Here is a 48,868-nt window from a genome sequence, read left to right on the forward strand (position 1 = left end):
GTTGCTGATCGTGTCGTGGCTCAGCTGCGTCCCGAGGGTCCGCTCGAAGTGGAACGCGATGTCGCGGACCGTCATCCCACCCGCATAGAGGCTGATGGCCTGCTCCTCCAGGCCCCCGAGGCGCCGGGTGCCCTTGGGCACCAGCCGCGGCTCGAAGGTGCTGTTGCGGTCGCGCGGGACGTCCAGGGCGAGCGGCCCGACCTCGCTCTGCAGCGTCTTCGGCGTCGAGCCGTTACGGCTGTTCGGCGAGCCCCGCCCGGCCGGGTCGCCCTGGTCGTAGCCGAGGTGATCGCTGAGCTCAGCCGGGAGTCAGCCGGTCGTTGATCCAGATCTCCTCGACGCCCGGATCGTCGAGGTGCACCTGCAGTGGGCCGAACCCGGCGACGTTGTCGAGGACTTGACGGACCTGCGCGGCCGAGATCTGCAGCATGCGCTCCAGTGCCTGCCCCACCCATACGGGATCGAGGCCGCTCTTCCTGCGTAGCAGGCCCGCAGGCTTGCCACGCAAGCCGAGCACGAGCCGGGTGTCGTACAGAAACTCGGGCGACTGCTCCTCAGAGCGGTTGTGAGACCGCGGCCCGACCGCTAGTGCTTGGCGAGTAGTTCGCCCATCTTCTGGTGGACCGCGTTGACCGCCTGCAGCGGGCGCAACATGACCCGGAACTCGATGATGCGACCGGCGTCGTCGCACGTGATGATGTCGACCCCGTTCACGTGCTTTCCGTCCACCGTGGTCTCGAACTCGAGCACCGCGTGGCGGCCGGCCAGCACCTGCTTCGTGTAGCCGAACTCGCCGCCGCCGAGGACCTGCGCCGCACCCTGCAGGTAGAGAGTCGTGATCGCCTTGCCGCGCTGCGGCGTGAAGACCACAGGCGAGTAGAAAACGACGTCATCGGCCAGCAAGTCGTCCAGGACGTCCATCTCGCCGGCCACGACGCGGTGCCACTGCTCGACGGCCTGTTCGATCATGCGCCCAGCGTAGGACTTGGCCGCACTCCTGTGCGCTGGCAGCCCGCCGCGGCCCGTCGAGGCGCCCAGTGTGCGCGCAGGCAGCACTCCGATCGCCCGACTCGGGGGGTGCTGCTCGACGACGTCCGCCGCGGTGCACGGACCGAGAGCGCGGCGATGTCGCTGCACGAGCGGGTCACGGAGCAGAAGATCCGGGTGCTGGGCGATCGCGTCTCCTCGCGGTGACCCGGCTGCAGGCCGACGCGGTCGTCACGGTCGACGCCGCACTGGCCGCCCTCGCCGAGGGCCACGTCCCGCTGGCCGACGTCAGAGACCTCCGCACCTGAGGCGGACGTGCGGGCCTGCTCCGATCGGAGCGAGGCCTGGGGTGTCAGAACTGCCGAGATGCCGGGTCCCGGGGGCGCAGCGCGCGATCGGGCACCTGACGAGGGTCGCACCCGACACCGCAGTACCGTCGCGGGCATGACAATCCCCGCGTTGCGTCGGCTCAACGTCGTCGCCGCAGCGCTGCACCTCGTGCAGGCGATCGCCATCCTCGCCCTGGCAAGCGGCTTCGCGCTGCCCGTGACCGCCTCCTACCTCGACGGACCCCCCGGCGCACCGCCGTCGCAGGTCCCCGAGCTGCTCTTCGAGCTGCCCACCGGCGGCGCGGTGGCCGCCTTCCTGCTGCTGTCGGCGATCGCCCACGCGGTCGTCAGCACGCTGTGGTGGTCGAGCTACACCGCCGACCTGGAGCGGCAGCGCAACCCCGCGAGATGGGTGGAGTACTCCCTGTCCTCGTCGCTGATGGTCGTCGTCATCGCCCAGCTGTCCGGTATCTCCGACGTGGCCGCACTGATCGCGCTCGCGGGTGTCAACGCGTCGATGATCCTGTTCGGCTGGCTGCAGGAGCGCTACGAGCAGCCCGGAGGTGGCTGGCTGCCGTTCGGCTTCGGCTGCCTCGCCGGCGCCGTGCCGTGGATCGCCATCGGGACCTACCTGTTCTCGGTCGGCGAGGCGTCCTCGGAAGGCGCCCCGGGCTTCGTCTACGCCGTCTTCTTCTCGCTCTTCGTCTTCTTCAACGTCTTCGCCCTCAACCAGTGGCTGCAGTACCGGGCAGTGGGGCGGTGGCGCGACTACCTCTTCGGTGAGCGCGTGTACGTCTGGCTCAGCCTCACGGCCAAGTCGGTGCTCGCCTGGCAGGTCTTCGCCGGCACCCTCGCCACCTGATCCACCTGCCACGCGGCCCGTCCCGAGAGGGCGGCGGTGTCGCGCACCTGAGGCGTCAGCCAGCGAGGTCCGTCGGGGGCGAATGTCGTCAGCCCACGCAAGCGGAGTGAACCTGGCCTCGACAACGCAGCGCCCAACGCGCCAGCGCTCGGGCCCACCTCCTCCCCGCCGTCAGGGCCGAGCGCAGGACGGCGCGATCGGGAGCAGGGTGCGGCTCCCGTCGTGAAGATCGTTGTGTAGTGGCCTTAGGAAGCGAGCGCACAAAGGCGCTGGTCAGCGGCTTGTCGCCGCGAACCCGCATTCACGGCAATCTTCACGGCTCGCCTGGCGCCAGGAGTGGACGAGGCGCAGCCGAAGTCAGCGAGGGCTGAGGTTGGCGAAGATCAGCGAGACGATCGCGAGGAAGCCCAGCACCATCGCGAGCCCGAGCAGCCAGGTCCACGGGCTGCGCTCCTCCTCGAAGGACCGGGCCTTGCCGATCAGCTCGGTGAGGTCCTTGCCCTCGATATCGACGGCGTTGGAGAAGCGGTCCGGGTCGTGGCGCGGGTCGAGCGGCCCGACGTCGGGCGACACCGAGCGGGTCGGCGCCGGGTCCGGCACGAGCCGGTCCGGGTCGAAGCGGTCCGGGTCGAGGGCGGGGTCGAGCGGCCCGTTCCCGTCGGGGCCGGTCATGACTGGTGCGGGTAACGGTGGTCGAGGAAGGGCGACAGCGTGTGTTTGATCGTGCGCGGCGACGTCCAGCGCAGCAGGTTGAGCACGCTGCCGGCCTTGTCGTTGGTGCCGGACTGGCGCGCGCCGCCGAAGGGCTGCTGCCCGACGACGGCACCGGTCGGCTTGTCGTTGACGTAGAAGTTGCCGGCCGCGAAGCGCAGCGCCTCGCTGGCCTGGGTGATCGCGTAGGTGTCGTTGGCGAGCACCGCGCCGGTCAGGGCGTAGTCGGCGGTGGAGTCGACGAGCCGCAGCGTGTCGTCCCAGTCGTCGTAGACGTGCACGCCCAGCACCGGACCGAAGTACTCCGTGCGCATCACGTCGTGCAGCGGGTCCTCGGTGACGACGACGGTCGGGTCGACGAAGAAGCCCTCGCTGTCGTCGGCGGAGCCGCCGGCCAGCACCGACAGGGCGGGATCGCCGGAGGCACGGCGTACGACGTCTGCCAGCCGCTCCCAGGCGCGCCGGTCGATGACGGCGCCCCCGAAGTGCGACAGGTCGGTGACGTCGCCGTAGGACAGCGAGCGGACCCGCTCGGCGACGGAGTCGCGCAGCCCGCCCTCCCACATCGAGCGCGGGACGTAGGCGCGCGAGGCCGCGCTGCACTTCTGCCCCTGGTACTCGAAGGCACCGCGGACCAGGGCGACCTCGACGGCCAGCGGGTCGGCGGAGGCGTGCGCGAGCACGAAGTCCTTGCCGCCGGTCTCACCGACGAGGCGCGGGTAGGTGCGGTAGGAGCCGATCCGCGACCCGACCGCCTGCCACAGCCCCTGGAAGGTCTTGGTCGACCCGGTGAAGTGGATGCCCGCGAGCTGCGGGTGCGGCACCGCGACCTCGGAGACGGCCGCGCCGTTGCCGGTGACCATGTTGATGACGCCGGGCGGCAGGCCCGCGGCCTCGAGCAGGCGCATCGTGAAGTGCGCGGCGTACTGCTGGGTCGGGCTCGGCTTCCACACGACGGTGTTGCCCATGAGCGCCGGGGCGATCGGCAGGTTGGCCGCGATGGCCGTGAAGTTGAAGGGCGTGATGGCGAGCACGAAGCCCTCGAGCGGCCGGTGGTCCATGCGGTTCCAGACGCCGGCACCGCTGACGGGCTGCTCGGCGAGGACCTGCTTGCCGAAGGCGACGTTGAAGCGCAGGAAGTCGATGAGCTCGCAGGCCGCGTCGATCTCGGCCTGCAGCACCGACTTCGACTGCCCGAGCATCGTCGCGGCGTTGAGGGTGTCGCGCCACGGACCGGCCAGCAGGTCGGCGGCGCGCAGCAGGACCGCGGCCCTCTCGTCGTACGACGTGGAGCGCCACGCGGGCGCGGCCGCAAGGGCGGCGTCGACCGCCTGCTGGACGTCGGCTGCGGTCGCCTCGTGCCAGGTGCCGAGCACCGCGCTGTGGCGGTGCGGCTGCACGGTCTGCCCGGCGTCGCCGCCACCGTGGCGCTGGACCCCGTCGACCGTCATGGTCAGCTCGACCGGTCCCGCGGAGCCGAGCTCCTTCAGCGTCGCCTCGAGGCTGGCGCGCTCGGCCGACCCGGGCGCGTAGCCCTTGACCGGCTCGTTGACGGGCAGGGGCACCACGGTGGTGGCGTCGAGCATGACGGGGGACTCCTCGCGGTGGGACCGGTGCGACGACGCTGTCGCTCCCCCAGTGTCTCACTCCACCGCTGCGTCACGGGTGCGTCATGCAGAGCGGGGGGTGGATCGCGGAGAATGGAGGGGTGAGCCCTTCGCGACGCCTCCTGCTCCAGGCCCTCGCCCTCGCTGTCGCGGTGGTGGTCGGCTTGGCCGTGCTGGCCCGGGTGACCCGGTCCGACCCGCTCGCCGTGCTCGGCGCCGCGCAGGACCAGCCGGGGCCGGTGCTGCTCGTGCCCGGCTACGGCGGGGCGACGGGGGCGCTCGAGGTGCTGGCCCGCAAGCTGCAGGCCGCCGGGCGCACCGCCACGGTGCTGACCGTGCCCGGGGACGGGACGGGTGACCTCGCCGCGTCGGCGGCGGTGGTCGTGGCGGCGGCGCAGGCCGCGGTCGCGGGGGGCGCTCCCTCGGTCGACCTGGTGGGCTACAGCGCCGGCGGGGTGATCGCCCGCTACGCCGTGAAGGAGCTGGGCGGGGCTTCCGTCGTACGCCGGGTCGTGACCCTGGGCTCGCCGCACCACGGCTCGAAGCTCGCGGGGGTCGGCGCTGCCTTCGCCCCCGGCGCGTGCCCGCTGGCGTGCCAGCAGCTGGTGCCCGACGGTGACTTCCTCGACGCGCTCAACGACGGTGACGAGACGCCCGACGGGCCAGTCTGGCTGTCGCTGTGGACCGACCAGGACAAGACCGTGACTCCGCCGGACTCCGCGGAGCTCGACGGCGCGGTCAACGTCGTGCTGCAGGACGTCTGCGGCGGGGTGCAGATCACCCACAGCGACCTGCCGCGGGCGCCGCTGGTCGGCGGGATCGTGCTGACCGCGCTGTCCGCCGGGCCGCTGACCGCGCCCGAGGACTGCGGCGCGCTCACCGCTCTCGGTCGCTGACGCGGGGCAGCCCGAGCGCCTTCCCGAGAGCACGCACGACGCGCACCGCGACTGGGCTGCGCTGCGCCTGCAGGCAGACGACCCGCCCCAGGCGCACCAGCCCGAAGAGTCCGAGGCAGCCGAGCATCCGCAGCCACGGTCGGCGGCTGCGGTCGACGACGACGACGGGGCTGGTCAGCTGGTGACGTCCTTGGTCATGAGGTTGGCCCACGCGCCGGTGAGGAAGACGCCGACGTAGACGGCCTGCAGGGCGGTGCCGCGCACGAGGTCGCGGGTGAGCACAGGATCGCGGAAGAGGTCGACGAAGGCCAGCCAGTAGCGGGTCGGGAGGTAGGGCTGGACGGAGGAGGCGGCGTCGAGGCCGACGAGCACGCCGGAGGTGACGAGCACCGCGACCGCCCCGAGGGAGGCCGCGAGAGGTGAGTCGACGACCGTCGACAGGAACAGCGCGATCGCCGCGACGCCGAGCATCGACCAGCCGACGTAGGCGACCGCGAGGCAGGTGCGGATCGTCGCCTCGGTCGTCGTGAGGGTCGTGCCCGAGGTCGACGGCAGCGGAGAGGAACCGAACAGGTTGGTGCCCACCACGTAGGCGACCACCGACACGACGACGACCGCGAGCATCGTGAAGGCGACGACGGAGACGAGCTTCGCGACGAGCAGCCGGGTCCGCGAGACCGGGCGCACCAGCAGGTAGCGCAAGGTGCCCGCCTGCGCCTCTCCCGCGACCGCGTCGCCGGCGACGACGGCCACCGCGACGGGCAGGAAGAGCGGCAGCACGATCGCGAGCGCAGCAGCCGGGAAGAGCGCGCCGTTGTCGAGCACCGCCGACAGGAAGGCCGGGCCAGTGCCGGGGCGCGGCGCGACACCGGACGTCGACAGGAAGATCGCGACGATGGTCGGCAGCAGCGCGAGCAGCCCGATCGACACCCAGGTGCGCGGGCGGCGCAGCAGCTTGCGCAGCTCGACAACGATCACGGGGCCACCCTCATGCGACCCGGTCCGAGCCGTGCTCGGTCAGCGCCAGCACGGTGTCCTCGAGGGTCCGCCGCTCGGGAGCGAGCGACGACACGGGCACGCCCGCCCCGACGAGGTGGGCGTTGAGCTCCGCCGCGTCGTCGGCCCTGACCCACAGCCGGGTGGCGTCTCGTCGTACGACCCTGCCGTCGAGCAGCGCGACCGCCTTGTCGGCCGCGGCCGTGTCGACGACGACCAGCCCGGTCGCGGCCTGCAGCTCGGCGAGGTCGGACTGCAGCAGCAGCCGGCCGCGGTCCATGACCCCGACCCGGTCGCACAGCGACTCGACCTCGGCGAGCAGGTGGGAGGACAGGAACACCGTCGTGCCCTGGCGGTTGAGCTCGAGCAGCAGCTCGCGCACCTCGCGGATGCCCTGTGGGTCGAGGCCGTTGGTGGGCTCGTCCAGGACGAGCAGCTTCGGTGCGCGCAGCAGCGCGGCGGCGAGGCCGAGCCGCTGCCGCATCCCGAGCGAGTAGCTCTTGGTCGGCCGGTCGTCGACGCCACCGAGGCCGACCTGGTCGAGCACGTCGTCGACGCGAGCGCGCCTGGTGCGACGCGCTCCGCCGGGGCCGCTCGCGTCGAGCAGCAGCAGGTTGCGGCGGCCCGACAGGTGGCCGTAGGCGGCGGGTGACTCGACGAGCGCGCCGACCTGCGGCAGGGCGTCGCGGACCTTCGTCGTCCCGAGGACCTCGACCGATCCGCTGGTGGGCAGGACGAGCCCGAGCAGCATCCGGACCGTCGTCGTCTTGCCCGAGCCGTTGGGGCCGAGGAAGCCGTAGCGGTCGCCCTCGCGGACATCGAGGTCGACGCCGTCGACCGCCGTCACCGCGCCGTAGCGCTTGACGAGCCCGCGCGTCCTGATCACCCGCGCAGCCTGCGGGCCAGGTCGTCCAGGGCCCGCTCCAGCAGGGGCAGCGGGACGGTGCCGCTCGCGACGAACACCTGCCCGTCGATGCGGGCGAGGGCGACGTTGACCAGCGGCGTGACGACGGTGCCGCGGTCCGGGTCGGTCGTCGAGGTCGCCCGCATCAGCCGTCGGCTGCGCCCCACGACCGGCAGCACCGCGAAGGCGCCGAGGCCCTCGCCGTAGGTGGTGACGCCGCCGACGCCTCGCAGTGCGGTCACGTCGTCGGAACGCGCGAGCCCGGCCAGTCGTGCCGGGAGCTGGTACGGCGCGAAGCGGTCCGCCTCGCGGGCGAGGTCGAGCTCCGCGGCAGCCACGACGGTCGCGTCGTCGGGCGGCACGAACCGCACGCGCTCCTCCGCCGGCGCGCCCAGGGTCAGGTCCAGCACCTCGGCCGACAGCGACGGCGCCTCGCGCCCGGCCGCCACGACCTCGACCCGCAGCGGCAGGCCGGTCTGCTCCTCCACCCACAGGTCGATGTGGCGCACGGTGGTCGCCGCCGGGAGCGCCGGGGTGAGCCTCAGCCCGGGAGCCGCGCGACCCGCCACCCGCCGGACCGGCAGCCGCGACGGCACGAGACCGGGCGCTCCGGCGAGCTGCCGCCCGAGCACCGGCGCGAACAGGTCCGACGGCCGGGGCAACCGCACGTCGTCGTCGCCCTCGACCCTGCCCGCCAGCCGGTCGGCGCTGATCCAGGTCCAGGTGCCGGTGGCCTCGCGGATCGTCCCGACCTCGCCGACGAGGGTCAGCGCGTCGACGCGGAACGCGTCCGGACCGCGCCACCACGCGCGCGTCCTCGTCGTACCCCCGAGAAGGGCTGGGAGGTCGCCGAGCTGGTCCACGTCGGGGAGCGGGAGGGAGGAGGTGCTCTCGGCGTAGGCCGTGAAGCCCACGACGGCGGACGCCCTGACCCGGTCGAGCAGCACCGGGGCGGTGACGTCGGACGACCCCGCCGGGCGCGAGCCGGCCAGCGCGGGCAGCGCGCAGAGCAGCCCGACGAGGGCGAGCCACGCGCCCCAGCGCCAGGAGGGTCGTCCCATCCCCTGACGCTACGTCGTGGACAGGCCCCTCAGCAGGTCGAGCACGAGGGCCCGCACCTCGGCCTGCGCCGCAGCCGGGTCCTCGGCCTCCGCGACGGCGATGCCCGCCTCGCCCAGCGCCGACCACAGGACCTGCGTGAGCAGCGCCATCGGCTGCGGACGCAGGTCGCCGCTGGCCACCAGACCCTCGAGGGAGGCGCGCAGCAGGTCGCGGGAGTGGCAGCCCTCGCGCCAGCGCGCCGTGCCGAGCACGGCAGGCCCCTCCTGGAACACGATCCGGCGCACGACCGGGTCGGTGCAGGTCTCGAGGTAGGCGTCGAGCCCGCGGTGCACGACCTCCCACGCCGTGGCGCCCGTCGGGATGGCTCGCGCGATGCGCTCGCCCAGGTCGGCGTCGACGGCCTCGAAGACGGCCTCGAACAGCGTGGCCTTCCCGCCCGGGAAGTGGTGGTAGAGCGCGCCCTTGGTGACCCGCGCCGCGGTCGCGACGTCGTCGAGCGAGGTCGCGGCGAAGCCCTTCCCGGCGAACAGCTCCAGTGCGCTGGCGAGCAGCGCGTCCCGGGTGGCGTCGACGTTCTCCTCGCGACGGCTCTTGACGGCAGGCATGTCAGCAGTATGGTGCATACCGACGGTATGTAACAGACCTAGGGGATGACATGACGGTACGACGAGACAGCGACCTGCCCGACGGCGTCCTCGTGTCACGCTGGCACCAGCGCCTCGCGGTCGCGCTGGACGGCCCGCTCGAGCAACTCGACCCGGGGGCGGACCGGATCGGAGCGGTGGTCACGGCCTACCTCGACACGTCCCGCGCGACGACGGTGCGGCCGGACCCGGGGCGGGTCTTCCTGTCGGTCGTGGCCGAGGACCTGCACGCCCAGGGCGCCGTCGACCCCGGCCGGGCCGCCGTCGACCTGCTCGCTGAGCTCGACGCCGTTGTCGCCCTCGAGGACGCCGCCGGTCGCGTCCTGCCCGCCGAGCGAGCCGCGCTGCTGCCGGTCCCCGCCTCACGCCCCGCCGCGACCCGCCGCGCCGCCTGCCCGGCCCGCTGGCTCACCCGGCACCGCCGCCTCGCCGCCACCGCCTGACACAGAGCCTCAGACGACGGGGCGACGCCACTGCTGGACGCCGTGCGAGACCGTGAAGCCGGCCCGCACCAGGTTGCGCATCGACGCGCCGCCGTCGGCAGCCAGCACACCGATCCGCGACGCCCCGGCCTGCGCGGCCAGCGCGAGCCGCAGCTCGAGCAGCGCGCGGTGCGCCCCGCGGCCACGCGCCCCGGGCACGGTCGTCGTCCCACCGAGCCAGCCCACGCCCTTGCTCACGGCGAGGGCACCGGTGGCCACGGGGGTGTCCCCGTCGTACGCCAGGACCTGGGTCCAGCCGGGCCGACCGAGGCCGGCGCGCCACCACGCGGGGTCCATCGACGGGCCGAATCCGCCACGGCAGACGGCGACCACCGCGGCGGACGAGGAAGGCCCCACCTCCTCGACCCGGAACGCCGACTCCGCGGGCGCGCCGACGTCGGCGAGGTCGCGCACCAGCCGCACCAGCGACGTCGCGGGGGCGAAGCCCCGCTCGGACAGCAGCCCGGTCACCTCGCACCCCTCGACGACCGTCACGATCGGCGCGGTGATCCCGACCCGGGCGAGCAGCCCCAGCGCGGTGTCGAGACCACGGGCAGAGACAGGGCGTACGCCGAAGCCGGTGAGAGAGCCGAGCATCGAGTCGGGCCATTCCGCGACGCCGCGCGCGACGAGACCGCCGACCTCCGCCACGAGCGGCCGCAGCGACGCGTCGAGCCCGCCGTACTGCAGCGCGCGGGCGTCGTCGTCCGCGACCTCGAGCGGGAGGTCGGTCACGACAGCTCGAGCAGGGGCCCGATCTCCTGGGTCGCGTACCACTGCAGCTCGTGGCCCTCGGCCTGCTCGACCCGGAAGGCGGCGTCCTCGCTGCCGAGGTCGGCCTCCACGACGGAGTCGGCGGCGACCGTCACGTCGGGGATCGCGGACGGGTCGTCGACGTGGACCGCCTGCAGGAGCCGGACCGGCACGGCCACGGTGACCCGGACCGCTGCCCGGTCGACCTTCGGCACCATCTCGACGGCGCTGTCGTCGACGTCCGCCGCGACGACGACCCGGCGGCGCACCGCGTCGGGGTCGGCGTCGAGCAGCCGGACGGACGCGGCGGCGGCCAGCGTCAGCGCGGCGTACTCGAGCTCCTCGTCGTCGCCCTCGGCGTACCACTCACGCAGCGCCCCCGTGACGGCATAGGCCGGCAGCGGCGGGTCACCGAGCTCACCGGAGTCGAGCAGCCGGCGCAGCGCGGGCAGGGTGGACGGGAGGTAGACGCGCACGACGACAGCGTGCCAGAGACAGGCGCTCAGCCCGCGACGGCGAGCCCCGCGGCGCGGCCGGAGCGCAGCGCGTGCAGCGAGGTGCGCAGCGAGGTCTCGAGGACCTGCTCGCGCTGACGCGGGTCCATCATGTTGGCGCCGATGACCGCGAGGTCCTCCGCACCGGGTCCGAGCAGGGTCACCTTCGTGCCGGTCGCGGCGACCTTCTTCACCTCGCCGACGAGCCGCTTGGTGACGAGCCGGCGGAAGCGCCGCTCGACCTTCGACGCGACCGCGGTGGGGTTGTCGTAGTCGAGCGAGGTCATCGGCGACAGCACGACGACCTCGTCGAGACCGAGACGCGCGACGAGGTCGAGCGAGGTCGGGGAGCAGGCACCGCCGTCGACGTAGCGTCGGCGGCCGACCTTCACGGGGGCGTACCACCCCGGGATCGCGCACGACGCCATGACCGCGTCGCGCAGCCCGGCCTGCGGGGCACCGGTCCGACCGAAGACGGTGCGCCGGCCGGAGTCGTAGTCCATCGCGACGACCCACGTCTGCGGGTGCGGCGCCCACTCCCCCGGCGCCACGACGGCGTCGACGAGCTCACCGACCGGCGCGAGGCTGCCGCGGCCCTGCGGGAGCACGGCCGACAGCGCCATCATCGGCGTGGTCCGCCACGGCCGCAGGGCGCTCGACACGACGCCGCGCGGCGAGCCGATGAAGGGGCGCGGCAGCGGCGGCAGCGCGCCACCGGAGTCGCGGTCGGGGTCGTAGGAGATCTGCGGGTCGTCCGGCCCGACGACGCCCTGCTGGTGGTTGCGCAGCGTCTCGACACCGATGCCGCAGCCGAGGAACGCCGCGAGCACCGATCCCGCCGACGTGCCCAGCAGCAGCTCGGCCGACCGCGGGTCGAAGCCGAGCTCGGACTCCACCGCCGACAGCGCACCGATGGTCCAGGCAGCGCCGAGCACGCCGCCCGCACCGAGCACCACACCGCGTCTCATGTGACCGTCCCCACCAGCTCCTGCAGCGACTCCTCGATGAGCGCTGCCAGCACGTCGACATCGGGCATGGCGTCGCGGTCGGCGTTGAGGCCGAAGTAGACACCGCCGTCGTACGACGTGAGTCCTATCGCCACTGCCTGCCCCTTCGCGAGCGGCACGACGGGGTACATCTCGAGCATCCGCGCGCCGGCGGCGTAGAGCGGGAACTGCGGCCCCGGCACGTTGGTGACGACCAGGTTGTAGGAGCGTCGCGACATCTGCGACGCCGCCCGCGCACCGAGCGAGTGGATCGTCGGCGGCGCGAAGCCGGTCAGCTGCACGAGCGAGTCGGCACCGACGGCCTGCCCGGACTCCTTGTGGCCGCGCATCGCGAACGCCACCTGGTGCAGCCGCATGACTGGGTTGCCCTCGCCGACGGGCAGGTCGACGAAGTACGACGAGACGCGGTTGCCCAGCTGGCCCTTCTGGTCGTCGGAGCGGATCGACACCGGCACCATCGCGCGGATCGTCGACGCGGGCGTCACCGACTCCCCACGGGTGAGCAGCCACGACCTCAGCGCACCGGAGACAGTGGCGAGCACGACGTCGTTGACGGTGCCGCCGTGGCCCTTGCGGACCCGCTTGTAGTCGTCGAGGTCGGTGGCGGCCATGCCGAAGCGGCGCTGCTCGCCGATGGTCGCGTTGAGCGGCGACTGCGGGGCCTGGCGGGCCAGCGTGCGGGCGCTCGCGAGCACGCCGCCCGCGACCTCGACGACCCGGCCGGCGGTCGACTTCGCGTCGACGACAGCGGTGCGGGCGGTGTCGATGGCGCCGGTCGGCCGCTTGAGGAAGTCGATCGCGGCCCCCGCGACGAGGCCGACCGTGCCGGGGCCGGGCTGGGGGGACCACGGCTCGACGGGCACGTCGCGCGGGGTCGGGGTGCTGTCGAGGATGACGGTGCCGATGTCGACCGCGGACACGCCGTCGACCATCGCGTGGTGGGTCTTGGTGACGATCGCGACGCGGCCGCCCTCGAGGCCCTCGACGAGGTAGATCTCCCACAGCGGCCGGTTGCGGTCGAGCTGGCGCGACTGCAGCCGACCCACCAGGTCGCGCAGCTGGGCCGGGCTGCCCGGCTTGGGGAGCGCGCTGCGGCGTACGTGGTAGCTGACGTCGAAGTCCTCGTCGTCGACCCAGACCGGGTTGGCGAGGTGGGCCGGCACCCAGCGCACCTTCTGCCGGTAGCGCGGGACGAGCGCGATGCGCTGGCTGATGAGCTCGACGAGCCGGGCGTGGTCGAAGCCCTCGGCCGGCGGCTCCAGCACCGCGACGCCGCCCACGTGCATGGCCGTGGTCGGACCCTCCATGTAGAGGAAGGAGACATCGAGCGGTGCGAGCCGGTCAGTCACGGGTCAGACCCCTCCAGATAGGTGCAACACCATCGTCACACAGCACGACTCAGCGGGACGGCAGGCCGAACAGCACCTCGATCTCGGCGACGGTCTCCGCGACGCTGCGGTGCAGCACCCCGACCATGCCGACCGCGACGGCACCCCGCACGTTGGGCGCGAGGTCGTCCACCATGACGCACTCGCCCGGGTCGACACCGAGCCGCTCTGCGGTCAGGTGGTAGATCTCCGGGTCCGGCTTGCGCAGCCCGACCTCACCGCTGATGACGGTCACGTCGTAGAGCTGCGGCCACTCCTCGCGGGGGTAGTCGAGGCCCCACGAGTTCGACAGCAGGGCCGTGCGCGCCCCGGCAGAGCGCACCCGACGTACGACGTCGTGCATCCCCTCGGCGCGGCCGAACGCGTGGAACATCCGCGACAGCAGGTCCGTCGCCTCGACCGGTCCGCCGTCGGGGGTGCGCAGGAACGGCGCCACCCGCTCCTCGAAGTGAGGGACCGCGAGCTCGCCCTTCTCGAGAGCGTGGACGGGGTTGTCCTCGACGTCGGCGTCAGGGCCGAGGAAGTGGTGCATCGCCGCGCGGTAGCTGTCGGGGTCGATGCCCTCGGCGGTCAGCCAGCTGCCCATCGCGACCTCGAGGCTGTCGGTCATGACGCCGCCGAAGTCGACGACGAGCGCGCGCAGCCGCGTCACGCGCAGCCGGTGGGGCGCGGAGCGGATGTGGCAGGGGTGCCAGGGGCCGCCGTCGGGGCGGTGCCGGCGAGCACCCGCGCGGTGAAGGTCTTCACCTCGGCGGGCGTGCGCAGCCGCGCGAAGCCGGAGCCGATGACGAGGTCGACCGCGCCCTTCGGCGCGGTGGGCACCGGCGACAGCTCGGCCCCGATGACGTGGATCGCGACGAGCTGGGCCGCCGGTCGGGCGCCGGGCCCGAAGTAGACCTTGCTCGGGCCGCTGAGCGACTTGGGGGCGTTGCCGGTGCTCTTCACCTGGAAGCCGCGCGTGGCGAGCGCGTCCCCGAGGGTGCGGCCGAGCCCGTCGCGGGCGGTGCCGTTGAGTAGCCGGAAGGAGACCTTGCCCGGGGCAGGCAGCACCAGGGTCGGCGCGGGTGCGCCCGACGGGGCGGGCGTCGTCGGGACGGCCGTCGGGCACGCGCTCGGGCCGGGCTGCGCGAGTCGCTGCGGGGCGGCGCCGTCGTCCTTGCGGAGCGCGTAGGCGCCACCGCCGACCGCCGCCACGGCCGCGACGGTCAGGACGACCGGCATCAGTCGTCGACCACGTCGACGTCGTCCGCGGCGGGCCGGCGCCAGGTCACCCGAGGGGATCCTCACGGTCGCCGAGCCTAGGCGAGGCGGGTCTCGGACGGGTGACGGTCACCCGCTGCAGCGGCCCGGACGGGTGTCGCGGCACACTCCGACGTACCGCACCCGTTCCTGGAGAGGCACACCGTGGACTTCGCCCCGTCAGCCAAGGTCGTCGACCTGCAGGCCCGCCTGAAGGACTTCATGGACAGCCACGTGCTGCCTGCCGAAGCGGTCTACCACCAGTGGCGGGCCGAGCACGGCTTCAACCACGAGGTCCCGCCGGTGGTGGAGCAGCTGAAGAAGGAGGCGCGCAGCCGCGGGCTGTGGAACCTCTTCCTGCCCGACGTCTCCGGGCTGACCAACCTCGAGTACGCCCCTCTCGCCGAGCTCACCGGCTGGGCGCCGCACCTCGCCCCCGAGGCGATCAACTGCGACGCGCCCAACACCGGCAACATGGAGGTGCTGCACATGTTCGGCACCGCCGAGCAGAAGGCGCAGTGGCTCCAGCCGCTCCTCGAGGGCGAGATCCGGTCGGCCTTCGCCATGACCGAGCCCGACGTCGCCTCGTCGGACGCCACCAACATCGCGACGCGGATCGAGCGCGACGGTGACGACTACGTCCTCAACGGCCGCAAGTGGTGGATCACCGGGGCAGCGGACCCTCGTTGCAAGATCATGATCGTGATGGGCAAGACCGATCCCACCGCCCACACCCACCAGCAGCAGTCGATGATCCTCGTCCCGATGGACACCCCGGGCGTCGAGGTCGTGCGGGCCGTGCCGGTCTTCGGCTACTCCGACCAGCACGGCCACTGCGAGATCCGCTTCACCGACGTGCGGGTGCCGGCGAGCAACCTCATCAGCGAGGAGGGCCACGGCTTCCTCATCGCGCAGGCGCGGCTCGGCCCCGGGCGCATCCACCACTGCATGCGCGCGATCGGCGTGGCCGAGCGGGCCCTGCAGCTGATGTGCGAGCGAGCCGCCTCCCGGGTCGCCTTCGGCAAGGAGCTGGCCCGTCAGGGCACCGTGCAGGAGGCCGTCGCGGAGTCACGGATGGAGATCGAGCAGGCCCGCCTGCTCACCCTCAAGGCCGCCTGGATGATCGACAACGTCGGTGCGCGCGGCGCCCGCACCGAGATCGCGGCCATCAAGGTCATCGCCCCGCGGGTCGCCCTGCGGGTGCTCGACCGGGCCATCCAGGTCCACGGCGGAGGTGGCGTCTCCGACGACTTCCCGCTCGCCGCGCTGTGGGCAGGTATGCGCACCCTGCGCATCGCCGACGGCCCCGACGAGGTGCACGTACGCACGGTCGCGCGCCAGGAGCTCGGCGGCTACCTCCAGCGCACCTGACCCCACCGGCCGATCAGCGGCGGCGACCCCGGCCCCAGCCCCGGCCGTGGGGCGGCGGCTCGCCGACGAGGGCGTGCGCGAGCTCGAGCAGCGCGCGACGGGCCGGCGAGGACGGGGCCGCCTCCGCGAGGGTGCGGCCCTGCGCCAGCGCACCGTCGAGCCCTGCGACGTCCATCGGCACCAGCGCAGCGACCTCCACCCCGGCGTAGCGCTGCAGGGCGGCCCGGACCTCCGTGACCGCGTCGCCCGGCACCGCGGTGGAGCGCAGCCGGTTGACGACGACGACCGGCTCGACACCGGGGACGGCCTCGCGCAGCTCGGCCAGGCCGCGCACCAGCCGCTGGAGGCCGACGGGGTCGGCGCTGCCGACGGCGACCACGGTGTCGGCGGACTCCAGCGCCGCGAGGGTCGCGCCGTTGCGGCGGGGCGCGGCGGTGTCGTAAGCGAGCTCCTCGTCCTGCTCGAGGGCGAAGCCGCAGTCGACGACGGTCACGGCGGCGAGCCGGCGGGCCTGCTCGAGGACGACCTCGATGCCGGCCGGTCGCAGCTCGGGCCACCGGTCGGCGCGGGCGATGCCCGACAGAACCCGCAGGCCAGGGGTCACCGCGCGGGCGAGGTCGGCGAGCGCGGGCACGTCGAGCACGCCGGTGTTGGCCGCCCGGCAGGCGGCGGCCAGGCCGGGCGACTCGTCGAGCAGGCCCAGCACCTGCGCGACGACCCCGCCGTAGACGTCGGCGTCGACGAGCAGCGCGCTGCGCCCCGCGACCGCAGTCTCGCTGGCGAGGGCGACGGCGACCGTGGTGCGCCCCGGCGCCCCGGCCGGACCCCACACCGCCACGACCGTGCCGGGCTGCTCCGGCGCGCCGTCGTCGTCCTCCGCCTGCGGCGGCTGGGCCGCGAGCGCATCCCGCGGCTCGGCCAGCGAGGCCCGGGCGCCCGGCCCGGGAGCGGCCGCGAGAGCCACCGCCTCGACGACCGCGGCCGACACGTCGACGCTGCTCGAGTCGGCCGGCAGCACGTGCTCGACCCCGAGCTGGCGCAGTCGGCGCTCGGCCTGCTCGTCACCTCGCGGGGCGAGCGCCACGACCGCGACGCCCGACACCGCGAGCCGCGTCAGGGCGTCGCGGTCGAGCCGGCGCAGGTCCGACGACAGCAGCACCGCACGGGCCTGGCCGGTGGCGGCGGTCGCGAGCAGGTCGGCGAGGTCGACGCAGCGGCGCACGACGTCGACGCCGAGGTCGGAGCGCTCGAGCGCGGCGACGAGGTCGGCCTCCCAGACCGCGTCGCTCACCGCGGTCACGACCGGGACGCGCATCAGCCGGCCGGGGTCAGCTCGACGTCGGCCTCGCTCGCCGCGGGGACCCGCACGAGGTCGACGACGCCGAGGTCGACGGCGGCGAGCACGGCGACGACCGACCGCAGCGGCACCTGCAGCACCACGGCCTCGTCACCCTCCGCGCTGCCCTCGCCGGCGCGCTGCAGCACGGTGACTGCTTGCAGGACCAGGCGCGGGGCCCGGTCGCCGGGGGCGTCGTCCTCGGGCGTCACCCACACGTCGACCTGCTGGCCGGACGCGAGGTCGGGGGCGAGGTGGCCCGCCGGCACCGGCACGGTCACCGACCGGTAGTCGACGTCGCGGCCCGGTGTCGCGAGCGCACCCTGGGGCACCAGCTCGCCGGCGCCGAGAGAGCGGCGCAGGACGTAGCCCACCGGCTTGTCGCCGCCGAGGTAGCCGGCGGTCCCGCCGTAGAGCCGCACCCTGGCGCGCTCGAGGTCGTCCTCGCCGAGCTGCGTCCCCGACGCGAGCGCGCGCGTGGTCGTCCAGACCTCGGTGCTGCGGTCGGCGCCGCCCAGCACCCGCGCGCCGACCACGACGCTGACGAGCACCAGCAGCAGCCCGAGCAGCACCCGTCCGTCGAGCCAGCCCGGCGTCGCGAGCCGACCGGCCCGCGGCGAGCCCGGCACCCCTTCCACCACGTACGCACCCCCTGACGCACCGCTGTGACCCCGGGATCATGGCGCACGAGGGACCGACCTCGCGCCCGTCGTCCACAGGGCCCTCCTGAACGCGCCCCGGCCGGTGGCAGACTCGGCCCGCGCACCCGCGAGAAGGAGGTCCACCGTGCCACCGCGCTTCCTGCAGCTGGCCGACGTCGCCGAGGTCCTCAACATCTCCGCCTCGCAGACCTACGCGCTGGTCCGCAGCGGCGAGCTGCCGGCCATCAAGATCGGTGGCCGTGGCCAGTGGCGCGTCGAGGCCTCCGCCCTCGAGGACTACATCGCGCGGTGCTACGCCGAGACCAAGGCCTTCGTGTCCGCCAACCCGCTCGGCGGCGACGGCACGGCCGAGGACTAGCCCGAGGACGAGCAGCAGGACGAGCTCAGCCGCTGCGGACCAGCGCGATCGCGGTGAGCGGCACCGCGACCACCTGACGTACGGCACCGGCCCGGCGGGCCTCGCCGACCGGGTGCTCGGCGAGGTCGACGTGGTCGCTGCCGACGCGGTCCAGCGTCCCTGACCGCTCGCTGCCGTCGACCAGCACGACCACCACCGCGCTGCGGCTCCTCGCGAGCCCGCGCAGCGCGACCCGCAGGTCGAGCCGGGCGCCGACCTCGCCCTGCGCGCCGGGGACCTCGGCCTCGCGCCCGAGCCCGCCGACCGCGAGCACCGACCGCACGGGCACCAGCACCTCCCGGCCGTGAGCCTCCTCCACGAGCAGCCAGTCGGGGCCGACGTCGAGCACCGGCCCGCGCACCGTGCCGGCGCCGTGCACCGCGAGCGAGACCTGCGCGCCGACGACGAGCCGGTCGCGCAGCCCCAGCAACGCGGTCTCGCGCCGGGTCCGGTCCCGGACCTCGTCGGCCAGCTCTGCGGCGTCCGCAGCCCCGAGCTGGGCCTCGAGGTCGTCGAAGAGCCGCTGCCACCGCACTCAGCCACTCTGCCGTGCCGCACATCCTCGCGCAACCACCCTTGACCGAAGGTTGTCTTACTTGTACAAACTCAAACACAAGCAAACGACAGCAAACGAGGTGTGACGATGTCGAACCGCCTCACAGCCCTCTCCGTCCGGGCGCTCACCGCGGCGCTGCCGCTCGCCACCCTCGGCTGGGCGGCAGCCCCTACCCGGGTCGGCGCGGTCCTCACCGACGTCGCGCATGGCACCCCGACCGCTCCCGACGCCGCCGTCGTGGCCGCCGTCGCGGCGGTGGCCTACGCGCTGGCGGGCTGGCTGCTCGTCGTCACCGTCGCGGTCGCTCTGGCCGCGACGGGCGGCCGCCTCGGCGACGCGGCCCACAGCGCGCAGCGGTTGGTCGCGCCACTCGCAGTGCGCCGGGCGGTGGCGCTGGCCCTCGGCCTCGCGGTCGTCACGGGCGCGGCCGCTCCCGCTGCCGCCGAGCCGGGACCCGCCGGCGACTCCCCCGTCAGCGTGAGCGCAGCGGAGGGGCTCGACTGGCCGGCCACCCCCGCCACCCCGAGCACCCCGACCACCCGGCCGGCGCTCGCCAGCCCCAGCGCGTCCGCTGTCGGGCAGCCCGTCGTCGTACGACCCGGCGACAGCCTCTGGCAGCTCGCCGAGCGCGACCTCACGGCCCGCAGCGGGCGTGACGTCACCGACCGCGAGGTCGCCGCGACCTGGCCCGCGTGGTGGTCGGCCAACCGCGACGCCGTCGGGCCCGACCCCGACCTGCTGCACCCGGGCGCGGTCCTCACTCCGCCCGCCCTCTGACCTGACCCACCCACCCGCCACCCTGGAGCAGACCGTGAGCCTCGCCGACCAGCACACCGCCGTCCCGACCCTGCTCCACCCGAGCGCCAGCCACCCGAGCCGGGCACTGCCGGCGCTCCGGCTCGTCCCTGCCCCCTGCTGGGAGCCGCCCTACGACGACGAGCTCGACCCGCTGGAGTCGACCGAGCTCGCACTGCCCTCACTGAGGCTGGTCGTGACGCCCGACGGGCCGCCTCCCCCGGTGGTGCCGCGCACGACCCCTGATCGCGCGCCCGCCGGTAGGCCCGCTGACAAGGCGGTCGAGGACGACGAGGAGGACGGGCTCGAGGCCGACGAGCGCGAGCACGAGCGCCGGCGCCGCACCCCGGTCGAGGCCCTCCCGCCGGCCCGCCGCTTCGCGCACGCGATGCTGCAGCGGCTCGTGGAGGTCGATGCCGGGGTGCGCCCGCTCGCGCAGCTCGAGCGCGACCTCACCCTCGAGGCCTTCGAGGGCCTCACGGCGCGCTACGCCGGAAGCGCCCGCACGCCCGGCCCGCGGCCGACCGCCGCGGCCGTGCGCAGCGTGCACGTGCAGGCCCGCCCCGAGGGCGTCGCGGAGGTCTGCGGCACGGTCCTGCGCGGGGCACGCCCGATCGCCGTCGCGCTCCGATTGGAGGGACGTGACGGCGTCTGGCGGTGCACCGACCTCGTGGGGCTCTGACCCGGCCTGCGGTCAGAGCGGCCGGCGGTCAGGCGTGGCGCGGGTCCCCGTGGCAGCGCTTGAACTTGCGACCCGAGCCGCACGGGCAAGGCGCGTTGCGCGACTGCTCGCTGCCGACCGCCTGGTTGCGGTTGGGGTCGGGCGCGCTCGCGCCGCTGCCGCCGGAGTAGGAGACGTTCTGCGGGCGGTCGGGCTTGCCGAAGCCCTCGGGCAGCACGGTCCGGGCCGCCGGTGCGGTCGGTGCCGGTGCGGTCGGTGCCGGTGCCGCAGGTGCCGGTGCCTCGGGAGCGGTGGGTGCTGCCGGGGTCTCGGCAGCACCGGGCAGGTCGGCCGCGGGCGCGGCCGGAGCGGCCGGAGCCGGCGGGGCCTGGTCGGCCGGGGTCGGGACCGCACCGGGGATGCCACCGGTGGTGCCCGCCGTGCTGCCCGAGAGGGCGGCACGGGCGGCGTCCTCGGCGGCGACCGCGCGGTCCTGCAGCTCGGTCGTCGGCGAGGGAGCCGGAGCAGCTGTGGGCTCGGTCGCGGTGATCGCGTCGGTGCCGGCGAGGGCGTCGCGGGCGGCCTGCTCGGCGGAGGCCGCGCGGTCCTGCAGCGCACCGAGATCGGGCGCGGGAGCCTCGGGCTGCAGGTGCTCGACGAGCACCTCGCCGGGCTGCTCGCCCGGGCCGGTCGCGACGAGGTCCTCGGCAGGGTGCTCGACGGGGGCGGCGACCTCATCGGTCTGCACCTCGACGTTGAACAGGAAGCCGACGGACTCCTCCTTGATGGCCTCCATCATCGCGCCGAACATGTCGAAGCCCTCGCGCTGGTACTCCACCAGCGGGTCGCGCTGACCCATGGCGCGCAGGCCGATGCCCTCCTGCAGGTAGTCCATCTCGTAGAGGTGCTCGCGCCACTTGCGGTCCATGACCGACAGGACGACGCGTCGCTCGAGCTCGCGCATGACGGGCTCGCCTGTGGGCGAGATGCCCAGGGCCGCCTCACGCCGGTCGTAGGCCTCCTGCGCGTCGGCCTTGAGCTCGGTGACGAGCAGGTCGGTGGACAGCGAGGCGCGGTCCTCCTCGACGTCGGCGAGCGGGATGCCGACCGGGTAGAGGGTCTTGAGCGCAGTCCACAGCTGCTCGAGGTCCCACTCCTCCGGGTAGCCCTCGGCGGTGGCCGCGACGACGTAGCCCTCGAGCACGTCGTCGAGCATGTGGCGCACCTGCTCGTGCAGGTCGGCGCCCTCGAGCACCCGGCGGCGCTCGGCGTAGATGACGGTGCGCTGGCGGTTGAGCACCTCGTCGTACTTGAGGACGTTCTTGCGGATCTCGAAGTTCTGCGCCTCGACCTGGGTCTGGGCGGAGCGGATCGCGCGCGACACCATCTTGGACTCGATGGGGACGTCGTCGGGGATGTTGAGGCGGTCCATGATCATCTCGACGGCGCCGGCGTTGAACAGCCGCATGAGGTCGTCGCCGAGGGAGAGGTAGAAGCGCGACAGGCCGGGGTCGCCCTGACGACCGGAGCGGCCGCGGAGCTGGTTGTCGATGCGCCGCGACTCGTGGCGCTCGGTGCCCAGCACGTAGAGGCCGCCGGCGGCGACGACCTCCTCGTGCTCGGCCTTGACCGACGCCTCGGCCTTCGCGAGGGCGTCCGGCCAGGCGGCCTCGTAGGCCTCGGCGTCCTCGAGCGGGGCCAGGCCGCGACGACGCAGCTCGGCCGCCGCGATGTGCTCGGGGTTGCCGCCGAGCATGATGTCGGTGCCGCGACCGGCCATGTTGGTGGCGACGGTGACGGCGCCCTTGCGGCCGGCCTCCGCGACGATCGACGCCTCGCGCTCGTGCTGCTTGGCGTTGAGGACCTCGTGCGGGATGCCGCGCTTGCGCAGCAGCTGCGACAGGTGCTCGGACTTCTCGACCGACACGGTGCCGACGAGCACCGGCTGGCCCTGCTCGTGCTTGTCGGCGATGTCCTCGACGACGGCCTCGAACTTCGCGACCTCGCTCTTGTAGACGACGTCGGCCTCGTCGATGCGCTGGGGGTCGCGGTTGGTCGGGATCTCCACGACGCCCAGGCTGTAGGTCTGGGAGAACTCGGCGGCCTCGGTCGAGGCCGTGCCGGTCATGCCCGAGAGCTTGTTGTAGAGCCGGAAGTAGTTCTGCAGCGTGATCGTGGCGAGGGTCTGGTTCTCGTCCTTGATCCGCACGCCCTCCTTGGCCTCGATGGCCTGGTGCATGCCCTCGTTGTAGCGACGGCCCGCCAGCACGCGCCCGGTGTGCTCGTCGACGATGAGGACCTCGCCCTCGATGACGACGTACTCCTTGTCCTTCTTGTAGAGCTCCTTGGCCTTCAGTGCGTTGTTGAGGTAGCCGACGAGCGGGGTGTTGACCGACTCGTAGAGGTTCTCGATGCCGAGCTGGTCCTCGACCTTCTCGACGCCGCTCTCGAGGATGCCGACGGTGCGCTTCTTCTCATCGACCTCGTAGTCCACGTCGCGCACGAGCCGCGGGATGATGCGCGCGAACTCGGTGTACCAGCGGGTGGCCTGGTCGGCCGGGCCGCTGATGATGAGCGGGGTGCGGGCCTCGTCGATGAGGATCGAGTCGACCTCGTCGACCACGGCGTAGTGGTGGCCGCGCTGGACGAGCTCCTCGTTGGACCACGCCATGTTGTCGCGCAGGTAGTCGAACCCGAACTCGTTGTTGGTGCCGTAGGTGATGTCCTTGAGGTAGTTGGGCCGACGCTGGTCGGGTCGCTCGTTGGCGAGGATGACGCCGACGTCGAGCCCGAGGAACTTGTGGACGCGGCCCATCCACTCGGCGTCGCGCTTGGCGAGGTAGTCGTTGACGGTGACGACGTGGACGCCCTTGCCGGTCAGTGCGTTGAGGTAGGCCGGCAGCGTGCAGGTGAGGGTCTTGCCCTCACCTGTGCGCATCTCGGCGATGTTGCCGAGGTGCAGCGCGGCGCCGCCCATGACCTGCACGTCGAAGTGCCGCTGCCCCAGGGTGCGCTTGGCGCCCTCGCGCCCGACCGCGAAGGCCTCGACCAGCAGGTCGTCGACGGACTCCCCGTCGGCGAGTCGCTTCTTGAAGATGTCGGTCTCTCCGCGCAGCTCGGCGTCGGTGAGCTTGACGATCTCCGGCTCGATCGAGTTCACGGCGTCGGCGATGCTCTTCAGCCGGCGGAGGGTCTTGCCCTCGCCGGCACGGAGGATCTTCGAGAAAACCACGCGTCGCACTCCCAGGTTCGGCGGGCGGGTGTCACCCGCCACCAGCGCATCGTAGGCGCCAGCGCCCCTGGAAACGGCTCGCGGGGCTCCCGGGTGCCCCGGCAGACTGGTCGGATGACCGACAACCCCTCCGCGCCCGTCGAGATCACCGCCGGCCGCTGGCACCTGCGGACGTGGCAGCCGTGGGACGCCGAGCGCGTCGTGCAGATGCTGCAGGACCCGGCCACCCAACGCTTCACCACCGTCCCCGTCCCGTACACCCGCGAGCACGCGCAGGACTTCGCCGCGCAAGCCGCCGCGACGTGGGCCGACGGCACCGCGGCTACGTGGGCGGTCTGCGACGCCACCGACCCGACCCCGCTCGGGGCCCTCGCTCTACGCGCGACGAGGACGCCGGGCACGTGGAGCTGCGGCTTCCACACCGCTGTCGAGGCGCGCGGCCGCGGCCTGATGCCTGACGCCCTCGCCGCGGCCTGCCGCTGGGCGTTCGGCGAGCTCGGCGCCCAGCGGGTCGAGTGGCGGGCCCACGTCGGCAACTGGGCGTCACGGCGCGTCGCCGAGAAGGCCGGGTTCACCGTCGAGGGCGTGCAGCGGAGCGGGCTCGAGCACCGGGGGGAGCGGGTCGACTGCTGGGTCGGTGCGCGACTGCCGGGCGACGCCGACGGCGACACCCGCGCCCTCCCGGCGTACTCCCCTGTCTCCGACGGGGTCGTCACGCTACGGCCGTGGCGCTCCGCAGACGGCCCCGACGTGGCGCGGGCCTGCGACGACGCCGAGACCCAGCGCTGGCTGCCGGTGCCGGTGCCCTACACGGCGGAGGTGGGGCAGGGGTACGTCGACGAGCTCGTCCCCGCGCAGTGGGCCGACGGGGAGGCGGCCAACGTCGCGGTCACCGACGCCTCGACCGGCGAGCTGCTCGGCGCGGTCGGGCTCAAGCTCGAGCTGCGCGCGCACGGCGTCGGCGAGGTCGGCTACTGGGTGGCGCCGTGGGCGCGCAGGCGCGGTGTCGCGAGCCGGGCCGCCCGGCTGCACGCCGACTGGGGCCACGACGCCCTGCGTCTCGCCCGGGTCGAGCTGCTCGCGGACCCGCGCAACACCGCGTCGGTGCGCGCGGCGGAGCGGGCCGGCTTCGCCCGCGAAGGGGTCCTGACGCAGGCCCGCCCGGGAGTCCGTGAGGACGCCCGGGCGGACATGGTGCTCTTCGCGTCGGTCAGGTGATCTCGAGCAGCTTCTCGCGCACGGCGTAGACGACCGCCTCCATCCGCGAGTGCAGCTGGAGCTTCTCGAGGATGTTGCGGATGTGGTTCTTCACCGTGTTCTCGGAGATGAACAGCTGCTTGGCGATGTCGCGGTTGTTGAGGCCCTTGGCGACGAGCTTGAGGACCTCCATCTCGCGGTCGGTGAGCCGCGGGGTGGGGACCTGCTGGCGGTCGTCGGTGCGCTTGACCATCGCCGCGAACTCGGTGAGCAGTTTGCTCGCCATCGACGGGCTGATCAGCGACTGGCCGCCGTGGACCGCGCGGATCGCCGAGGCGACCTCCTCGATGGAGATCTCCTTCAGCAGGTAGCCCATCGCGCCGGCCTTGATGGCGTCGTAGAGGTCGGCCTCCTCGTCGGAGATCGTCAGCATGATGATCTTCGCCGACGGGACCGTCTCGTGGATCGCCGTGCAGGCGTCGATGCCGCCGCGCTTGGGCATCCGGACGTCCATCAGCACGATGTCCGGCAGCGTCTCGGCGGCGGTCTCGACCGCCTCGGCGCCGTCGGAGGCCTCACCGACCACCTCGATGTCCGGCTCCTGCTCGAGCACCATCTGCAGGCCGCGCCGGAACAGCGCGTGGTCGTCGACGACGAGCACGCGGATCGGGTCGACGGACAGGCTGCCGACGGGGGTCGGCACGGCGCCGAGGCCCGACTCGGGCTGGTCGGTCACAAGGTCCTCCAGGGGCGCATTGGGGCTATCAACCGTGATGATGGCACGACGGTGACGAGCGGCCCCCCGCAGATGGCCCACGCGGACAAGGCGTCACCCGGGCGGGTGACCGCAACCGGACCAGCCCGCCCGAGCGACAGCGTCAGGACGCGCTCATCCTGCTGCGAGCCGGAGCACGCCGTAGTCGTAGCCGTGCCGCCGGTAGACGACGCTCGGCAGGCCGGAGTCGGCGTCGTGGAAGAGGAAGAAGTCGTGACCGACGAGCTCCATCTCGTGCAGCGCCTGGGTGGTCGTCATCGGCGGCGCCTCGTGGGTCTTGTCACGGACGATGAGGGTCTCCGTGTCGTCCTGGCGGTCCAGCAGGGCCACGTCGCCCGCGGCCTGCGCGCCGTGGGCGGCGCTGTTGCCGTTCTGGGACACCGGCACGTCGGCAAGGGGCGGCGGCAGGGCCGCTGTCACCTCCGCGACCGAGGGCGGCGTCTTGCCGCCGTGGTGGACGCGCTTGCGGTCGTGGCTCTTGCGCAGGCGCGCCTCGAGCTTGAGGTTGGCCGCGTCGAGGGCGGCGTAGAAGGTCTCCGCGCACGCCTCCGCCCGGATGACCGGGCCCTTGCTGCGCACCGTGATCTCGACCCGCTGGCACTGCGCCGACTGTCGTGGGTTCTTCTCGTGGAACAGCTCGACGTCGAGTCGGAAGACGCGGTCGTCGAGTCGCAGCGCGGGCGACAGCTTGTCTGCCACGTGCTGCCTGAAGTGCTCCGGCACCTCGACGTTGCGGCCCTTGACGACGATGTCCACTCAGGTCTCCTTCGCGCGCGAGAGGCGGTGCCGGCGCGGCTGCGGGGACCGCAGCGGGAGCTCCTTCCCGTCGTCGGACTGCGCCGACCGGCACCGTCTCCGCGGTGCCTGACCCGACGCTAGACCGCATCGGGCGAGAGCGACAGGGGTTCGGTCAGATCCGGTCCGCAGACCACCCATCCTGACCCCCGGCCGGGGCCGACAGGTGGGTTGACGGGTGGGCCGGTCGGCGCAGCGTGCCTGCGACACAGGCGGCACCCCGCACGCGCGCGCCCGCCGACGCGAGGGCCCTGGCGGCCTCGACGAGGGTCGCGCCGGTGGTGACGACGTCGTCGACGACGACCACGTCGAGACCGCTGAGGTCGCGGCGCGCGCGCAGCGCCCCCGCCAGGTTCGCGGCCCGCCCGGCGGTGGTCAGGCCGCTCTGGTCCGCCACCGCCCGCACCGGCACGAGCAGCGCGGCGGGGCGCAAGCCGGCGGCCCGGGCCCCTGCCCGCGCGAGCCGTCGGGCGTGGTCGAAGCCACGGGCCCGGACGGCCGCACGCGAGGACGGGACCGGCACCACGAGCGTCGTCACAGGCAGCTCCAGGGTCCGCAGCGCAGCTCCGAGCGCGTCGCCGAGCGGTCGGACGAGGCGCAGCCGACCTCTCTCCTTGTGGGCGAGCAGCGCCGCCCGCGCCACCCCGGCGTAGGGACGCGCCACCACCAGCTGCGGGAGGCCGGCCGGCCGCGGGGAGGGGCTGTGCGGGCCGAGGGCCGGCGCGAGCAGCTCGGCGGCGCAGGCTGAGCAGAGCTCGCGGCCGGGGCAGCCGCAGGCGGCGCACGAGGCAGGCAGCACGAGGTCGAGCAGCGCGGTGAGCACCCGACCAGCGTCGCTGCTCGTGGCGGACGCCGCCGAGGACCTGTGGACAGTCGGTCAGCCCGGGTAGACCGGCACCCGTCCGGCGGGACCAGGCTCGAAGAACGGACCGCCGTCGCGGAACAGCGCCGGCCGGTCGGGTCCGCCCGCAGCCACGGTCAGCGGCTGGCCGGGGGCCGCGGCGACCGCGGTCGGCTCGCGACTGATGCCAATGCGGGTGTCGGCCGCGACCGCGGAGCCGTCGACCTCGACCGCGAAGGGGATCCGCCCCGGTGCTGCGCCCCGTCGGGCCAGCACGGCCAGACCCGTCGCGTCGGCCCAGGCGACGTCGAGGACGTCGACGAGGGCGGGTGCCACCCGGCGCAGGCCCGCGATCCGCAGACCGGTGTCCGCGAGCTCGACCCGGCCGACGAGCAGGTCGCCGTCGCGGACGAGCGCCACCCGCGCGCCGTCTCGGCTCATGGCGAGCGACGTCACCGCACCGGTCCCTTCGACCGGGACCTCGACGATCGCCTGGTCGGCGAGCCGCAGCAGCCTGACCCGCCCGCGATCGGCCAGGAACAGCCCGCGCTCACCACTCCCCCAGGTCGGGGATGTTGCGGGCCCGACCAGAGCCCGGCGCGTGTAGGGGCCGGCCAGCGGGCCGGTGCTCACCACGGTCCCTGCGGCGGTCCGGGTCAGGACCGCGACGAGCTCACCCACCGGGCTCACGGCGACGTCGTCGACCGCGGGCGGCTGGCCGGGCACGAGCGTCGCGGCCGTCGTGCCCGCGGCGATGGAGCGCAGCTCGCCACCCGCCGCGAACAGCAGCGGAGGCTGCGCCGCCAGCCCGTCGGGTGCGACCTCGTCCCACGCGTCGCGGGACTGCTCGATCACGCCGTCCACGACCAGCGGGGCACCACCGGCGCGCAGCCGCAGGGTCGTGAAGCCCTCGAGCTCGCGCAACGTCCACACCAGCTGGGCGGACAGCTGTCGGCGCTCTGCCTCGCCCAGCTGCTGGACCGATCCGTCGAGGTCCACCACGACCGTGCCGCCGTCGCGCTCGACCCGTGACCGCAGCCGGGTGCCCGGGGGCACCGCGCTGCGGACGGCCGGTGCGAGCTCGGCCGAGGGACCCCGCAGCAGTCGCTCGACCAGGGCCTGAGCAGGCTCGGCCGTGGCCGGCTGGAAGACCGGCTCGGCGACGAGCCGACCGGTTGTGGAGGCCGCCGCCAGGAAGTGGACCGAGCGCGCACGGAAGGAACGGGCGCGGTCGCGCACCGACAGGTGCAGCCCGGGTGGGACCTCCACGAGCCGCCACGTCGTCCCGCTGCGCCGCAGGCGGTAGGCAGCCGTCTCGCTGCGGGGCTCGGAGACCCACGTCTGGTCCGCCCGGACCTGACCGAGCAGGCGGTAGGTCACGGTGACGACCGTGGTGTCACCACTGCCGCGCTGCTCGACGGCGTTCTGCCGAGCCTCGAAGACGCGGGCCTCGGTGTCGTCCCACGTGACGCCGTCTGCGAGGAACTGACGCGCGATCGCGTGGCCGTCCTTCGGGCTGCTCTGCGCGTCGACGAACCCGGCGACGACGGCGAGCGCGTCGGCGTCGACGCCGGGACCGGGCGGCAGGACGTCGACGCCCCCGGGCTGGGCGGCCCGCTCCACCGCCGGCCCGGGCCGCTGCACGCCCTCGTCCAACGGCAGCCCACAACCGGCCAGGAGCACCACCGCGGCGACCCAGCGCGCCCTCATGCGCGCACCGGCTCGAGGGGCAGCGGGCTGACGACCAGCGCCCCGCCCGACTGCCGCGGCAGGGTCATCCGGAAGGCCGCCCCACGACCCGGCTCGCCCCACGCGTGGAGCCACCCGCCGTGCAACCGCACGTCCTCGTAGGAGATCGCGAGACCGAGCCCGGTGCCCCCGGTCGTGCGGGCCCGTGAGGGGTCGGCGCGCCAGAAGCGGGTGAAGACCAGGTTGCTCTCGCCGGGACGCAGCCCGATGCCCTCGTCGCGCACGACGACGGCGACCGCGTCGTCCGCGGCCCCGAGCTCGATGGTCACGGGCCGGCCCTCGCCGTGCTCGACGGCGTTGACGAGCAGGTTGCGCAGCACCCGCTCCACGCGCACCGTGTCGAGCTCCACCGGGACCTGCGTGGTCGGCACACCGCGCAGGTCGAACGACGAGCCCGACGCGGCCGCCAGCGGCTCGACGGACACCACGGCCCGGCGGACGAGCGCCGCCAGATCGACCTGCTCCTGCGACAGCGCCGCAGCGCCCGCGTCGTAGCGGCTGATCTCGAGCAGGTCGATGAGCAGCCGCTCGAAGCGGTCCAGCTCGAGCTGGAGCAGCTCCGCCGAGCGGGCGGTCCCGTCCGTGAAGTCGTGCCGCGCCTCGTGGAGCACGTCGGCGGCCATCCGCACCGTCGTCAGGGGGGTGCGCAGCTCGTGGGAGACGTCGGACACGAAACGGCGCTGCACGCGTGACAGGTCCTCGAGCAGTTGGATCTGGCGCTGCAGCGCCTCCGCCATGCTGTTGAAGGTCGAGCCGAGCTGCGCGAGCTCGTCCTCGCCGTGCACCGGCATCCGCTCGTCGAGCCGACCGGCCGCGAAGTGCTCCGCGATGGTCGCCGCCTGACGCACCGGCGTGACGACCTGCCGGGTCACGAGGGCGGCGATGAGGACCAGCAGCACGACGAGGAGCAGGCCGGCGACAGCGGCGGTGCGTCGTACCAGACCGAGGGTCTCCTCCTCCGCGGTGAGGGGGAAGAAGTGGTAGAGCCGGTACTCACCGAGCGCCGGCCCAGTCGCGAGCACGCCTCCAACCACGATGCCCGGCCCCCTGCCCTGGGCCGTGGGGACGTCGGCGAAGACGTACGCCGTACCCCCTGCGTCGAGCGCCTCCACGAGCTCGGGGGGCACGTCCTGCTCGGTGACCCGGGCGGAGGCGAAGGCGAAGGTCCCCGGCGCGACGCCGTCGAGCAGCACGCGGTAGAGGTCGCCCGCGGATCCGCGGACGGTCAGCTCGTCACCGATGCGGGACAGGACCTCGCGCGTCGCCGACGGGTCGCGACTGGCGGCGAGCGAGGTGTCGACCTGCGCCTGCGCGACGCTGAGGCCGGCCTGCGCCTCGCTCACGGCCGAGCGGGCCTTCGCGTCGACCAGGCCCGAGCCGACCTGCCCGATGAGCAGGCTGGCGAGCAGCAGCAGCACGACGCCACTGACGAGCAGGGTGGTGAGCACGACGCGGGTCTGCAGCGAGCTGCGCCAGCGCTGACCGGCCCGGGCGAGCAGCCCGCGAGCTCCGGTCAGGACGACCCCGCGCGATAGCCGACCCCGCGGACCGTGAGCACCACCCGTGGGTTCTCCGGGTCGCGCTCGACCTTGGCGCGCAGCCGCTGGACGTGGACGTTGACCAGCCGGGTGTCGGCGGGGTGGCGGTAGTGCCAGACCTGCTCGAGCAGCACCTCGCGGGTGAAGACCCGGCGCGGCTCGCGGGCCAGCGCGACGAGCAGGTCGAACTCGAGCGGGGTCAGCTGGAGCAGGGCCTCGCCGCGGCGCACCTCGTGGCCCTGGAGGTCGATGGTCACCGGGTCGTCCGTCGGACCGATCGACAGCACCTCGCTGCCCGGGTCCTCGCGGACCCGCAGCCGGGCGCGCACCCGGGCGACGAGCTCCTTGGGCTTGAAGGGCTTGACGACGTAGTCGTCCGCGCCGCACTCGAGGCCCGCCACCACGTCGGGGGTGTCGCTCTTCGCGGTGAGCATGACGATCGGCACGCCGCTCTCGGCGCGGATCTGCCGGCACACCTCGAGTCCGTCCGTGCCGGGCAGCATCAGGTCGAGCAGGACGACGTCGGGCTTCTCGCGGCGGAACGTCCCGAGGGCGGCGTCACCGTCGGCGACGAAAGAGGTGTCGAAGCCCTCGTTGCGCAAGACGATGCCGAGCATCTCCGACAGCGCCGGGTCGTCGTCGACGACCAGGACCCGAGACCTCACCTGCGACCACCCTTCCGCTGCCGACCGTGCCGACCCCATGCTCGCACCTCGGGCCACCGGGCCGTGGAACGATGAGGCGACCAGCCGGCGCCGCCGGTCGGCACCGTGGAGGAGCCTGCATGTCCGAGCCGACCGACGGCTGGTCCGCGCCGTCCGGCCCGCCCCCCTCAGCACCGACCCCGCCGCCGGCGGCGGAGTGGCAGGCACCACCCGGATGGGGCGCCCAGCCGACCGGGTGGGGGGCCCAGCCGACCGCCCCGGGTCAGCCGGCGTGGGGCGCACCGCGCCCGCCCGAGCCGCGCCCCGGCGTGATCCCGCTGCGACCCCTCGGCCTCGGCGAGCTGCTCGACGGCACCGTCCAGGTCGTACGCCGCTACCCCCGACCGACGCTCGGCCTGTCGGCGCTCATCGCGGTCGTCATGAGCGTCGTCAACGCGCTGTTCCTGCTGACCGCCTTCGCCCCCTTCGCCGACCTCGACACCTCGGGCTCGAGCGGCACCACCGCCGAGTTCGACGCCGAGGTCGGCGGGCTGCTCGCCGGTGGCCTCGCCACGGCCGTCATCGCCGGCCTCGCGACCGTCGTGCTGGCGGGGGTCATCACCGCGGTCGTGGGCCGCGCCGTGCTCGGCCAGCCGATGAGCTTCGGCGAGGCGTGGACGGCCGTGAAGCCGTTCGTCCTGCGCCTCGTCGGGCTCGCGCTGCTCACCGGGCTGATCGTCTTCGCGACGCTCGGCATCGGCGTCGCCATCGCGATCGGCCTCGGTGCCGTAGGCGGCGTCGCGGGCGTCGTCGTGGCCGTGCCGCTCGGGATCGGGGCCGTCGCCCTCGCCGCCTACGCCTACGTGCGGCTCTCCCTCGCACCAGCAGCGATGGTCCTCGAGCGCTGCGGGATCGTCGAGTCGATGCGCCGCTCCGGCGTGCTCGTGCGCCGCTCCTGGTGGCGGGTCTTCGGCATCCTGCTGCTCACCTTCGTCATCGTGCAGGTGGTCAGCTCGGTGCTGCAGCTGCCCTTCGGCGTGCTGAGCAGCGGCAGCGCCTTCCTCACCGGCGAGGTCGACCCGTCGAGCCTGGGCTACGTCCTGCCCGCCGCGATCGGCGGCGGCATCGCGCAGGCCCTCGTCGCGCCCTTCGAGTCGGGCGTGCGCGCCCTGCTCTACGTCGACCGCCGGATGCGCGCCGAGGGCCTCGACGTCGCCCTGCAGGCGAGCAGCGCCACGACCTGATGCTCGTGCTGCAGCTCCTGCTCGGGGCGGTCACCGAGGTCGACGTCGACTCCCTCGACCGCGACGACACGCGCGAGGCGGCGCGCGACGAGCTGTCCCGCCCGGAGTACCAGGAGGCCCGCCCGCCGCTGTGGCAGCGTCTGCTGGGCCGACTCGTCCGCGAGGTGCTCGACCTCATCAGCCGCGCCGCCGGCAACGTCCCGGGCGGACGGGCCGGCGTCCTCCTCGCGCTGCTCATCGCCGCCGCGGCGGTCGCGCTCGTCCTCGTCAAGCTCCGGCCCGTCCTGCGCGGCGCGCGCAGCGACGCGCTCTTCGACGGCGGCGCGGTCCTCACTGCGGCCCAGCACCGCGCGCTCGCCGACAGCGCCGCGAGCGAGGGCAGGTACACCGACGCGGTGCGCGAGCGGATGCGCGCGCTGGTGCGCGAGCTCGAGGCCCGCGGGGTGCTCGACACGCGTCCGGGCAGGACCGCCGGCGAGGTGGCCCGCGACGGCGGGGCGGCCGTGCCCGGGGTCGCCGACGACCTGCGCGTGGCCGCCCGGACCTTCGACGAGGTCTGCTACGGCGGGCGCACGGCCGACGCCGCGACCTACGCCGTGATGGTCGGCTGCGACGACGCCGTCACCCGCGCCCGGCTGGTGGTCGCGTGACCGTCCTCGACACGCCCCCCGCCAGCCCGACCGACGCCGCGACCGCGACCGGGCCGACCGCGCGGTCGGTGGCCCGCAGCGCCCGCGGGCCGATCGCGCTGCTCGTGCTGCTCGTCCTCGCCGGCGCCCTGACCGCGGCGGTCCGGGCGACCGGCGCCTCGGGCCTGCTCGACCCGGACAGCTACCAGCCCGACGGCGCCCGCGCCCTGCGGGTGCTGCTCGAGGACGAGGGCGTCACCGTCCGTCGGCTCGAGGGCACCGCGGAGCTGTTCGCCAGGAGCGGCGACGTCGTCGTGGTCGCCCGCCCCGACGAGCTGACCAGAGACGACCTCGAGGCGCTGGAAGGCGCGCTCGCCGCCAGCGCCGACCTCGTCCTCGTGGGCGCAGAGAGCGACGTGCTCGACCGGCTGGGCATCCCCACGGACACCGTCGGCACGGCCGACGACGACCGGCGCGCGCCGGCCTGCGACCTGCCGGCAGCTGTCGCGGCGGGTGAGGTCGAGATCGGCGGGGAGCGCTACCGCCCGGGCCCGGGCAGCGGCGCGACCGGGTGCTACGCCTCGGGAGGCGCCGCGACGCTGGTGCGGCTACCCGAGCAGCGCGTCACGCTGCTCGGCAGCGGCACCTTCCTCACCAACGACGGGCTCGGCGACGCGGGCGCGGCCGCCCTCGGCCTCGGCGTGATCGGCACCGGCGACGTCGTGCACTGGGTCGTCCCCGGGCCGACCGTCCTCAGCGAGGAGGGCACTGGCCGGCCGCTGTGGAGCCTGCTCGACATGAGCGTGCGCGCCGCCGCGCTCGCCCTCGCCCTGGCCTTCACGGTCCTCGCCCTGTGGCGCGCACGCCGCCTCGGCCGGGTCGTCGTCGAGCCGCTGCCTGTCGTCGTACGCGCTGCCGAGGCGGTCGAGGGACGCAGCCGTCTCTACGAGGCCGCCGGTGCGCGTGAGGCCGCCGCGGAGTCGCTGCGGGCCGGCACCCGGCACCGCCTGGTCACCCGGCTGGGGCTGCCACCCGACACTGGCCGCGACAGCCTGGTCGCGACCGCCGCCGCCCGCGCGGGCCGCGACCCGGCCGGGGTCGACGCGCTCCTGTACGGTGCGGCTCCGGTCGACGACACCGCTCTCGTGCGGCTCGCCGACGACCTCGACGCCCTCCTCTCCGCATCCCTGGGCGGCGTCGCCCTGCCCCGCACACCCACGACCCGGGAGGTGGCCGGTCCGTGACGGCACCCGCGAAGAAGGCCCCAGCCCGCCGCCGCACGACCGCCGGCACCGTCGACGAGGGAGCCGCCCGCGAGGCGCTGGTCGCCCTGCGCAAGGAGGTCGGCAAGGCCGTCATCGGCCAGGACGCGACCGTCACCGGCCTCGTCATCGCCCTGCTCTGCCGCGGTCACGTCCTGCTCGAGGGCGTGCCCGGGGTGGCGAAGACGCTGCTCGTGCGCGCGCTCGCCGCGTCGCTGTCGCTCGACACGACCCGGGTGCAGTTCACCCCTGACCTGATGCCCGGCGACATCACCGGCTCGCTGGTCTACGACACCCGCACCGCGGCCTTCTCCTTCCGCGAGGGCCCGGTCTTCACCAACCTGCTGCTCGCCGACGAGATCAACCGCACGCCCCCGAAGACCCAGGCGTCGCTGCTCGAGGCGATGGAGGAGCGGCAGGTCTCCGTCGACGGCCACCCCCGCCCGCTGCCCGACCCGTTCCTCGTCTGCGCGACGCAGAACCCCGTGGAGTACGAAGGCACCTACCCGCTGCCCGAGGCCCAGCTCGACCGCTTCCTGCTCAAGCTCACGGTCTCGCTGCCCTCCCGCGAGGACGAGGTCTCGGTCCTCGCGGCCCACGACTCCGGCTTCGACCCGCGCGACCTGTCGGGCCTCACCCCGGTCGCCGGCCCGGCCCAGCTCGCCGCCGGTCGCCGCGGTGTCCAGGCCGTGTCGGTCAGTCCCGAGGTGATGGGCTACGTCGTCGACGTCTGCCGGGCCACCCGCACCTCGCCGTCGCTGTCGCTCGGTGTCTCGCCCCGCGGTGCCGTCGCCCTGCTCAACACCTCCAAGGCGTGGGCGTGGCTGTCCGGCCGCGACTACCTCACGCCCGACGACGTGAAGGCGCTCGCCCGCCCGACGCTGCGCCACCGCGTCTCGCTGCGCCCCGAGGCCGAGCTCGAGGGCGTCACCTCCGACGGCGTCCTCGACGGCGTCCTCGCCGCGGTGCCCGTCCCCCGCTAGTGGCCCTCACCGGGCGCGCGGCGCTGCTGGCGCTGCTCGCCGTCCTGCCCGTCGCTCTCGCGGAGACCTACCGCGCGGTGCCGGTGGTCGTCGTCGTGCTCCTCCTGCTGGTGATCGTCGACGTCGTCCTCGCGGTGCCGGTGTCGGCGCTGCGGCTGGTGCGCGGCGGGGCGACGTCATGCCGGCTCGGCACGACCGTCGAGGTGCCGCTGACGGTGACCAACACCAGCGGCCGGCGGCTGCGCGGGGTGCTGCGCGACGCCTGGGTGCCATCGGCGGGCGCGACGCCGCGCACGCACGTCCTCGACGTACCTCCGGGTGAGCGGCGCGTCCTGCCGGTCGCCCTCACCCCGACCCGGCGCGGCGACCGGCTGCCCGACCGCATCACGGTGCGCTCCGTCGGGCCGCTCGGCGTCGCGGCCCGCCAGGGTCGCCACGAGGTGCCGTGGCGGGTCCGGGTCCAGCCGCCCTTCGCCTCGCGCATCCACCTTCCCGAGCGGCTCGCGCGGCTGCGCCAGCTCGACGGTCTCGTCGCCGCGCGGGTCAGGGGGCAGGGCACGGAGTTCGACGCGCTGCGCGAGTACGTCCCCGGCGACGACGTCCGCTCCATCGACTGGCGCGCCACCGCCCGCCGCTCCGAGGTCGTCGTCCGCACCTGGCGCCCCGAACGCGACCGCCGGGTGCTGCTGGTGGTCGACAGCGGCCGCACCTCTGCGGGCCGCGTCGGCGACGTGCCGCGCCTCGACGCCGCCCTCGACGCCGCGCTGCTGCTCGCCGCGCTCGCCTCCCGGGCCGGCGACCGCGTCGACCTGCTCGCCATGGACCGCGACGTCAAGGCCGCCGTCGAGGGCGCCGGCCGCGAGGAGCTGCTGTCACGCCTCGTCGACGCGATGGCCGGCCTCGAGCCGTCACTGGTCGAGACCGACGGCCGCCGGGTCGTCTCCGAGGTGCTGCGCCGCAGCCGCCGCCGCTCGCTCGTCGTGCTCTTCACGACCCTCGACGCGGCGCCGCTCGAGGCCGGGCTGCTGCCGGTCCTCGCGTCGCTGACGACCCGCCACACCGTCGTGCTCGCCTCGGTCGGCGACCCACGGGTCGAGCAGATGGCCGCGTCCCGCGGCGACACCCGGGCGGTGTACGACGCTGCCGCTGCCGAGCGGGCGCGCGCGGAGCGCCGGCGCATCACCGGCCTGCTGCGCCGCCGCGGGGTCGAGGTCGTCGACGCCCCGCCCGAGTCCTTCGCCCCCGCGGTCGCCGACGCCTACCTCGCCCTCAAGGCCGCCGGCCGCCTGTAGCGCCGCCCCTCGCGGGATGTGGCGATCAGCCGGTCGCCCCCCGTCCCCCGCGGGATGTGGCGATCAGGCACCCACGCGCCCGCGCGGATGATCGCCACATCCGGGCCGGACAAGACGGCCGGCCGGCCGCGACCGCGCACCACCTCGCAGATGTGGCGATCAAGCCCGCACGCGCCCGCATGGATGATCGCCACATCCCAGGCGGGGCTGCGGGGAGGGCGGGGCGGGGGCCGTCGTCAGGTGGGGAGGACGTCGCCGCGCAGCGCGAGCTCGAGGTCACCGGTCACCCCGGCGCGGTAGGCCCGGCGACCGAGGACGAAGACCCACAGCAGCAGCAGCACCTCCGCGACGACCCCGATCGCGATGCGCCCCCAGGTGGGCAGCCCGCTCGGCGTCACGAAGCCCTCGATGAGGCCGCTGACGAACAGCAGCAGCGCCGTGCCCAGCGCCCCGACGACCAGCGCCCGACCCTCCTCGGCCAGGGCATCCGAACGAGTTCGATCCCCCGGGTCGATCAGGGTCCAGCCCAGCTTGAGACCGAGGCCCGCGGCGATGAAGACCGCGGTGAGCTCCAGCAGACCGTGCGGGGTGATGAGGCCGAAGAACAGGTCGAGCCGGTCGTTGGCCGCCATGAAGCCGCCGGTGACGCCGACGCCCGCGGCGTTCTGGAAGACGATGTAGACGACCGGCAGGGTCAGCACTCCGACGACGATGCAGGCCGCGGCGATGAAGGCGTTGTTGGTGAAGACCCGGGCCGCGAAGTCCTGCGCGGGAGCCGAGGAGTAGTAGTCCTCGAAGTCCTCCTCGACGAGCTGCTTCACGGCCTCCGGCGGCGCGAGGGCACCCTGCACGTCGGGGTTGGCCGCGACGTAGGCACCGATCGCGAACGACACGACGAGGAAGGCGGCGGTGACGCCGAGCCACCACCAGCGGGTGCGGTAGAGCACCGCGGGGAAGTCGACGCGCAGGAAGCGGGCGACGTCGGCGAAGGTCGACCGGCGACCGCCGGCGACGGCACCGCGGGCCTCGGCGACCAGCGAGGAGAGCCGACCGACCAGCGCAGGGTCACGGCTCGTGCTCTGCACCGTCGACAGGTGGGTCGCGACCCGCTGGTAAAGCTCGACCAGCTCGTCGACCTCGGCGCCGGACAGCCGGCGGGGCGACCGCGCGGTGCGGACCAGGCGCTCGAGGCGCTGCCACTCGGCGCGGTGGGCGGCGACGAACAGGTCCAGGTCCACCTCGGCAGACTACGGTCAGGACTGCGGTCATGTCGGTGCGAGCAAGGGAGCAGGCAGGGTGTCGCAGCTGGTCACCGGTGAGGCCGTCGCACTGGACCTCCGCCCGGCCGGGTTGCCCTCGCGGCTGCTCGCCTCGGGCATCGACCTGGTCATCCTCGGCGTGCTCTACACCGCCGTCGCCGCGGTCTTCCTGGCGGTCGGGGTCAGCTCCTCCAGCGCGGCCACCGCGGCGCTGACGATCACGTCGTTCGTCCTGGTCTTCCTCGGCGTGCCGGTCGCCTGCGAGACGCTGTTCCGCGGCCGCACCCCCGGCAAGGCCGCGCTCGGCCTGCGGGTCGTCCGCGACGACGGCGGCCCGGTCGCGTTCCGGCAGTCCTTCGTCCGCGGCCTCGTCGGGTTGTTCGTCGAGAAGCCGGGCTTCACCTTCGGCCTGGTCGCGGTCGTCACGAGCCTGCTCAACGAACGCGGCAAGCGCCTCGGCGACCTGCTCGCCGGCACGATGGTCCTGCAGGAGCGGGTCGCGGTCACCCGCGGACCGGTCGCGACGATGCCGCCGCAGCTCACGGCCTGGGCCGAGACGCTCGACCTCGCCGGTGTCCCTGAGCCGCTGCTGCTGTCGGTGCGGCAGTTCGTCGCGCGCAGCAGCCAGCTCACCGACGCGGCCCGCGCGACCCTGGGCAGTCAGCTCGTCGCGACGGTGCTGGCCGTCACCTCTCCCCCGCCGCCCCCGGGCACCCCGGGCTGGGCGGTGCTGTCGGCTGTCCTCGCCGAGCGCCGCCGCCGCGAGGAGGCGCGCCAGAGCGGCTACACCCCGGCCCCCCGCGAGACCGCCCCCACACCGACCCTCACACCGACCCTCACACCGACCGCGCCACCGACTCCGCACCCGCCGTCGGACACCGGCTTCGCGCTGCCCCAGTAGCAGCGGCTCAGCGGCGGACGCCCTTCTCCGCGGCCTCCAGGAACTGCCGGTAGACCGTGACGATCGCCGGGTCGAGGCGCAGGTCGTTGTGGTACTTCCCGGCGTACTGCCGGTTGTCGGCGCCCTCCAGCCGCGGTGACTGCGCGTAGGTGACCCCGGGGTACGCCGGGTCACCCGCACCGGTCCCGTCGTAGATGGTCATCCACTTCGCCGGGCCGTAGGTCTCGCCGGCCTTGTTGAGCCGGTCGAGCCAGGGCGTGCCGGCCGCGATCTCGTCGCAGGACACGACGTTGCCCTCGCTGCCGGGCGGGCAGAAGCCGGTGCCGTGGTTGGCGCCCGCGATGCCGACGAAGGCGACGAGGTCCTTGCGGAGCGACGGGTGCACCCGCAGGGTCTCGCGGGCCAGCGTGACCCCGAGGGAGTGCCCGACGATCGAGAAGCGCTTGGTGCCGGTGTAGGACTGGACCATCCTGATGAAGCGCTCGAGGTCGGCGACGTTGACGTCGTTCTCGGTGATGTAGGTCGTGGCGTCCTTGCCCTCCTCGGAGTGCTCGGCGTCGCGCTGCGGGTTGGTGCGCTGCAGCGCGGTGCCGTTGCTGCCACCGAGCCCGGCGTAGGACAGCGCCCACAGCTCCTGGTCGCTCCAGCCGGCCGCCCGGAAGTCGTCGCGGACGGGGTACCAGTCGGCGTGGTCGACGTTGTTCCCGTGCACGAGGATCACGGGTACGTGCTTGAGGGGCGCCCGCCGCTTGACCCCGCCGAAGCCGCCGATCCGCCACTTCCACTCGGAGTCGATGAGCGCCGGGACGTCCTTGGCGAACTTCGCCGGCGCGGCCTTCTGCGGTGGGGTGCGCTCCGGTTTGGGCGTCGCGTCGGCCGGCAGCGCCGTCCCGAGCAGGACTACGGCAGCGACAAGTGCGAGAGCTGCGCGCGCAGCTCCTTCTTGTCGTACTTGCCGACCGAGGTCTTGGCCACCTCGTCTACCACCACGAGCTCGTCCGGCAACCACCACTTGGCCACTCTCCCTGTCAGGAACTCCCGCAGCTGGGTGAGCGAGAGCGTCGTGCCGTGGTGGAGCGAGGCGACCACGACGGGCCGCTCGTCCCACCGGGTGCTGGGAATCCCGACGACCGCCGCCTCGCGGACGGCCGGGTGGGCCAGCACCTCTCCCTCGAGCTCCACCGACGAGATCCACTCGCCGCCGGACTTCACGAGGTCCTTGCTCCTGTCGACGATCTTGAAGACGCCGTCGGGCTCCATGAGGGCCATGTCACCGGTGCGCAGCCACCCGTCGCGGAAGCGGTCGGGCGCGCTGCGGTGGTAGTCGGTCGCGACCCACGGGCCGCGGCACTCGAGCTCGCCGACAGACGCGCCGTCCCACGGCAGCACCGAACCGGTGTCGGGGTCGGTGATGCGGGCCTCGAGCCCGGCGAAGATCGTGCCGGTCCGCAGCCGCACCTCGAGCAGCTCGGCGTCGGACAGCCCGCGGTGACGGCGCCGCGGTCGCGACACGCAGGCGACCGGCGACGTCTCGGTCATGCCCCAGATCTGCAGGATCGTCGTGCCCAGCTCGTCGTACGCCGACATCAGCGCGCGCGGCGTCGCAGACCCGCCGACGCCGATCGTGCGCAGCGACGACAGGTCGTGGCCCTCGGCGACGGCCAGCATCGCGGTCCAGATCGTCGGGACGCCCGCAGCCCACGTCACCCGCTCGGTCTCGATGATGCGCGCGAGGTTGTCGGGTGAGGTGTCGGCGCCGGCGAGCACCAGCTCGGCTCCGGTGAAGGGGGCGGCGTAGGGCAGCCCCCAGCCGCAGGCGTGGAACAGGGGTACGACGGGGAGCACGCGGTCGCGCTCCGACAGCGCGAGGTGGTCGACCATGCACGCCGCCATCGCATGGAGGTAGGTCGAGCGGTGGGTGTAGACGACCGCCTTCGGCATGCCGGTCGTGCCGGAGGTGTGGCACATCCCGCAGGCGTCGTCCTCGCGCAGCTCCGGCAGGTCGACCGCCGGCGCGGCCTGCTCGAGCAGCTCCTCGCCCTCGAGGATCCCGTCGAGGCCGGGCGTGGACCCCTTGCCCAGCCGGACGAACGAGCGCACCGACGGCATCCGCGCGGCGACGTCGGCGAGCCTCGGGACGAGGTCGTCGTCGACGAGCAGGACGACGTCGTCGGCGTCGGCGACGACGAACTCGAGCTGGTCGTCGTGGAGCCGGATGTTGACCATGTGGAGCACGGCGCCGACCAGCGGCACGGCGTAGTAGAGCTCGACGTGGCGGCTGGAGTTGTTGGCGAAGGTACCGACGCGGTCGCCCGGTCCGACGCCGAGGTCGCGCAGGACCGTCACCCAGCGCAGGACCCGCTCGGACAGCTCGCCGTAGGTCGTGCGGACGCTGCCGGTCGGCAGCGCATCGACGACCTCGCCGTCGGCGTAGACCGTGCGCATCCGGTCGAAGATCGTCGCCACGGTCAGCGGCTGCGCCCCCATCAGGCCCTTCACAACGGCAGCTCCTCCTGGGGCAGGCCGAGGCCGAGCACGAGCAGCGCAGCGTCGACGGGGATGCGGGCGTCGAGCCCGGTGAGGTCGCGGACCCGGCCGAGCCGGTAGGACACGGTGTTGGCGTGGACGACCTCGCGGCGCGCGGTCTCCGGCACCGAGCCGGTCTCGAGGTAGGCGCGCAGCGTGGTGACGAGGACGCCGCTGGCGTCGCGGGCGAGCAGCACGTCAGCGACCCGGCGGCGCAGCGCGTCGGCGACCCGGTCGTTGCCGAGCAGCAGCTGCTCGATGAGCAGGTCATCGGGCCCGAAGGAGCCCTCGCGGTGGCCCTCGGCGACCGCGGTCGACAGCAGCTGCTCGACCGAGCTCACCTCCGCGAGCAGCGCCTCGCCACAGGTCGCGGCCCGGCCCCAGGCGACCAGGGCGCCCGCGCGCTGGACCGGCCGGTCGAGGCGCTGCGGCACCAGCAGCAGGACGCGGTCACCGCGGTGCCCGCCGAGCGTCCCGGCGGGGGCCTCAGCGAGGAGCGCGTCGATGCCGGCGGCCGCACCCGCACCGGCGACGATCACCGGGACGTACGACGGGGCGAGCACGGTCGAGAAGCGCAGGCTGACCGCGGCGACCTCGCTCGGGTCAGCAGCCGTGAGCAGCGCCTCGACGAGCTCGCGACGCCGAGCGTCGAGGTCGCGCAGCCGCTCGTGGCTCGCGGCGAGGTAGGCCCGGGCCAGCGCGCTCGAGGTGCGGTCGACGGTGTCCATCCAGCGGCTGCCGAGGCTCGCGAGCAGGACCTCCTCGCCGGGCTGCACGGCGGCGCACAGCGCCGTCCACGCCTCGCGCCCGGCGATGCGGTAGGCGTGCAGCACGGACTCGAGCGGGATGCCGCTCATGAGCCGGTCGCGACCGGACGCCTCGAAAGCGGCCAGCTCGCGCGGCCGCAGCGGACGGTCGTGGACGACGGTCTCGAGGAAGACCTCGACCAGCCGTCGTGACACGGGCAGCACGTCGGCGACCATCTGCGCGTCGGTCATCGCGGCGTACTCGTCGATCTCCGAGCGGTAGGCCGCGCCCATCCGCGCGAGCAGCGGGTCGAGGTCGGCGAGGACCCGCGCGGCCAGGCCGGCCGGTCCGCTGCTCGGGACCGAGCGCAGCGCGGTCACGGGCGCGCGCCATCGCGGTCGGCGAACCACTCGAGCAGCAGCGCGTTGACCCGCTCGGCCTGGTCGGTGGTGAGGACGTGGTTGGCGTCGTCGACGACGACGAGCTTCGCGTCGGGGATCGCGTCGGCGAGCGTCTCGCCGTTGGCCGGCGGAAGCAGCCCGTCGAGCGCACCGTGCACGACCAGCGTCGGCGACGTGACCGTCGGGAGCTCGGCGAGGCGGTTCCACAGCGCGGTGCCGCCCTGCGCGAGGTAGCCCGCGGGTGAGGCCGCGAGCGGCATCCGCACCGCCCAGTCCTCCTCGATGAGAGACCGGTCGGTGGACGGCGCGTAGTTGACGGGGATCGAGGCCTCGGCGGCCTCGACGGCGGTCATCGTCGCGCGCTTCTGCAACAGCTCGAGCGCGGCCGGCGGCACGGTCGCGTTGACGATGCCGGGGTGGCTCGCCATGAGCACCAGACTGCGCACCCGCTCGCGGTGCGAGAGCGCGAGCTCCTGCGCCATGAGGCCGCCCATCGAGATGCCGACGACGTGGGCGCTCTCCTCGCCCGCCGCGTCGAGGACGGCGAGCGCGTCGGCCGCCATCGTCTCCACCGTGTAGGGCGCGCCGGGGACGTCACCGGTGTGACCCGCACCGCGGTTGTCCATGACGATCACGCGGTGTCGCTCAGCCAGAGCCGGGACCTGGCGGAACCACATGGCAGCGGGGTAGGCGAGCCCCATGAGGAGCAGCACCGGGGTCCCTGCGCCGGTGGCCTCCCAGAAGACCTCGGCGCCGTCCTCACGCGCTACGACGGGCACGGGGTCCTCCGGTGGTCGGCGACTGCCGGCGCTTGCCGAGGGCGGTGCCGGTCGCGGCCGACAGGACCCGACCGATGCCGAGGTGGGTCGCGAGCGTGCTGCTGTCGAGCTCGTCGACCGGTGCGGAGTGCACGACGGTGCCGGTCTGCAGCAGGTGGGCGGTGTCGACGAGCGACAGGCCGAAGGCGACGTTCTGCTCGACGAGCACCATCGTCACGCCGGTGGCCTTGACGGTCTCGAGGACCTCGCGCAGCTCGAGCTGCGCGACCGGCGACAGGCCCGCGCTCGGCTCGTCGACGAGCACGAGCGACGGCTCGTTGATGAGCGCACGGGCGACGGCGAGCGAGGCCTGCTGGCCGCCCGACATCGTCCCGGCGGCCTGCGAGCGGCGCTCGCGCAGCACGGGGAAGCGGTCGTAGACGCCGTCGAGCGCCGGGCCGTAGCGCTTCTTGTCCTTGCGGCGCAGGGTGTAGGCGCCGAGCCGGAGGTTCTCCTCGACGGTCAGCTGGGGGAAGACCTGGCGGCCCTGCGGCACGTGGCCCATCCCCATCGCGACCCGCTTCTCCGGGCTCAACCTCGTCACGTCGACGCCGTCGAGCAGGACCTGACCCGAGCGGGCCGGGACGACCCCGGCGATGGCCTTCATCGTCACCGACTTGCCGGCGCCGTTGAGGCCGAAGACCCCGGCGATGGAGCCCTGCGGGACGCTGAAGGAGATGCCGTGCAGGACCGTCGTGGCGCCGAAGCCGGCGGTGATGTCGACGAGCTCGAGGACGGGCACGGGGGCGGCGACTGTCATGCGAGCACCTCTCCACCGAGGTAGGCGGTGACGACCTCGGGACGGGTCACGACCTCGACCGGCTCGCCGTCGGCGATCACCTGCCCAGCAGCCATGACGTAGAGCTCGTCGGCGACGCCGAGCACGAGCGGGACGTTGTGCTCGATGAGCAGCACGGTGCGGCCGAGCTGGTCGCGCACGTCGAGCAGGGTCGCGGCGAGGTCCTCGGCCGCGGCCGGGCTCATGCCGGCACTCGGCTCGTCGAGCATCACGAGCTCGGGGCTGGTGACCAGCGCGCAGCCGATCTCGACGATGCGCTGCTGGCCATGGGAGAGCCGGCCCACCGCGGTGTCTCGGTAGCGGCCGAAGCCCAGGCCGTCGAGGGTCTCGTCGGCGCGGGCCCGCAGGTCGCGCTCCCAGTGGCGCACCGGACCGAGGCCGGTGAGCGCCGAGACCACGCCGTAGGGCGCGGCGAGGTGCTGCGCCATGAGGAGGTTCTCGTAGACCGAGAGGTCCTTGGCGAGGCCGATCAGCTGGAAGGTGCGACCCATGCCGCGGGCCGCCCGGGCGTGGGCCGGCAGCGTGCTGACGTCCTCGCCGAGGAAGACGACGCGGCCGCTGTCGGGGGTGAGCGCTCCCGTGACGGCGTTGAACAGCGTCGTCTTGCCGGCGCCGTTGGGCCCCATCAGCCCGACGATGGTGCCGCGGTCGACGCGGATGCCCGCGCTGTCGACGGCCTGCAGGCCACCGAAGCGCACGCTGACGTCGGACACCTCCAGCACCGCGGTGCCGGGTCGGATCGTGCGGGGCGCCGGCAGTCCGGTCGGCCGGGTGAGCGCCGGCAGGCTGGGCCGGGTCGGCGGCAGCGGCGGCTCGCCGCCCTTGCGGATCGCCCGCTTCTCGCGCGTCTTGGTGACCGCCCCCGCGAAGCCGTGCGGCTCGACGGCGAGGGTGTACATCAGCAACGCGGCGTTGAGCACGAGGTCCCAGCCGCGGAAGCCGGCCCCGAAGACGCCGATGAGCAGCTCGGGCAGGAAGAAGGCGAAGAACGCCGCGAGAACGACGCCCCACCGGCTGCCGAGCCCGCCGATGACGACCATGACCACGAGCAGCAGGCTCTTGGCGTAGGGGAAGTCGTTGGAGGTGACGGTGCCGTAGGCCGTGCCGTAGACGCAGCCGGCGACGCCGGCCATCGCCCCGGAGATGGTGAACGCGAGCAGCTTGAAGCGCGCCACGTCGATGCCGAACGACGCTGCCACCTGCTCGTCGGCCTTCAGCGCCCGGAAGGCGCGACCGAGCCGGGAACGCACCAGGTTGACGTCGACCTGCCAGACCGCGACGAGCAGCAGCGCGGCGAGCACCAGGAAGCCGGCGTCACTGGAGATGGGGTTGCCCCCGACGTAGGGGTTGGGGATGACCTTGCCCGAGGAGCCGCCGCCGATGTCCTCGAGCGGGAAGACCGTCTGCCATCCGACGTAGGCGACGCCGACGGTGACGATGGCGAGGTAGAGGCCGCGCAGCCGCAGCGCCGGCAGGCCGACGAGGAACGCGATGACGCCGCCGACCGCCGCCGAGGCCGCGAGGCCGACCACCCAGGGCAGCCGCAGCTGCACCGGGCTCGTCACGATGCCGGTGGTGAAGGCCCCCACGCCGACGAAGGCGAACTGCCCGAGGCTGATCTGCCCGGCGTAGCCCATGAGGACGTTGAGCGAGATGGCCGCGATCGCGAAGGAGCAGGCGGCCGAGGCAAGCAGCGCGTTCTTGTCGGACAGCAGGCCGAGGCCGTCGAGGCCGAGCGGCAGGACGACGGCGAGCACGGCCGCGATCGCGATGCCGGGGACCTTGACGATCGGCAGCGTGCCGACACGGGCGCGGTCGAGCAGACCGGTGGCAGTGGTCATGCGCCCACCTCGCGGGCCTGGGGTGCCGGCCGGCCGACGGCGTCGAGCCGCTTGAGCAGATCGGGCAGGAGCTGGCGTCCGAGCAGCGCGACGAGCAGCAGCCCGAGGACCACGGCGTAGCGCAGCCCCGGGATGCCGTACTCCGAGAGGTAGCGACCGGCGGCGGCCTCCGCGACGCCCAGCACCACCCCGCCGACGACGGCGCCCGGCAGGCTGTTGAGCCCACCGATGACCGCGGCAGCGAGACCGACGACGTAGAGCTCGGTGGCGTAGCCGGGGCCGAACTTCGTCACCGTCGGCGCGACGAGGATCGAGGCGAGGACGGCGAGCCCGGCGCCGGCCCCCCAGATGGTCAGCGAGATCCGCGACAGCGGGACGCCGACCAGCCGGACCGCGGTCGGGTCCTGCGCGGAGGCGAGGATGCCGAGACCGAAGTCGCTGCGGCGCAGCACGGCCTGCAGGCCGAAGCCGAGAGCGACCGCGAGGGCGAGCCCGCCGATCTGGGTCCAGGTGACGAAGACGCCGGCCAGCATCACGCCGCCGTCGACCGGATCCTTGAGCAGCTGCGGCTCCTCGCCGAAGACCTGGATCTCGACGGCGAGGAGGAACAGCGCGAGCCCGACCGTCGCGACGCTCACGGCCACCTTGTCGGCGTCGCTCATGAAGCGCACGACCAGCAGCTGGAAGACGCAGCCGAGGACCACGCCGAAGGTGACCGCCACGACCGCGCCGACCACCCACGGCAGCCCCTGCTGGGTGACGAGCACCGCGGCCAGCAGCGCGCCGGCCGCGCCGATCTCGCCGCCGGCGAAGGTCAGCACACCGGTGCCGCGGTGCAGCAGCACGACGCCGAGCGCGAACAGCGCGTAGATGCCCCCGGAGATGAGCCCGAGGACGAGGACCTGGCCCATCAGGCCGGCCCGACGCAGGCCTTGGTGTTGCGCCAGTTGACCTTGCCCGACGGGCTCGCGTAGGTCTGCATGAAGACGACCTGGTCCGAGCCGTGCTGGCGGTCCCCGCGGGTGAAGTCGATGACGCAGGCGCTGCTCGTCGGCCGCTTCTTGTAGGTCGTGAGGGTGTCGACGAAGCGGTTGCGGGTGCAGTCCTTGCCACACGCCAGGAAGATGTCGTAGAGCGCCTTCTGGCCCTGCCAGTTGAGGAAGAGCAGGTCTCCGCCAAGCCCCTGCAGGTCGGCGTTGGGGCGGTACTTCGCGTACTGCTTCTCGAACAGCGCCAGGTCGTCGGCGTAGGACGAGAAGCTCCCGCCGCGGTCGCCGAAGCTGTAGGCGGTGTACATCGCGACACCGTCCAGGGGGGGCGAGAGCGCGTCCTGGCCGAGGTTCTGGCTGGTGAGGTTGAACGGAAACAGCATCCAGTTGGGGCTGTAGTTCTGACGCTTGGCCTGCAGCAGGATCTGAGTGGAGGTCAGGGCGTTCTCCCAGCCCCACACGACCTCGGCGCCGGCGTTGCGCATCGCGAGGATCTCGTCGGTGTAGTTGGCCTTGCTGGCCGCCACCGCCCGCTCGGCGACGATCTGCAGCCCGGCCTGCTTGGCCAGGGCCTTGAAGGCCACGACGCCCGGCTCCCAGTTGGGCCCGTCGCGCTTGATGATGCCGATCTTCTTGCCGCGGAACTTCTCGATGGCCAGCTGCGCGAAGCCCTCACCCATCCGCTCGACGGTCGGCAGTGCGGTGAAGGAGTACTTCTGCCCCTCGGTGCCCTTGATGGTGGCGGTGTGGTGCAGGTAGAGCAACTTCTGCTCCTCGACGTAGTTGCGCACCGCGGGGATCTGGTCGAAGCCGATGCCGCCGATGAGCATGAAGATGCCCTTGGCCTGGCAGGCACGGGCGGCCACCAGCGCATCGGACGCGGTGTAGTTGTCGTTCTCGTAGGTCACCGCGACCTTGCGGCCGTAGACGCCGCCCTGCTCCTCGTTGAGCGCGGTCCAGAAGACGTTGAAGTCCGCGGCCTCGGTGTTGAAGGCTGCGCCGTAGGTGAGGGCGGCGTGGGCGCACATCGTGATCGAGGTGTCGGTGATGCCGATGCGGTCCTGGTCGGGGGCGAACAGCGTCGAGCGGGTGGCCGGACCGGTCGTGCCCGACCTGCCGCTACCGGTCGTCGACCCCGACGTACCCGAGGTCCCCGCGGTCCCGGTCGTGCCCGTCGTGCTGGAGGTGCGGGTCGTGCCGGAGGTCCCGCTCGTGCCCGACGTCCCCGTCGTGCCGTCGGCGCCGGTCGTCCCGGGGCCCGTGGGCGTCCCGCCGGTGGTCCCCGTCGTCCCAGTGGTCCCCGCCGTCCCGGTCGGGCCCACGCCGGTGGCGTCACCCGCCAGGGTCTGGGGAGCCGGCGCGCTGGAGCAGGCCACCAGCGAGGTGGCCAGCGCAGCGAGGACGAGTACGGGTCGTGAGAGGGGCTTTCGGCGCACGAGTCACTCCTGGGTTGCGGGACCGCGTCGTCGCGGTTGCCGTCAGCCTGTGAGTTTCGCCACCTCCACGCAGGATTCCTACCGTGAGGGCTGGGCAATCTCCGACCCTCGCTTGTGAATCTCACAACAACGAGCCACCTGGCGGGTACCTCCTGCCTCAGGCTTGGTGTTCTGACCGTCAGGGCCGCGGGTGCTCGACGAAGAAGGCGTGCATCAGCTCGGCCATCGAGGTCCCGCCGGGTCCACGAAGGTCCCGCGCGGGTCGCCGCCCGTGATCGCGTGGTTCGCCCCGTGGATGACGACTGCCTCGACGACCGAGCGACCGTCGACGTCGTAGCGCGCGACGGTGTAGGGGTGGCTCGCGAGTCCCAGCACCCCGCCGCCGCACGGGAGCCGGCTGTTGCCGACGCACCGGTCGCCCGGCGGCGTGCCGAGGACCGCGTCGTGGGTCGTGACCGACGACGGCTGCAGGGGCACCGACCCGTTGGCCCTCCCGTCGTCGGCGAGGTCGTTGGTCGCGAGCCACTGCCCGACCGCGGACGCGCCCATCGCCGCGTTGTTGACCGTGTCGGCACCGCCCTGCACCACCAGCGTCGGGACGACGCGCGCGCGCGGCCCCATCGCGGCGAAGGCCGCCGTGCCGTCGGGGTCGCCGCACGTCCGGTAGGCGCAACCGGCCACCGGGGCGACCGCAGCAAAGAGGTCGGGGTGGGTCGCCGCCAGGATCGCCGCCAGGATCGCCGCCAGGATCGCCGCCAGGATCGCCGCCAGGATCGCCGCCAGGATCGCCGCCAGGATCGCCGCCAGGATCGCCGCCAGGATCGCCGCCAG

Annotated in this window: 49 protein-coding genes and 1 pseudogene; 14 read left to right on the forward strand and 36 right to left on the reverse strand. The window is 73.8% G+C overall.

The window, feature by feature from the left end; all coding sequences use genetic code 11:
- From Q8R60_06275 to Q8R60_06285, 3 genes and pseudogenes are all read right to left on the reverse strand, one after another.
- Positions 1 to 309 (reverse strand): annotated as a pseudogene (locus tag Q8R60_06275) (transposase).
- Positions 299 to 517 (reverse strand): hypothetical protein, encoded by a 219-nt coding sequence (locus Q8R60_06280; protein MDP3712076.1) that lies wholly within the window; start codon positions 515 to 517, stop codon positions 299 to 301. The pseudogene Q8R60_06275 and the gene Q8R60_06280 overlap by 11 nt, the downstream one beginning before the upstream one ends.
- A 68-nt stretch (positions 518 to 585) precedes the next feature.
- A complete protein-coding gene (locus Q8R60_06285) occupies positions 586 to 969 on the reverse strand; it encodes a nuclear transport factor 2 family protein (GenBank protein MDP3712077.1) in 384 nt (127 codons plus the stop codon).
- Between the two features lie 462 nt (positions 970 to 1,431).
- Between Q8R60_06285 and heR the strand changes: the two genes are divergently transcribed.
- Positions 1,432 to 2,178 (forward strand): heliorhodopsin HeR, encoded by a 747-nt coding sequence (gene heR / locus Q8R60_06290; protein MDP3712078.1) that lies wholly within the window; start codon positions 1,432 to 1,434, stop codon positions 2,176 to 2,178.
- A 357-nt stretch (positions 2,179 to 2,535) separates the two neighbouring features.
- Here heR and Q8R60_06295 read toward each other — a convergent pair whose 3' ends face one another.
- Positions 2,536 to 2,850, reverse strand: coding sequence for a hypothetical protein (locus Q8R60_06295; protein MDP3712079.1), 315 nt, complete (start codon positions 2,848 to 2,850; stop codon positions 2,536 to 2,538).
- Positions 2,847 to 4,475, reverse strand: a complete 1,629-nt coding sequence (gene pruA, locus Q8R60_06300; protein MDP3712080.1) for an L-glutamate gamma-semialdehyde dehydrogenase — start codon at positions 4,473 to 4,475, stop codon at positions 2,847 to 2,849. The genes Q8R60_06295 and pruA overlap by 4 nt, the downstream gene beginning before the upstream one ends.
- Positions 4,476 to 4,597: 122 nt before the next feature.
- On the opposite strand from pruA, the gene Q8R60_06305 reads away from it, so the two are divergent.
- A complete protein-coding gene (locus Q8R60_06305; protein MDP3712081.1) occupies positions 4,598 to 5,392 on the forward strand; it encodes a lipase in 795 nt (264 codons plus the stop codon).
- On the opposite strand, the gene Q8R60_06310 is transcribed toward Q8R60_06305, so the two are convergent.
- The 5 genes from Q8R60_06310 to Q8R60_06330 are packed head-to-tail and all read right to left on the reverse strand — an operon-like array spanning position 5,373 to position 8,959.
- A complete protein-coding gene (locus tag Q8R60_06310) occupies positions 5,373 to 5,519 on the reverse strand; it encodes a hypothetical protein (GenBank protein ID MDP3712082.1) in 147 nt (48 codons plus the stop codon). The genes Q8R60_06305 and Q8R60_06310 overlap by 20 nt on opposite strands.
- Before the next feature lie 47 nt (positions 5,520 to 5,566).
- Positions 5,567 to 6,370, reverse strand: coding sequence for an ABC transporter permease (locus tag Q8R60_06315; protein ID MDP3712083.1), 804 nt, complete (start codon positions 6,368 to 6,370; stop codon positions 5,567 to 5,569).
- A gap of 10 nt (positions 6,371 to 6,380) precedes the next feature.
- Positions 6,381 to 7,274, reverse strand: coding sequence for an ATP-binding cassette domain-containing protein (locus Q8R60_06320; protein MDP3712084.1), 894 nt, complete (start codon positions 7,272 to 7,274; stop codon positions 6,381 to 6,383).
- Positions 7,271 to 8,353: a hypothetical protein gene (locus Q8R60_06325; GenBank protein MDP3712085.1), complete on the reverse strand. Its 1,083-nt coding sequence runs from the start codon at positions 8,351 to 8,353 to the stop codon at positions 7,271 to 7,273. The genes Q8R60_06320 and Q8R60_06325 overlap by 4 nt, the downstream gene beginning before the upstream one ends.
- Before the next feature lie 9 nt (positions 8,354 to 8,362).
- Complete coding sequence (locus Q8R60_06330; protein ID MDP3712086.1) at positions 8,363 to 8,959, reverse strand: TetR/AcrR family transcriptional regulator; 597 nt, start codon at positions 8,957 to 8,959, stop codon at positions 8,363 to 8,365.
- A gap of 50 nt (positions 8,960 to 9,009) precedes the next feature.
- Here Q8R60_06330 and Q8R60_06335 point away from each other — a divergent pair, with 50 nt between their 5' ends.
- Positions 9,010 to 9,441, forward strand: a complete 432-nt coding sequence (locus tag Q8R60_06335; GenBank protein ID MDP3712087.1) for a hypothetical protein — start codon at positions 9,010 to 9,012, stop codon at positions 9,439 to 9,441.
- Between the two features lie 9 nt (positions 9,442 to 9,450).
- On the opposite strand, the gene Q8R60_06340 is transcribed toward Q8R60_06335, so the two are convergent.
- From Q8R60_06340 to Q8R60_06365, 6 genes are read right to left on the reverse strand one after another with little or no spacing between them, the layout of a single operon-like run.
- Positions 9,451 to 10,215 carry a hypothetical protein gene (locus Q8R60_06340; protein MDP3712088.1) on the reverse strand — a complete coding sequence of 255 codons (765 nt, stop codon included), beginning with the start codon at positions 10,213 to 10,215 and terminating at the stop codon, positions 9,451 to 9,453.
- Entirely contained in the window at positions 10,212 to 10,709 is a 498-nt protein-coding gene (locus tag Q8R60_06345; protein ID MDP3712089.1) for a hypothetical protein, read from the reverse strand. The genes Q8R60_06340 and Q8R60_06345 overlap by 4 nt, the downstream gene beginning before the upstream one ends.
- Positions 10,710 to 10,735: 26 nt before the next feature.
- Entirely contained in the window at positions 10,736 to 11,695 is a 960-nt protein-coding gene (locus Q8R60_06350) for a patatin-like phospholipase family protein (GenBank protein ID MDP3712090.1), read from the reverse strand.
- Entirely contained in the window at positions 11,692 to 13,083 is a 1,392-nt protein-coding gene (locus Q8R60_06355; GenBank protein ID MDP3712091.1) for a wax ester/triacylglycerol synthase family O-acyltransferase, read from the reverse strand. Before Q8R60_06355 ends, Q8R60_06350 begins: the two co-directional genes overlap by 4 nt.
- Positions 13,084 to 13,132: 49 nt before the next feature.
- Positions 13,133 to 13,774: an HAD family phosphatase gene (locus Q8R60_06360; protein MDP3712092.1), complete on the reverse strand. Its 642-nt coding sequence runs from the start codon at positions 13,772 to 13,774 to the stop codon at positions 13,133 to 13,135.
- Positions 13,771 to 14,343 (reverse strand): LytR C-terminal domain-containing protein, encoded by a 573-nt coding sequence (locus Q8R60_06365; protein ID MDP3712093.1) that lies wholly within the window; start codon positions 14,341 to 14,343, stop codon positions 13,771 to 13,773. Before Q8R60_06365 ends, Q8R60_06360 begins: the two co-directional genes overlap by 4 nt.
- A gap of 183 nt (positions 14,344 to 14,526) precedes the next feature.
- Between Q8R60_06365 and Q8R60_06370 the strand changes: the two genes are divergently transcribed.
- Entirely contained in the window at positions 14,527 to 15,732 is a 1,206-nt protein-coding gene (locus tag Q8R60_06370) for an acyl-CoA dehydrogenase family protein (GenBank protein MDP3712094.1), read from the forward strand.
- 13 nt (positions 15,733 to 15,745) lie between these two features.
- Here Q8R60_06370 and Q8R60_06375 read toward each other — a convergent pair whose 3' ends face one another.
- Both Q8R60_06375 and Q8R60_06380 read right to left on the reverse strand, forming a co-directional pair.
- A complete protein-coding gene (locus tag Q8R60_06375) occupies positions 15,746 to 17,047 on the reverse strand; it encodes a hypothetical protein (GenBank protein ID MDP3712095.1) in 1,302 nt (433 codons plus the stop codon).
- Positions 17,047 to 17,706, reverse strand: a complete 660-nt coding sequence (locus Q8R60_06380) for a hypothetical protein (GenBank protein MDP3712096.1) — start codon at positions 17,704 to 17,706, stop codon at positions 17,047 to 17,049. The genes Q8R60_06375 and Q8R60_06380 overlap by 1 nt, the downstream gene beginning before the upstream one ends.
- A 148-nt stretch (positions 17,707 to 17,854) precedes the next feature.
- Between Q8R60_06380 and Q8R60_06385 the strand changes: the two genes are divergently transcribed.
- A complete protein-coding gene (locus tag Q8R60_06385; protein MDP3712097.1) occupies positions 17,855 to 18,088 on the forward strand; it encodes a helix-turn-helix domain-containing protein in 234 nt (77 codons plus the stop codon).
- Between the two features lie 25 nt (positions 18,089 to 18,113).
- Here Q8R60_06385 and Q8R60_06390 read toward each other — a convergent pair whose 3' ends face one another.
- On the reverse strand, positions 18,114 to 18,662 hold the full coding sequence (locus Q8R60_06390) for a hypothetical protein (protein MDP3712098.1): 549 nt from the start codon (positions 18,660 to 18,662) through the stop codon (positions 18,114 to 18,116).
- Between the two features lie 108 nt (positions 18,663 to 18,770).
- On the opposite strand from Q8R60_06390, the gene Q8R60_06395 reads away from it, so the two are divergent.
- Complete coding sequence (locus tag Q8R60_06395) at positions 18,771 to 19,460, forward strand: LysM domain-containing protein (protein MDP3712099.1); 690 nt, start codon at positions 18,771 to 18,773, stop codon at positions 19,458 to 19,460.
- 34 nt (positions 19,461 to 19,494) lie between these two features.
- Complete coding sequence (locus Q8R60_06400; protein ID MDP3712100.1) at positions 19,495 to 20,160, forward strand: Rv3235 family protein; 666 nt, start codon at positions 19,495 to 19,497, stop codon at positions 20,158 to 20,160.
- 28 nt (positions 20,161 to 20,188) lie between these two features.
- On the opposite strand, the gene secA is transcribed toward Q8R60_06400, so the two are convergent.
- Positions 20,189 to 23,371, reverse strand: a complete 3,183-nt coding sequence (secA, locus tag Q8R60_06405) for a preprotein translocase subunit SecA (GenBank protein ID MDP3712101.1) — start codon at positions 23,369 to 23,371, stop codon at positions 20,189 to 20,191.
- Positions 23,372 to 23,485: 114 nt separating this feature from the next.
- Here secA and Q8R60_06410 point away from each other — a divergent pair, with 114 nt between their 5' ends.
- The gene (locus tag Q8R60_06410) at positions 23,486 to 24,589 is read left to right on the forward strand and encodes a GNAT family N-acetyltransferase (GenBank protein MDP3712102.1); all 1,104 of its coding nucleotides are present in this window, start codon (positions 23,486 to 23,488) and stop codon (positions 24,587 to 24,589) included.
- Here the strand turns inward: Q8R60_06410 and Q8R60_06415 are convergent.
- The 6 genes from Q8R60_06415 to mtrA form a co-directional block, all read right to left on the reverse strand.
- A complete protein-coding gene (locus Q8R60_06415) occupies positions 24,582 to 25,304 on the reverse strand; it encodes a response regulator transcription factor (GenBank protein MDP3712103.1) in 723 nt (240 codons plus the stop codon). The two genes, Q8R60_06410 and Q8R60_06415, sit on opposite strands and share 8 nt — an antisense overlap.
- Positions 25,305 to 25,457: 153 nt before the next feature.
- The gene (gene raiA, locus Q8R60_06420) at positions 25,458 to 26,099 is read right to left on the reverse strand and encodes a ribosome-associated translation inhibitor RaiA (protein MDP3712104.1); all 642 of its coding nucleotides are present in this window, start codon (positions 26,097 to 26,099) and stop codon (positions 25,458 to 25,460) included.
- 154 nt (positions 26,100 to 26,253) lie between these two features.
- A complete protein-coding gene (locus tag Q8R60_06425) occupies positions 26,254 to 26,961 on the reverse strand; it encodes a phosphoribosyltransferase family protein (GenBank protein MDP3712105.1) in 708 nt (235 codons plus the stop codon).
- A gap of 54 nt (positions 26,962 to 27,015) precedes the next feature.
- On the reverse strand, positions 27,016 to 28,689 hold the full coding sequence (locus Q8R60_06430; protein ID MDP3712106.1) for an LpqB family beta-propeller domain-containing protein: 1,674 nt from the start codon (positions 28,687 to 28,689) through the stop codon (positions 27,016 to 27,018).
- Positions 28,686 to 30,245, reverse strand: coding sequence for an MtrAB system histidine kinase MtrB (gene mtrB / locus Q8R60_06435; protein MDP3712107.1), 1,560 nt, complete (start codon positions 30,243 to 30,245; stop codon positions 28,686 to 28,688). Before mtrB ends, Q8R60_06430 begins: the two co-directional genes overlap by 4 nt.
- The gene (mtrA, locus tag Q8R60_06440; GenBank protein MDP3712108.1) at positions 30,242 to 30,970 is read right to left on the reverse strand and encodes an MtrAB system response regulator MtrA; all 729 of its coding nucleotides are present in this window, start codon (positions 30,968 to 30,970) and stop codon (positions 30,242 to 30,244) included. Before mtrA ends, mtrB begins: the two co-directional genes overlap by 4 nt.
- 80 nt (positions 30,971 to 31,050) lie before the next feature.
- Between mtrA and Q8R60_06445 the strand changes: the two genes are divergently transcribed.
- The 5 genes from Q8R60_06445 to Q8R60_06465 all read left to right on the forward strand — a co-directional run bounded on the left by Q8R60_06445 (position 31,051) and on the right by Q8R60_06465 (position 36,320).
- A complete protein-coding gene (locus tag Q8R60_06445) occupies positions 31,051 to 32,154 on the forward strand; it encodes a hypothetical protein (GenBank protein MDP3712109.1) in 1,104 nt (367 codons plus the stop codon).
- Positions 32,154 to 32,804 (forward strand): DUF4129 domain-containing protein, encoded by a 651-nt coding sequence (locus Q8R60_06450; protein MDP3712110.1) that lies wholly within the window; start codon positions 32,154 to 32,156, stop codon positions 32,802 to 32,804. The genes Q8R60_06445 and Q8R60_06450 overlap by 1 nt, the downstream gene beginning before the upstream one ends.
- Positions 32,801 to 34,027 (forward strand): DUF4350 domain-containing protein, encoded by a 1,227-nt coding sequence (locus tag Q8R60_06455; GenBank protein ID MDP3712111.1) that lies wholly within the window; start codon positions 32,801 to 32,803, stop codon positions 34,025 to 34,027. The genes Q8R60_06450 and Q8R60_06455 overlap by 4 nt, the downstream gene beginning before the upstream one ends.
- A gap of 77 nt (positions 34,028 to 34,104) precedes the next feature.
- Entirely contained in the window at positions 34,105 to 35,028 is a 924-nt protein-coding gene (locus tag Q8R60_06460) for a MoxR family ATPase (protein ID MDP3712112.1), read from the forward strand.
- Positions 35,028 to 36,320, forward strand: a complete 1,293-nt coding sequence (locus Q8R60_06465) for a DUF58 domain-containing protein (GenBank protein ID MDP3712113.1) — start codon at positions 35,028 to 35,030, stop codon at positions 36,318 to 36,320. The genes Q8R60_06460 and Q8R60_06465 overlap by 1 nt, the downstream gene beginning before the upstream one ends.
- 236 nt (positions 36,321 to 36,556) lie before the next feature.
- Here Q8R60_06465 and Q8R60_06470 read toward each other — a convergent pair whose 3' ends face one another.
- Positions 36,557 to 37,558: a stage II sporulation protein M gene (locus Q8R60_06470; protein ID MDP3712114.1), complete on the reverse strand. Its 1,002-nt coding sequence runs from the start codon at positions 37,556 to 37,558 to the stop codon at positions 36,557 to 36,559.
- 58 nt (positions 37,559 to 37,616) lie between these two features.
- Between Q8R60_06470 and Q8R60_06475 the strand changes: the two genes are divergently transcribed.
- Complete coding sequence (locus tag Q8R60_06475; protein ID MDP3712115.1) at positions 37,617 to 38,480, forward strand: RDD family protein; 864 nt, start codon at positions 37,617 to 37,619, stop codon at positions 38,478 to 38,480.
- A gap of 7 nt (positions 38,481 to 38,487) precedes the next feature.
- On the opposite strand, the gene Q8R60_06480 is transcribed toward Q8R60_06475, so the two are convergent.
- The 9 genes from Q8R60_06480 to Q8R60_06520 all read right to left on the reverse strand — a co-directional run.
- On the reverse strand, positions 38,488 to 39,201 hold the full coding sequence (locus tag Q8R60_06480; protein ID MDP3712116.1) for an alpha/beta fold hydrolase: 714 nt from the start codon (positions 39,199 to 39,201) through the stop codon (positions 38,488 to 38,490).
- A gap of 179 nt (positions 39,202 to 39,380) precedes the next feature.
- Entirely contained in the window at positions 39,381 to 40,979 is a 1,599-nt protein-coding gene (locus Q8R60_06485) for a long-chain-fatty-acid--CoA ligase (GenBank protein ID MDP3712117.1), read from the reverse strand.
- On the reverse strand, positions 40,976 to 42,133 hold the full coding sequence (locus tag Q8R60_06490) for a helix-turn-helix domain-containing protein (GenBank protein MDP3712118.1): 1,158 nt from the start codon (positions 42,131 to 42,133) through the stop codon (positions 40,976 to 40,978). The genes Q8R60_06485 and Q8R60_06490 overlap by 4 nt, the downstream gene beginning before the upstream one ends.
- Entirely contained in the window at positions 42,130 to 42,933 is an 804-nt protein-coding gene (locus Q8R60_06495) for an alpha/beta hydrolase (protein MDP3712119.1), read from the reverse strand. The genes Q8R60_06490 and Q8R60_06495 overlap by 4 nt, the downstream gene beginning before the upstream one ends.
- Positions 42,914 to 43,732, reverse strand: coding sequence for an ABC transporter ATP-binding protein (locus tag Q8R60_06500; protein MDP3712120.1), 819 nt, complete (start codon positions 43,730 to 43,732; stop codon positions 42,914 to 42,916). The genes Q8R60_06495 and Q8R60_06500 overlap by 20 nt, the downstream gene beginning before the upstream one ends.
- Positions 43,729 to 45,612, reverse strand: coding sequence for a branched-chain amino acid ABC transporter ATP-binding protein/permease (locus tag Q8R60_06505; GenBank protein MDP3712121.1), 1,884 nt, complete (start codon positions 45,610 to 45,612; stop codon positions 43,729 to 43,731). Before Q8R60_06505 ends, Q8R60_06500 begins: the two co-directional genes overlap by 4 nt.
- Positions 45,609 to 46,523, reverse strand: a complete 915-nt coding sequence (locus Q8R60_06510; GenBank protein ID MDP3712122.1) for a branched-chain amino acid ABC transporter permease — start codon at positions 46,521 to 46,523, stop codon at positions 45,609 to 45,611. The genes Q8R60_06505 and Q8R60_06510 overlap by 4 nt, the downstream gene beginning before the upstream one ends.
- Positions 46,523 to 48,037 carry an ABC transporter substrate-binding protein gene (locus Q8R60_06515; GenBank protein MDP3712123.1) on the reverse strand — a complete coding sequence of 505 codons (1,515 nt, stop codon included), beginning with the start codon at positions 48,035 to 48,037 and terminating at the stop codon, positions 46,523 to 46,525. The genes Q8R60_06510 and Q8R60_06515 overlap by 1 nt, the downstream gene beginning before the upstream one ends.
- Before the next feature lie 213 nt (positions 48,038 to 48,250).
- Positions 48,251 to 48,868 (reverse strand): hypothetical protein (locus tag Q8R60_06520; GenBank protein ID MDP3712124.1); only part of this gene is annotated, 618 nt, incomplete at its 5' end.

Source organism: Mycobacteriales bacterium (assembly GCA_030697205.1).
Lineage (GTDB): Bacteria > Actinomycetota > Actinomycetes > Mycobacteriales > SCTD01 > JAUYQP01.

Excerpts from the sequence above, each read along its gene's own strand:
- Q8R60_06285 (MDP3712077.1), bottom strand. The coding sequence starts at position 969 with ATGATCGAACAGGCCGTCGAGCAGTGGCACCGCGTCGTGGCCGGCGAG.
- heR (MDP3712078.1), top strand. The coding sequence starts at position 1,432 with ATGACAATCCCCGCGTTGCGTCGGCTCAACGTCGTCGCCGCAGCGCTG.
- Q8R60_06295 (MDP3712079.1), bottom strand. The coding sequence starts at position 2,850 with ATGACCGGCCCCGACGGGAACGGGCCGCTCGACCCCGCCCTCGACCCG.
- pruA (MDP3712080.1), bottom strand. The coding sequence starts at position 4,475 with ATGCTCGACGCCACCACCGTGGTGCCCCTGCCCGTCAACGAGCCGGTC.
- Q8R60_06310 (MDP3712082.1), bottom strand. The coding sequence starts at position 5,519 with ATGCTCGGCTGCCTCGGACTCTTCGGGCTGGTGCGCCTGGGGCGGGTC.
- Q8R60_06325 (MDP3712085.1), bottom strand. The coding sequence starts at position 8,353 with ATGGGACGACCCTCCTGGCGCTGGGGCGCGTGGCTCGCCCTCGTCGGG.
- Q8R60_06330 (MDP3712086.1), bottom strand. The coding sequence starts at position 8,959 with ATGCCTGCCGTCAAGAGCCGTCGCGAGGAGAACGTCGACGCCACCCGG.
- Q8R60_06335 (MDP3712087.1), top strand. The coding sequence starts at position 9,010 with ATGACGGTACGACGAGACAGCGACCTGCCCGACGGCGTCCTCGTGTCA.
- Q8R60_06350 (MDP3712090.1), bottom strand. The coding sequence starts at position 11,695 with ATGAGACGCGGTGTGGTGCTCGGTGCGGGCGGCGTGCTCGGCGCTGCC.
- Q8R60_06365 (MDP3712093.1), bottom strand. The coding sequence starts at position 14,343 with ATGCCGGTCGTCCTGACCGTCGCGGCCGTGGCGGCGGTCGGCGGTGGC.
- Q8R60_06375 (MDP3712095.1), bottom strand. The coding sequence starts at position 17,047 with ATGCGCGTCCCGGTCGTGACCGCGGTGAGCGACGCGGTCTGGGAGGCC.
- Q8R60_06395 (MDP3712099.1), top strand. The coding sequence starts at position 18,771 with ATGTCGAACCGCCTCACAGCCCTCTCCGTCCGGGCGCTCACCGCGGCG.
- Q8R60_06410 (MDP3712102.1), top strand. The coding sequence starts at position 23,486 with ATGACCGACAACCCCTCCGCGCCCGTCGAGATCACCGCCGGCCGCTGG.
- Q8R60_06430 (MDP3712106.1), bottom strand. The coding sequence starts at position 28,689 with ATGAGGGCGCGCTGGGTCGCCGCGGTGGTGCTCCTGGCCGGTTGTGGG.
- mtrA (MDP3712108.1), bottom strand. The coding sequence starts at position 30,970 with ATGGGGTCGGCACGGTCGGCAGCGGAAGGGTGGTCGCAGGTGAGGTCT.
- Q8R60_06445 (MDP3712109.1), top strand. The coding sequence starts at position 31,051 with ATGTCCGAGCCGACCGACGGCTGGTCCGCGCCGTCCGGCCCGCCCCCC.
- Q8R60_06450 (MDP3712110.1), top strand. The coding sequence starts at position 32,154 with ATGCTCGTGCTGCAGCTCCTGCTCGGGGCGGTCACCGAGGTCGACGTC.
- Q8R60_06500 (MDP3712120.1), bottom strand. The coding sequence starts at position 43,732 with ATGACAGTCGCCGCCCCCGTGCCCGTCCTCGAGCTCGTCGACATCACC.
- Q8R60_06505 (MDP3712121.1), bottom strand. The coding sequence starts at position 45,612 with ATGACCACTGCCACCGGTCTGCTCGACCGCGCCCGTGTCGGCACGCTG.
- Q8R60_06510 (MDP3712122.1), bottom strand. The coding sequence starts at position 46,523 with ATGGGCCAGGTCCTCGTCCTCGGGCTCATCTCCGGGGGCATCTACGCG.